Here is a 57,671-nt window from a genome sequence, read left to right as displayed (position 1 = left end):
CTCGCGAGCAGCAGCGCATGGGCCCGGCCCAGCCCGCGCCCGCCGCCAGTGATCACGGCGACACGGTTATCGAAACGCAAGTCGGCCATCTGGAAATCCTCTCAAGTTCTTTCCGCAAGCCTTGCCCGATGCATCGGCTCAGGCAACCACTCCGGCACCGCGCAACTGCGCAATTCGCTCCGGCGAAAGATCGAGCACGTCTTCCAGAATGAAATCGGTGTGCTCGCCCAGCACCGGCGGCGCGGTCGGCACCGGCTGGGGAGCGTCGGTGAAGCGGATCGGACGGCCCACGATAGGGATCCGTCCCAGCGTCTTGTGCTGCGTTTCCACCACCATCTCGCGCTCCACCGCCTGCGGCTGCGTCAGCGCTTCGGATATGCCGAGGATCGGTGCGTGCGGCACTTCGTGCGCGGTGAAGATGGCGACCAGTTCGTCCACCGTGTACCGCTCTGTGAAAGCGGAAACGATGGCGTTCACTTCGGCCCGCGCATCGCGGCGCTTTTCCAGCGTGTCATAGCGCGGATCCTCGATCAGTTCGGGCCGTTCGATGGAGCGGCAGATCCGGCTCCAGAACCCCGGCGTCAGGCAGGCGACGACGATCGAGCCTTCGCGCGCCGGGAAAATGCCATAGGGGACGAGGTTGGGATGCTGCGATCCCACCCGGCTCGGATCGGTGCCGTTGAAGAACGCGAGCTGCGCGATGTAGCCGAGCATGCCGATCAGCCCGTCCATCAGGCTGACATCGATATGCCGCCCCACGCCCGTTCGCTCACGCTCGTAAAGCGCCGAGAGGATGCCGATCGGTCCGTTGATTCCGCCCACCAGATCGCCCAGCGGGATACCCAGCTTGGTCGGCAGTCCATCCGGCTCCCCGTTCATGGAGAGTGCGCCGGACATCGCCTGAAGCACGATGTCGAAACTGGGCCGGTCCTTCAGCGGCCCGGTCTGGCCATAGCCCGAGATCGAGCAGTAGATGAGGCGCGGATTGATCGCCGAGATCGCCTCGTAGCCCAGGCCCAGCCGGTCCATCACACCGGGGCGGTAGTTCTCCACCAGCACGTCGCACTTCGCCGCCAGATCGCGGACGAGCGCCAGCCCTTCCTCGCTCTTCAGGTCGACGACGATGGACTTCTTGCCGCGATTGACCGCGAGGTAATAGTGGCTCTCCCCGTCGCGCACCGGCGGGAACGTGCGTGTCTCGTCCCCGGTGCCGGGCGGTTCGATCTTGAACACCTCCGCCCCCATGTCCGCCAACGCGAGACTGGCGGCGGGACCGGCAAGGACGCGGGTGAAATCGATCACCCGCACGCCGGCAAGCGGGCCGGGCCATTCGGAGGTCATGTGGCTCTCTCTTGCTGCAAGCGGCTCGCTCCGATGCTGCGCCATGCCGCCTTTGCGCACAAGCTGGGCCGTCAGAGGAGCGCGGGGACGATGCGCCCGCACTCCTCCACCGGATCAGCCCTTGCTGGGCAGTTCCGCGACGGCGGTGCCGAAGGCCGAAAGTTCGCCGCGATGGGTGGTCGCCTTCTGCGCCACTTCGACGAACTTCTTGCCGCCTTCCTCGAACTTGCGCGTCACTTCGCCGGTGATGATGATGGCATCACCATCCGGGTTGTGGCGGCGGATCTGGCAGTCGGACTTGGTGAGGAAGCCATCGTCGCCGATCCAGTCGGTCATGTGGTGCGTCAGCCACGAGCAGCGCTCCGGACCGTAGTCGTAAGCGCCCGGCGCACCGACTTCGAGAGCGAAGGCTTCGTCCCAATGCACGCGCTCGGGGCAGTCCGGCACGTTGAAGCGGTTGCGGATGCCCAGGCCCGGGTGGGCCTTCTGCATCTTGTAGGCCAGCTTGTTGGCGCGGATGTAGAGACCGCCCCAGCCCTGCGCGTAGCAGATGAAGCCGGTGACGGTCATCGGGCCCTTCATCATCGGCGGCAGCTTGTCGCCTACATTCACGTCCTCGAAGTAACGCGGGGTGGCGCCTCGGATCTCTTCCTGGTCGTAGATGTCGTAGAATTCGTCCAGCTGTTCCTGCGTGAACGGCTCCACGCGGCCGCGCGCTTCGGTGTACTTGGTGCCACGCTCGCGCGCCTCGTCACGGTCGGTGCGGAACACCCACGAATCCGCCCCGGCAACCTGCTCGCCGTTCTGGTTGTAGAAGTCGACGTGGTAGATCTGCTGGAACGAACGACCGGCGAACTTGGTCTGGTGCTCGACCAGATCCTTCAGGTAGGCCACCGTGGTGATGGTGTCGCCCCGCAGCACCGGCTTGTTCCAGGTCCAGTCCGCACCCGCCCACATGGCGTGCACGCCCGAAAGGCCGCCGCAGTAACCCGAGACGATGCGGCTGGTGGTGAACAGGAACGAAGGCAGCGCGACGACCGAGCCGTACTTCGTCTTCGCGGCATATTCCGGGTCGCACCACAGCGGATTGTCGTCGCCGATGCCGTGGGCATAGTGGCGGATCGCGTCGCGGGTGGCCTCGTAGTTCCACGGCTCGACGGTGTTCTCGATCTTCACGCCGATGCGGGCGCGCAGATCGTCGAGACCGGCCTCGGTGATCTTGGGGAACTTGGTGGTAGGCTCTGCTGTGGTTGCCATTTCGGTACTCTCCTGAATTTTCTGGCCTGAATTTTTTGGCCTGGATCCGTTGGATAGGGTTCAGCCGACCGCTTCAGCAGCTTTCGCCGCCTCGCGATCGCGCAGCATCTTGCGGTGGACCTTGCCCGCCGGGTTCTTGGGAAGCTCGTCCACGAACTCCACAAGGCGCGGGAATTCGTGCTGGGCCAGGCGTTCGCGGGTGAAGTCCTGAAGCTCCTTGACGAAGGCATCGTCGCCCGCGCGGTTGGCGACGACGAAGGCCTTCACCACTTGCCCGCGCTGTTCGTCCGGCACGCCGATCACGCCGCATTCGAGGACGTTCTCATGACGCAGCATAGTGTTCTCGATCTCGACCGCGGACATCGTCCAGCCAGCCGAGATGATCACGTCATCCGCGCGGCCGCAGTGGTAGAAGTAGCCTTCCTCATCGATCTTCGCGCGGTCCTTGGTGGTCATCCACCCGCCGCCCCGCCAGAGCATAAGCTCGCCGATCTCGCCGGGAGCGGTGGGCGTGCCATCGGGGCGCTGCACTTCCAGCTTCTGCCCCGGAACCGCCTTGCCCAGCGAGCCGGGCTTCACGGTGAAGTCGTTCGCGCCGGGGTAGTTCACCAGCACCACGCCGATCTCGGTGGTGCCGTACATCGAACAGACCGGCACCTTGAACGCGCGGTCGATGAACTCCAGCGTCGCCGGATCGATCGGCTCGCCGGTGTAGGACAGCTTGCGGAAGTGGAACGCAAAGTCCCCCGCCGCGCCGCTGTTCTTCATAATCCGGTAGTGCGTCGCCGCCGCCGACATATTGGTGATGCCGTAGTCGTCCAGCGCCTTCATCAGCCGCACCGGATCGAAGCGCCCGGCGAAAGTGCCCGTGGTGACGCCAAGCCCCAGCGGCGCCAGCGTGCCGTGCCACAGGCCATGGCCCCACGCAGGCGAGGACGGGCAGAAGAACTCATCCCCCGGTCGAATCCCGGTGCCATAGAGCGCCGCGAACATCAGCGTGACCAGCGCCTTGTGCGTATGCTTCACCGCCTCCGGCAGTTCGCGCGTGGTGCCGCTGGTGTACTGGAACACGGCGAGGTCGCTGGCCCTGGTCTTCGGCTCGTACGTCGCGGGGAACTTCGCGATCTCGTCCAGCAGGCCATCGTCGGCGACGATCACGCGCAGTCCGTTCTCGGCCGTCACCGCCCCGCGCGCGAGCTCCGCCTTCTCCGCATTGGTGATCAGGATCGCGGGCTTGCAGTCGTCGATCCGCAGCTTCAGGGCATCGGGGCCGAACAGCGTGAACAGCGGCACCGAGATCGCGCCGGTCTGCATCGCCCCGAACAGGCAGACGTAGAACGGCAGCGACGGTTCGAGCATGAAGGCGATGCGCTCGCCCGGCTTCACACCCTCCGCATCCAGCCAATGCGCGAACCGCGCGGCACCGGCGGCGATCAGATCGAAGCTGAGGATTTCATCCCGGCCGTCGGCATGGGCGATACGCACCGCCGCCCGCCCAGAGCCATCAGCATGGCGGGTCACGCATTCGTGGGCGATGTTGAGCACGTCGCGGTCGCCGTCGAACAGCTCCCACAGCGCGGCCGACGAGGCGTGTGCCTGCGCATCGGCATAGCTTGTCAGTTCGGTCAGCCTAACCATCGCTCATCCCACTCCACCCCGACACGACTCAGCGCGTCGACCATTTGTCCTTGTGTTCAACAAATGTGATGGGGCAGGCTTGTTTTGTAAATATTGAATGTTATTCTACATATTGAACAATGAGCCAGATTGTCCCTCTCGAAGACGCCGTGCGCGCCAGCAAGGCCCCCGCCATCGCCCGGGCGGCGGCAGTGCTGCGCCTGCTCGGCAAGCGCGGAACGCCGATGGGGGTGCAGGCCATCGCCCGCGAACTGAACCTCGTCCCCAGCACCTGTCTCTACGTCTTGCGGGCGCTGGTTACCGAGGATCTCGTGGCTTTCGACGCGGACACCAAGCGTTATGCCCTCGATGCGGGGGTGTTGACGCTTGCCCGTGCCTGGTTGCGGCGGGACCAGTTCAACGACCTTGCCCAGCCGATCCTCGATCGTGTGGCCCGTGAATTCGGACTGACCACGCTGGGCGTCCAGATCTTCGGGCTGGACCACATCATCGTCACCGCGATGTCTCAGTCCGGACAGAACTTTCAGCTCTCGACGCAAGTCGGCAGTCGCTTCCCCGCGCTGGTTTCCGCCACCGGGCGCTGCATCGCCGCGTTCGGCGATCACGACATCGCGGACCTCAAACCCCGTTTCGACACCCTGCGCTGGGACGAGGCGCCGTCATGGCCGGACTGGTGCGCCCAAGTGGCGGAGGCGCGCGAGAGCGGTGTGGCCGTCGACGCCGGGCACTATATCGCCGGGGTCACGGTCATCGCCGCCCCGGTCTGGAAGACGGGCCGCGAGCCGGGCCGCACGCCCAGTCATGCCCTCGTTGCCATCGGCATCGGCGCGGCCCTGCGCAGCGATCTGACCAGCCTGAAGACCGTGCTCGCCTCGTCCGCCCGTTCGCTGAGCGAGCAGCTCGCGAACTAGAGCCTGCCCAGTTGCCGGCGCAGGCTGTCCAGGAATGCGCTCTCCCGTGCCGCTCCGGCATGGAGCAACCCCACTTCGCGCACGAGTTCGAAATCCCGCACCGGAACGAAGCGCAGCGAACCATCCGCGAAACCTTCCGGCATCATGCCGACCCCGGCGCCGCTGCGAATCACCGAGAGGACACGTTCGTCACTGGTGGTCTTGAGCACGAAGCGAGGGCGGACGCCGCGCTGGGTGAAGAAGCGGTTGATCTCGGGCAGCGCCTCGCAATGGCGGCGCAAGGCCATGCGATCCTGCGCCAGCTGTTCGGCAAGCACCTCGCGCTCTCCGGCCAGGGGATGATCGGGCGGCAGGACCATCATGTAGCGCTCGCGGGACAGCACTTCGGGCCGATAGCGGGCGTGGTGCGGCCGCACGACGGTCAGCGCCGCGTCGATCCGGCCGCGTTCCAGCCGTTCGGTAAGATCGCGCTCGCTGCCGTCGAGCAGTTCCAGCGCCTCGCCCGAACGCGCGTGATGCTCAGCCAGAGCGCGGCCGATCAGGGAAGTGGGAATGGTGTTCAGCACGCCCACGCGCAGCAGGCTGGGCTCGGCAGGCTCGGCCAGTTCGACCAGGGCGTGCTCGTATTCGGCGGCGATCCGTCGCGCGCGGATGAGGAAGCGGCTGCCCGCCGGAGTCAGGGCAACGCGCTGGCGATCCCTGTCGAACAGCCGCGCGCCCAGTTCGCGCTCCAGCTTGGCGATTCCCGCCGAAAGCGTCGGCTGGGTGACCGCTACGCTGCGCGCCGCGCGGCTGAAATTGCCGGTTTCGGCCACCGCAAGGAAATAGCGCAGCAGATATTGGTCGATCATAGACACGATCTATTACGAAGCGCGGAAACTTTCAATTTCCGCTGAGGCTTGCGCTTGTCTACATAGGCAGGACAAATCATTCGAACTTGGGAAGAGGCCGAAACGGCCGGACCGGAGAAACAAGCATGAGCGCACCGGTGCTCCAGAGCAGCCTGAATCCCGACAGTCCCGAAGCGCAGGCGCGCGATCGCCACAACCGGGCGCTCGTGGCCGAACTGCACGAGAGAGTCGCCAGGGCTGCGCTCGGCGGAAACGAAAAATCCCGCGAACGTCATGTCGCGCGCGGCAAGCTGCTGCCGCGCGAACGGGTTGAGCGGCTGCTCGATCCCGGTTCGCCGCTGTTGGAACTGGGCCAACTCGCGGCCGAGGGCCTCTACGAGGACGACATTCCCGGCGCGGGCCTGATCACCGCCATCGGCACCGTGTCCGGCCGCCAGTGCATGATCGTCTGCAACGATGCCACCGTGAAAGGCGGCACCTATTACCCGATCACCGTGAAGAAGCACGTCCGCGCGCAGGAGATCGCCCAGGAGAACAACCTCCCGTGCATCTATCTGGTCGACAGCGGCGGCGCCAACCTGCCGCATCAGGCCGAAGTCTTCCCGGACCGCGATCACTTCGGCCGCATCTTCTTCAACCAGGCGCAAATGTCCGCGAAGGGCATCCCGCAAGTGGCCTGCGTCATGGGAAGCTGCACCGCCGGCGGCGCCTATGTCCCGGCGATGAGCGACGAATCGGTGATCGTGAAGGAACAGGGCACGATCTTCCTTGCCGGGCCGCCGCTGGTGCAGGCCGCAACCGGCGAAGTGATCTCGGCCGAAGACCTCGGCGGCGGCGATCTCCACAGCCGCAAGTCCGGCGTGACCGACCATCTTGCCGACAACGACGAGCACGCGCTGACCATCGTGCGCGATATCGTCAGCCACCTCGGCCCGCTGCATCACCACGACCAGCCGCTGCGCGCGCCCCGCCCGCCCAAGTACGATCCCGAGGAACTCTACGCGATCGTGCCGGAGGACGTGCGCGCACCCTACGATGTGCATGAGGTGATCGCCCGCATCGTCGACGGCAGCGAGTTCCACGAATTCAAGGCCCTCTACGGCAGCACGCTGGTCTGCGGTTTTGCGCATATCCACGGGCAGCCGGTGGCGATCCTCGCCAACAACGGCGTGCTGTTCTCCGAGAGCGCGCAGAAGGGTGCGCACTTCATCGAACTGGCCTGCCAGCGCCGCATTCCGCTGCTGTTCCTCCAGAACATCTCCGGCTTCATGGTCGGCGGCAAGTACGAGGCGGAAGGCATCGCCAAGCATGGCGCCAAGCTCGTCACCGCCGTCGCCACCGCCACGGTGCCCAAGATCACCGTGCTGATCGGCGGCTCGTTCGGCGCGGGCAACTACGGCATGTGCGGGCGCGCCTACGACCCGCGCTTCCTGTTCACCTGGCCCAATGCCCGCATCTCGGTGATGGGCGGCGAGCAGGCCGCCTCGGTGCTGGCCACCGTCCACCGCGACGCTGCCAAGTGGTCGCCCGAGGAGGCAGAAGCCTTCAAGGCGCCGATCCGCCAGAAATACGAGGACGAGGGCAACCCCTACTACGCCACCGCGCGTCTGTGGGACGACGGCGTGATCGACCCGGCACAGACCCGCGACGTACTGGGCCTTGCGCTGGCGGCCTGCCTCGAAGCGCCGATTCCGGAGGCACCCCGCTTCGGGGTGTTCCGGATGTGAGCGGAAAAAGCCTATTCCTCCCCCACCGGGGGAGGGGGACCATCCGAAGGATGGTGGAGGGGCACGGGCAAGCTCTCCCGACCTCTCGCTCTCCCCTCGCAAACCTCCACAATCCGGGCAACCGCTGCGCAGATATCCCGCAGCACGATCCTGGCGGGAACCCGCAAGGTCGCCACCCTCTGCGAGCGCAGAAAGTGCGACCGAGCAGCGTCCCGTTGAATCACGCACCCCGAGTCATGCGCAAAGCCATCCACCTCGATCGCCAACCGCGCCGCCGCGCAGTAGAAATCGAGCACGTAGACACCTGCCGGATGCTGCCTGCGGAACTTGAAACCGCCCGGTCGCAGCCGCAGTTCGCGCCAGAGCAGACCTTCGGGCAAGGTCATTTCGCTGCGCAGCTTGCGGGCGAGTTTGAGCGTGCCTCTCGGTCCGGTGATCATGGCCTGTGCCCCTCCACCATGCTTCGCATGGTCCCCCTCCCCGTTTCGGGGAGGAACTGCGCGAATGGGAGTTAAATCAATGATAGGTTCCCTCCTTATCGCCAATCGCGGCGAGATCGCCTGCCGCGTCATCCGCACCGCCCGCCAGATGGGCATCCGCACCGTCGCGGTCTATTCCGATGCGGACGCCGATGCCCTGCATGTGCGCGAGGCGGACGAGGCGGTGCATATCGGCCCCTCGGCCGTGCGCGAATCCTACCTCGTTGGCGAAAAGATCATCGCCGCCGCCAGGCAGACAGGCGCCGAGGCAATCCACCCCGGCTATGGCTTCCTGTCCGAGAACGCCGCCTTCGCGCAGGCGGTGATGGACGCCGGGCTGGTCTGGGTCGGACCGAACCCGTCCTCGATCACCGCAATGGGCCTCAAGGACGCCGCCAAGACGCTGATGGCCGAGGCCGGGGTTCCGGTAACGCCGGGCTACATGGGCGAGAATCAGGAGCCTGTCTTCCTGGCCGATGAAGCCGAGAAGATCGGCTATCCCGTGCTCATCAAGGCCGTTGCAGGCGGCGGCGGCAAGGGCATGCGGCTGGTCGAAGCGCCCGAGGCTTTCGTGGACGCGCTGGCATCGTGCAAGCGCGAGGCGGCCTCCTCGTTCGGCAACGACCATGTGCTGATCGAGAAGTACATCGCCAGCCCGCGCCACATCGAAGTGCAGGTCTTCGGCGACAGCCACGGCAATGTCGTGCACCTGTTCGAGCGCGACTGCTCGCTCCAGCGCCGCCACCAGAAGGTGATCGAGGAAGCCCCCGCGCCCGGCATGGATCCCGCCACGCGCGAGGCGCTTTGTGCTGCGGCGGTGCGTGCGGCCAAGGCGGTCGATTACATCGGTGCGGGCACCATCGAGTTCATCGCCGATGGCTCGGGCCAGCTCTCCGCAGACCGCATCTGGTTCATGGAAATGAACACCCGCCTCCAGGTCGAGCATCCGGTGACCGAGGAGATCACCGGCGTCGATCTGGTCGAATGGCAGCTGCTGGTGGCGAGCGGCGGGAAATTGCCGAAGTCGCAGGAAGACCTCACGATCGACGGCTGGGCGATGGAAGCGCGTCTCTATGCCGAGGACCCGGCCAAAGGCTTCCTGCCCAGCATCGGCAAGCTCGAACTGCTGGAATTCGGTGACGCGGAAGGCGGCCGCATCGATACCGGTGTATACGAAGGCGCGGAAGTATCGCCCTTCTACGACCCGATGATCGCCAAAGTAATCGCCTGGGGCGAAGACCGCGATGAAGCGCGGGAACGGCTGGGCGAGATGCTGGAAGACACTGCCGTCTGGCCGGTGCGCACCAATGCCTCGTTCCTTGTGAAGGCTCTCCAGCACCCCGACTTCGCGGCGGGCAAAGTCGATACCGGCCTGATCGGCCGCGACGGCGAGGCCATGGCCGAAGCCCCCATGCCTTCCGACGAAGTGCTGGAGGCCGCCGCCAATTCGCTCGTGCCCATCACCCCGCTTGCCGGTTTCCGTCTCAATGCGGCACCGGCGCGTGCAGCATGGTTCTCGCTCGACGGCGAGAAAGTGGAAATCGCGCTGACGGGCGAAGGCAGCGAAGAGCCCGACGAAGCCGTGCTCGTCACCGAGCAGGGACAGGCCTGGCTGCTCACCCCCTGGCGCCGCGACGGCGTGCATGGCGGCACGGATGCCTCGGGCGCGATTCTGGCGCCGATGCCCGGCAAGGTCATCGCGGTCGAGGTTTCGGCAGGACAGGCGGTCACGAAAGGGCAGAAGCTGCTAACGCTCGAAGCCATGAAGATGGAACACACCCTCACCGCTCCGTTCGACGGCGTCGTGGCCGAACTCGATGCCGTGGCCGGGGCGCAGGTCCAGGTCGATGCGCTGCTGGCCCGAATCGAGGAAGTCATCGAGGAAGCTCCCGCATGAGCGACGAACTGGTGATGCGCCGCGCACGCGAAGACGATCTTCCCGCCATCGTCGTCATGCTGGCGCAGGACCAGATCGGCCATGCCGACGATCCCGGCCCGCCGCTCGATCCAGCCTATCTCGAAGCCTTTCGCGCCATCGACGGGTCACCGGACCAGCTGCTGATGGTCGCGGAGTTCGAGGGGCGGATCGTCGGCACGTTGCAGCTAACCTTCATCCCCGGCCTGCTGATGCACGGTGCCTGGCGCGGCCAGATCGAGGCAGTGCGGATCGACAGTTCGGTACGCGGCCAGGGCCTCGGCTCGCGGATGATCGATTGGGCGGTCGAGCGCTGCCGCGAACGGGGCTGCAAGCTCGTCCAGTTGACCTCGAACAATGCGCGCACCGATGCGCACCGCTTCTACGAACGACTGGGCTGGAGCAAGAGCCATGCCGGCTTCAAGCTCATGCTCGACCAGGGAGACAAGTAATGCCGGGCCGCTTCTTCGACGAATGGACGGTGGGCGACCGGATCACCCACCAGCCGAGCCGCACCGTCACCGAGACCGACAACCTGATGTTCTCGGCGATGACGCACAACATGCAGCCGCTGCACCTCGATGCGGAATTCGCGAAGAAGAGCGAGTTCGGGCAGATTCTGGTCAACTCCACTTTCACCTTCAGCCTCGCCGTGGGCCTGTCGATCGCGGATACGACGGTGGGCACCCTGGTTGCCAATCTCGGCTTCGACAAAGTGGTGACGCCCAAACCGACCTTTATCGGCGATACGCTGACCTGCACCAGCGAAGTGGTCGAAATGCGCGAGAGCAAGTCACGGCCGTCGCAGGGGATCGTGGTGTTCCGGCACGAACTGACCAATCAGCGCGGTGAAGTGGCACTTTCCTGCCTGCGCAGCGTCCTGCTGAAGAAAAAGGACGCCTGACCGGCCCAAGCACGACGGCTACATTCCGCGGGTCTGGGGGATCATCCCCCAGAATCCCCGTTTCCCTTCAAGCCGTCTCCCGCAGCGCCTCCACCAGTCTCGGAACATCGGCCAGCGCGCGCAGGGCGTCGTTGAGATGCGTGCAGCCTTCCGGGCCGCGCAGCATGTCCAGCACATCCTCCCGCACCTGGCCCAAGTTCCGGCCGACCAGCCGCGCAACGTTGTGGACGGCACCGGGGCATTCGCGGAACGGCAGGATGCGCGCTTCGGGTTCGAGGCTCAGCACCTCCAGCGTCTCCGCATCGACGGTCGCCCCGAGGTTGTACTCGTGGATGGCGACGCGGCCGCCTTCGCGCAGCTTCGCGCTGTCCTGAAAGGCCGAAGCGATGCGGATCAGGCCGCCGCCGCATGTTACGTCGATACGGCGAGCGCGGCGGAAGCCGGGACCTTCGTGTTCGAGGAAAGGATGCCAGCCTTCCGGATCGGCCGGATTGCGCAAGTGCCCCGCGTCCGCATCGGCCACGTTTTCCAGCGCCACGCCGCCGGTAACGCCGCTGTTGCCTTCCTGAAGTCCCCAGCAGACGTTGGCGCGCTGCGCCAGCACCGGGTTGTCCTCATTGCCGCCGCCAAGCCGCTTCCTGAGCATTTCCATCCGTTCGGGAAACCACTGCCCCCAAGCGAAGGAGGAAACGAGCGCCGTGCCCGAAAGATCATCGAGCACGAGGTAGAGCGGATCGGCCTTCGCAATCAGTTCGGGCATGATTTCGCGAAGGGTCATGCGCAAATGCCCGCCCGCACGGGCGCCCACGAGTCCGCCGATAGTTGCCGGAGCAGGTTCTGCGGCGATCTCGGTGATGGTCTTGTCCTCGGTCATCCGCAGCGAGAATTCGCCCATGGCCAGCGTACGGCCATGACCGTCCGGCCCGGTCAGATAGTCCCGCGCACGGCCGACGAAGAGGCGCGGACCATCGACGCCATCGGGCCATGCAACGTCTATGCTGGACGTGCGGCGCAGCGAACGGGCAGAGCGCACCGGGGCCGGATTGGCCGTCTGGCGCGGGGGCGGCGGGTAGTGGACCGTCATGGTGGCATCCTGCGTTCTTGTTTTCGTCGGTCAGCCTGACATTTTGGCCAAGGGCTTGCCTAGATGCGGCCTGCGGAAAATGCCCCTCGCGTTCACCAATCGCGCCGGCGCTAGCTGGAACCTCTCGATCGGTCGGCGGTTGCCTCGCTATCCGGTGCTGCATATCTCCACGGCAGCCTGCGCCGCCGCGCGCAAAACGAGCGAGGACCCGCTAGACCATGGCTTTCACCGATTTCCTCCGTCAGCAGTGCTATATCGACGGCCAGTGGTGCGATGCCGATTCCGGTGCCACGTTCGAAGTCACCGATCCCGGCAGCCGCACGGTGCTGGGCACGGTGCCGAAGATGGGCGCGGACGAAACCCGGCGCGCCATCGATGCCGCAGAACGCGCCCTGCCCGCATGGCGCGCCAGGACTGCGGGCGAACGCTCGAAACTGATGCGCAGGCTGTTCGACCTGATGATCGCGCATCAGGACGATCTGGGCGAACTGCTGACCCGCGAGCAGGGCAAGCCGCTGGCCGAAGGGCGCGGCGAGATCGCCTATGGCGCCAGCTTCATCGAATGGTTCGCCGAAGAGGCCAAGCGCGCCTATGGCGACACCATTCCCGGCCATGCCGCCGATCGCCGCATCGTCGTGATCAAGCAGGGCGTCGGGGTCGTCGCCGCGATCACGCCCTGGAACTTCCCCAATGCGATGATTACCCGCAAGCTAGGCCCGGCGCTGGCGGCGGGCTGCACGATCGTCATCAAACCCGCCTCGGCCACGCCCTATTCTGCGCTGGCCATCGCGCATCTCTGCGAACTGGCGGGCATTCCGGCGGGTGTGGTCAATGTCGTCACCGGCAGCGCCGGGCAGATCGGTTCGGCACTGACCGCCAGCCCCAAGGTCGCCAAGCTGACTTTCACCGGCTCCACCGAGATCGGCCGCGACCTGCTGCGCGAGTGCGCCGAGACGATCAAGAAGACCTCGATGGAGCTGGGCGGCAATGCACCGTTCCTGGTGTTCGACGATGCCGACGTGGATGCCGCGATCGACGGCGCGATGATCTCCAAGTTCCGCAACGGCGGCCAGACCTGCGTGTGCACCAATCGCTTCTATGTGCAGGACGGCGTCTATGACGTGTTCGTGGAGAAGCTGGCGAAGCGGGTCTCGGCCATGAAAGTCGGCTACGGCATGGATGCAGGCACCGAAGTCGGCCCGCTGATCGACGAAAAGGCGGTCGAGAAAGTGGAGGAGCATCTTGAGGATGCGCTTGCCGGCGGAGCGAAAGTTCTGGCGGGCGGCCAGCGCAACGAACGCGGCGGTTCGTTCTTCAACCCCACCGTGGTTTCGGGCGTGAAGCCGGGCATGAAGCTGGCGAAGGAAGAGACCTTTGGGCCGCTGGCGGGCGTGATCCGCTTCACCGACGAGGCCGACGCCATCCGCATGGCCAACGATACCGAATTCGGCCTGGCCAGCTACTTCTATGCCAGCGACCTCAGCCGCGTCTGGCGCGTGGCCGAGGCATTGGAGGCGGGCATGGTCGGGATCAACACCGGGCTGATCTCCACCGAAGTTGCGCCGTTCGGCGGGGTCAAGCAGTCCGGCCTCGGCCGCGAGGGATCGCACTACGGCCTCGATGACTACATGGAGGTGAAGTACCTCTGCATGGGCATCAAGCCGGCCTGACGACCTTACAGATGCGAAAAGGGCAGGAGGCCGTCGGCCCCCTGCCCTTTTTCCTGTGCCGACCGTTTCAGTCGAGCACGGTCTTTTCATCCGCCGGATCGGTGTGGAACTCCACCCACACGCCGTTGATGATGCCGAAGCCGACGGCCAGGCCGACGCCGAGTATCCATGTGAAATACCACATTGTCGTTTCCTCAGTAGAAATCGGGGTTGAGGTTGACGTCGCGCGTCGTGATCCGGCCGAACATCACCTTGTAGGCCCAGGCCGTGTAGAAAAGCACGATCGGCAGCAGGATCAGCGTCACCAGCAGCATGACGAACAGGGTCGTGTGGCTGGACGAGGCATTCCACACGAGCAGGCTGGAACGCGCGTCGATCGAACTGGGCAGGATGAAGGGGAACATCGACAGGCCGACCGAGGCGATGATGCCGAGGTTCGCCATGGAGGAACCCGCGAAGACCAGCGTGTCCTTGCGTCCGCGGATGCCCATGAGCGCCACCAGCGGTCCGGCTAGGCCCAGCACCGGGGCGAAGATCATCCAGGGATGCGCGCCGTAGTTGGCAAGCCATGCTCCCGCCGCGTGGGCGGCCTCGGCCATGCGCGGGTTCGAGGGACCGAGCGGATCGACCGCGCCGACCAGACGGTAGCCGATATCGCCCATCGCCAGCCACACGCCGCCCAAAGCGTAGAGCACGAAGGCGACAAGCGCGGCGATCTGTCCGTAGCGCTGGGCGCGGTCGCGCACCGGGCCGTCCTCCAGCTTGAGCGTCAACCAACCCGCGCCGTGGAGGACCAGCATCGCCACCGAGACGAGACCGGCCAGCAAGGCGAAGGGGCTGAACAGGCCGAGCAGCGTACCTTCGTAGAAGCTGCGCATGTCGGTATCGAGCCGGAAGGGCACGCCCTGGAGGACATTGCCGACCGCCACGCCGAAGACCAGCGCCGGGACGAAGCCGCCGACGAAGAGCGCCCAGTCCCAACGCGCGCGCCAGGCGGGATCGGGACGCTTGGACCGGTACTTGAACCCTACGGGACGCAGGATGAAAGCGGCCAGCACCAGGAACATCGCAAGGTAGAAGCCCGAGAAGCTCACCGCATAGACGTAGGGCCAGGCCGCGAAGATCGCCCCGCCGCCGAGGATGAACCAGACCTGGTTGCCTTCCCAGGTCGGGCCGATGGCGTTGATGACCATGCGGCGCTCGGCATCGGTACGTCCCACGAAGGGCAGGAGCGCGGCCGAGCCGAGGTCGAAGCCGTCGGTCAGGGCGAAGCCGATGAGCAGGACGCCCATCAGCGTCCACCAGATCAGCCGCATCGTTTCGTAGTCGAAGGGTATGGACATTGTGGCCTCCGTCTTACTCGGCCGGGATGGCGGTGAAGGTGGCAGCAGGCGCGCGCTCGGAAGCGGGCTCGCCTTCATAGGGTTCGTAAGGCTCCGGCCCGTGACGGATGGTCTGCAGCATGAGCTTCACTTCGATCACCGCCAGGACGCTATAGAGCGCGGTGAAGCCGAAGATCGTCGCCCAGATCTGGGTGGTCGTCAGGCTCGATGCGCCGAGGAAGGTCGGCAGCACGCCGTCCACCGCCCAGGGCTGGCGGCCGAACTCGGCCACGGCCCAGCCCACTTCGATCGCGATCCACGGCGCCGGCATCACGATGAGGGCGGTGCGCAGGAACCACTTGCGGTCGAACCGGCGGCGGACCGAGAAAGCGAAGGCGGTCGCGAAGAACACGATCAGGAAGAAGCCCAGCCCCGCCATGATGCGGAACATGAAGAACAGCGCCGGGACGTTGGGCACGGTGCTCCAGGCGGCCTTGGCGATCGTCGCATCGTCTGCCTGACGCGGATCGGCCACGAAGCGCTTGAGCAACAGGGCATAGCCGAGGTCGCTCTTGTGACGTTCCCAGGCCTCACGCGCGGCCAGGTCGCCCCGGTTGACCTTGAGCTTTTCCACCGCGTCATAGGCGATCACGCCCTGACGGATGCGGTAGTCGGCCCGCTCCACCAGCGGCACGATACCGGCCACTTCGCCCGAAAGGCTGCGGGTGGCGATCAGGCCCAGCACATAGGGCACCTTGATCTCGTAAGCCGTCTCGCGCGCGGAGTTGGAGGGGATGCCGAAGAGCGTCAGCCCGGCGGGCGCCTTCTCGGTTTCCCACATGCCTTCCATCGCGGCCAGCTTCATCTGCTGGTTGTCGGTGAGGGCATAGCCGCTCTCGTCACCCAGCACGACGACCGAGAGCGAGGAGGCAAGGCCGAAAGCCGCTGCCACAGTGAAGCTGCGCTTGGCCAGTTCGATATGGCGGCCGCGCAGCAGGTAGTAGCAGGACACGCCCAGCACGAAGACGCTGGCGCAGACATAGCCCGCGCTGACGGTGTGGACGAACTTGGCCTGCGCCACCGGGTTGAAGAGCACGTCCTTGAAGTTGGACACTTCCATGCGCATCGTCTCGGGATTGAAGACAGCGCCCGTGGGGTGCTGCATCCAGCCGTTGGCGATGAGAATCCACAGCGCCGACAGGTTCGAGCCGACCGCGACCATGATCGTCGTCAGCAAGTGGCCGCGCTTGGAAAGGCGGTCCCAGCCGAAGAACATCAGGCCCACGAAAGTGGCCTCGAGGAAGAAGGCCATCAGGCCCTCGATCGCCAGCGGAGCGCCGAAGATGTCTCCCACGTAGTGCGAGTAATAGGCCCAGTTGGTCCCGAACTCGAACTCCATGGTGAGACCGGTGGCCACGCCGAGCACGAAATTGATTCCGAAGAGCTTGCCCCAGAACCGGGTCACGTCCCGCCAGATGGGACGGTCGGTTATGACATAAACACTTTCCGTAATTACAAGAATGAAGGAAAGGCCCAATGTCAGGGGAACGAAGAGAAAATGGTACAGCGCCGTCAAGGCGAACTGCAGCCGCGATAGTTCCACCACTGCCATGTCGATCATGTCGAATCCCGCTGTTTTTAGCGGCTTGAGGCGGGAAGAAAGCGATTGCCCCAAGCTGGTTGGTTTCGTAGGGTCGCGTTAGGCTTCGATCGGAAAGCTGTCAAACTTTACTTACATGGTTTACTTAATTTGATCTATGTCAAATTTGCTCGGGTTCTGATCCCCAGTGCCTGGCTCATCGATATTGCCGGTGCGGCGCTCTTTGCGTGGGGGGTGGCAACCGGCGTAGGCGCCGTGGCGGACGGTGGGCCGCCTGCCTTTCCTGCTGCATGGATACTATGCGGCGTAGTGCTGCGCGCGCTGGCGTCCTGCACGGTGGACCGGATCGCCGTGGGGGGCGCGCAGGCGGCAAGCCGCACCCGCCGGGGCCATCTCTGGCAAAGACTTCTCGGCGGACGGCTGGCGAGACTGGTCTCCTCAGGCGAAAGCGCAAATCTTGCCCTGGACCATAACACGGCAATCGAGAATCGCGACGTCCGGTTTTCTCCCATCCGAATCAACGCCGTGATCGGCCCGCTGGTGGTGGCTGCGATCGTCGCTCCGGCCAGCTGGGTGGCAGCGGCGATCATGCTGGGGACGCTGGTGCCCTTCACCCTCGGAATGATCCTGGCCGGAACCGCATCCCGCCGCGCCGCCGAGCGCCAGCTGGCCGCGCTGGGCGCCTTGTCGGGCCTCTTCGTCGACCGCGTGACCCATCTGCCGCTGATCCGCCACTTCGGCGCCGAGAGACGCATCGGCCGCCAGGTCCGCACCGCCACTGGCGAAGTGGCCCGCCGCACGGTCTCGGTCCTGCGCACCGCCTTCCTGTCCAACGCGGTGCTGGAGTTCTTCTCCGCCCTCTCGATCGCGCTGGTCGCCGTCTACTGCGGCTTCTCGCTGCTCGGCCTGCTGCCGTTCCCGGCGCCGGAGAAGCTCACTCTGGTTCCCGCCTTCTTCGTGCTGGCAATGGCCCCGGAATTCTACTTGCCGATGCGCCGCCTCGCCGCCGCCTATCACGAGAAGCAGCTTGGCGAAGCTGCGGAGAAGGCCCTGGCCCCCTTCGAAGAAGCGCCGACACCGCTCAAGACCCAAAAGGCCGCGCCCTTCGACGGTCTCCATGTCGATCACCTTGCCCTTGCCTTCCCCGGCCTTTCGGTAGGCCCGCTCCATTTCGAGCTGGAACCGGCGGACCTCGTAGCCCTGTCCGGCCCGACCGGCAGCGGCAAGACGAGCACGCTGGCCGCCATCGCCGGGCAACTCGTGCCGACACTGGGCCACATTGCCATGCGCTCCGGCCTGCCGCTCTTGCCCGAAGCCGTGGCCTGGGCCGCGCAGCGCCCGCTGCTGGTGACCGGCACCCTCGGCCACAACCTCGCGCTCGCCGCACCGCAAGCCACCGAGGCCGAAGTGCTCGCGGTCGCGGAAAAGGTAGGTCTCGGTGAGGTGCTGGCACGGCGCGGCGGCCTTGCCATGCCTGTCGACCATGCCGGATCCGGCCTTTCGGGGGGCGAGCGGCGCCGGATAGGTCTCGCCCGCGCGATCCTCTCCGCGCGACCGCTGATCCTCTGCGACGAGCCGACCGCCGACCTCGACGCGGCTTCCGCCGCCATGATCGTCGCCCTACTCCGGGAACTCTCGGCCGAACGCTGTATCCTCGTCGCCACCCACGACGCCGCCCTGATCCGTGCCGCCCGCCGGGAGATCAAGCTGTGAATTCCCCCAAGCGGCCCCAACTTCTCACAATCGCCGGCCTCGCCCGCCGCCGCCTGTTCTTCGCCAGCCTCTGCGCGGGCCTTGCCGCCGTGGCCGCGATCGGGCTGCTGGCCCTCTCCGGCTGGTTCCTGACCGCCGCCGCGCTTGCCGGTTCCGCCGGTGTCGCCACCGCCATGGCCTTCAACTACCTGATCCCCAGCGCGGCGATCCGCCTGCTGGCGATCGTGCGCACCCTCTCGCGCTACGGCGAGCGCCTGCTCTCCCACAAAGTCGCGCTGGAGGGCATGGCCGACTTGCGCGGGACGCTGTTCGACAAGCTCGCCGCGCAGGACAGCCGCCACGCCCCCGACACTTCGCCTGGCGAAGCCAGCACCCGGCTGATCGACGACGTGGAAGCGCTGGAGGATCTGGTGATCCGCCAACCCGCGCGCCACGCGGCGATCGTCTCGGCCGTGGTCAGCCTGGCGCTCGTCGCCTTCGGCGGCTGGGCGGCGCTGCTGTTCCTTGCGGTGATGATGGTCGGTCTGCCTGTCCTGTTCCGCCGCCTCTCCGAACGCCTGACCCGCGCCCCCGCCGAAGCCGCCGCCAGCGCCCTCGGAGACTTGCGCATCCGCTATATCGAACTCGCCGGTTCTCGCGCGGAGATAGCCACCTATGGCTTGGCCGACCGGGCACTCGCCGAACTCGAACCGATCGCCGAACGGCTCGACAAGGCCCGTGCCGGGCTGTTCCGCGCCGAGGCCCTGCAAGGTGCGCTGCTCTCGATCTACGGCGGCGTGGCCGTGGCCGGTGTCCTGCTGCTGGCCCGCGAATCGGCGCCGATGGTGGCGCTGGCCATGCTGGCGACCGCTTCGGCGGTGGAGGCAATGGGCGGACTGTCGCGCAGTCTGCTGCGCCGCGCCTCGCTCGAAGCGGGATTGCGGCGAATCGCCACGCTCAATGCCCTCGATGCCGAGCTTCAGGAACCTGTCGCCGCCGCAGCGGCCCCGCTCACGCTAGGCGCGCGGCAGTTCCAGCCCGGTGCGCGGCTGGCTATCACCGGCGCGTCAGGCTCGGGCAAGACGCGCGTGCTGCTGGCGCTTGCCGGAATGCAACAGCCGCTCGCGGCGCTCGGCGTCGATCACGAACCGCTCGATGCTCTTCCCGCCTGGCGCCTGAACAGCCAGTTCGCGCTGTCGCCGCAGGACGCGCCGATGCTGATCGGCACCGTGGCCGACAACTTGCGCCTCGCCCGTTCCGGCGTGACCGAAGCGGAAATGTGGGCCGCGCTGGAGGTCGCCCAACTCGACCGACGCATTCGCCGCAGCGAACAGGGCCTCGATACCCCGGTCAGCGAGGGCGGCGGGATTCTCTCGGGCGGTGAGCGCAAGCGACTGTCGCTGGCCCGCGCATTGCTGAGCGGACGCCCCTGGCTGCTGCTGGACGAACCCAGCGAAGGCCTGGATGCCGCCACCGAAGCCGAACTGGTCGAGAGCCTGCGCGGCTGGCTGGAACGAACCGGCAGCGGCCTCGTGCTGGTCTCGCACCGCAAGGCGCCCCTGGCGCTCTGCGAGGAAGCGGTGGAAGTCTCCGAGCTGCTCTAAGACTTCAGCGAAACACGCGGGCGAAGCGCGCTGCACCGCCCTGCGGCGCAGCGCCTTGCGATGGCGCGGAGGGCGGTGCAGCGCCCCCCACCCCACCGCCAAGTGCCGTCAGGGTCTGGGCAATCTCGGCCATGCGCGCGCCGTCGACCTGGTAGAACACCTGCTTGCCGTTGCGCTGCGACAGCACCAGTTCCGCCTTGCGCAGGACCGAAAGCTGCTGGGACAGGCCCGGTTGGCCGATGCCCGTGGCTTCCTCGATCTCCCCGACCGCAAGTGGGCGCTCCCGAACCGCGTGGAGAATCTGCAAGCGCACCGGATGGCCCAGCGCCCTCAACAACTCGGCCGTCGCTTCGAATTCAGCGGTAAGGTGGGATTGCGGCATATCAGGCCTGCTCCCCATCCGCAGCGCCGAGCGGGGCATGGAACCACCCGGCCGGATCGCCACTTGCCAGCGCCGCCTCGGCGGTCTCGCCCGGTTGGCGGAGCAGCGGCGCGCCGGGCTGCCAGTCTGCCGGAGCCAGTCCCGAGCCATCCCGCACCTCGCGCAGGGCGGTCAGGATGCGCAGCAATTCCGGGATCGAGCGGCCCACGGTCAGGGGATAGCTGTTGGTCGCCTGGATCACCCCGTCGGGATCGATGAAATAGGTCATCCGCACGGTCGCGCTGTCATGCGCGTCGCTGCCGACCATGCCGTAGGCCCGCGCGATCTCCATCGTCGGGTCCTCGATGATGGGGAACGGCACGGTGACGCCGATGCTGTCGCGAATCAGGCGTATCCACGCGAGGTGGGAATAGAGACTGTCCACCGAGAGCCCCACGAGCCGGCACCCCAGCGCCGCGAAATCACCGGCGGCACGGGCGAGCGCCACCACCTCGCTGGTGCAGACGGGCGTGAAGTCCGCCGGATGGGAGAACAGGATCAGCCATTCTCCGCGATAGTCGTCGAGGTCGAACGGTCCCTGCGTGCTGCGCGCCAGGAACCGCGGCACCACATCGCCAATCCGCAAGGGCTGCAAGGCCGCCGCGCTTCCGTTTTCACCCTGGTCGGTCGTCATGAGGGGGACAGTTACAAGATTATGCCGATGCGTAAACTCTCGCAGCCTTCATTGTCCGCATGCGGAGGCCATTGCGCGCAGTTCGGCATCGACCAGACCTCGATTGCGCAAGGCGCAGACCGCTCCGGCGTGGTCGGTCATCACCGCATAGGGCAATCCCACCCCTTTTCCCGCCGTCGTGCGGCGCAGCAGGTCCCACCCTTCCCGCTCAGATCCGGCCAGCTTCTGCCGGGCCGAAAAGCGACGCGTCAATTCCAGGCCGCGCGCACTCTCGTCCAGCGAGACGATAAGCAGACGGCGCGGCCGGGCAGCCTGCTCCAGTTCCTCGAAGCGCGCGAGTTCCGCCAGGCAAGGCGCGCACCAGGCAGCAACGAAGAGCAGAACGGTATCCGCCGGAGGACCAAGCCGCGCCTGCTCCTGGGCCTGTGCAGCCGAAGAAAAACCGATCGACAATATTGCAAACGCTATCAGTGCTTTAATTTGCAACATCGGGCGCGATAGTACAGTGCGCGGATCGGTGCGTTCACGGGGGGTCTTCATGTTCGGTATTATTGCGCAATCTCTGCTGCTGGCAACTGCTCCGGCGGCTACGTCAGAGGCTTCGGCGCCCCCTGCCGCAAAACCGGCCACGCTTCAGCAGCAGTTCGACGCCGCCAGCGAGGCCGCGTCGACCGGTCGGTGCAGCGAAGCCGTCGCCGCTTTCGAAACGATCGAACGTAATCCCGCCGCCCTGAAATCGCCGATCGTCCGGGGCGCGATCGGTGTTCGCAAGGGCGGATGCCTCGTCCGGATGCTGCGCAGCGAAGAAGGCGAAGCGGCGATCCAGGCGGGCCTCCCCGCCGTCGCCGCCGCCGGAGAAGGCTTTGCCGGAGATGTCCTGGCCGCCCACCTCAATCTGGGGGCCGCCGCCCGCCAACAGCTGGATTACGAGCGCGCCGCCCACGAGTTTCGTCTGGCTCTGGCCTCGGCCGGAAAGGATGGACGATTCCAGCCGCTGCTGGGGCTTGCCCAAGTCTCTGTGTTCGATCCCGGACCGGAGCCTCTCGCCTATATCGACGAGGCTACGCGCATCGCCGAGGAAACGCCTTCTCTCGACAAGGATTTCCGCGCCCAGCTGCTGACGCTCAAGTCCCGCATCCTGCTGAATCGCGGCGACAAGGAAGCGGGCTATGCGCTTCTCAAGAACGCCCTGAAGCTTCAGGGCGGCCTCACGTTGAAAGTATCGCTCACCGACATCGCGACGCGCTCGGACCTCGCGATCGCGGCGATGCTCCTCAATCGCCGCGACGATGCCCGCAACTACCTCGCCTATACCGGCGCGGGGCGGATGGATCAGGCGCCGTTTTCGCGGGCGGAGAACATGGACGTTCCGCTCTGCGGCGCAACCAGCGGCCTGACGCCGACGGACTTTGCCGTCGTCGAATTCAGCATCGGCGACGACGGCTCGGCCTTCGGGGTCCAGCCGATCTATTCCACCGGTGGACGCGATGTGGCCCTGGCCTTCGCCCGCGCTGCCATGCGCTGGTCGTGGACGCCCGCCAAAGTCCAGGAAATCAAGCCCTTCCTGCGCAATGTCATGCGCGTCGAGATGCGTTGCACCGTCGCGGCGGGCCGCCCCGAAATCGACTCGCCGCTGACCGCGCGGTTTCAGGCCTGGGCCACGCCGCTCGTGAGCGACACGCTCAAGGCCCGCACCGAAGGCGAAGCCGCGGTTCAGGCCGAGGCCTTGCTGGCCCTATCGCGCAAGGACAAGAAGGACGAGGCGACCGTCGCCTTGCTCGGCATTCTGGCCATGAGCCCGGTCGTCGGCACCGTTCAGGGGAAAACCTACCTCGACGAAGCCCTCGCCCTGGCAGAAAGCCGGAAAATGCCGTTGGAGGTCACGAACTGGCTGCGCTTCCAGTCCGTCACCAGCCGTAACGAACGCCGCCCCGCGCAAGTCCGCACCGCCCTTCGCGAACTGCTGCCCGTGGTCACGGCCACCGGGGACGCGCTGGCCATCGATACCGTGCGCCTCAAGATCGCCTCGCCCGGCTACCGGCTCGGCGTTCCGGTCGACGGTCCGCCGCTGCGCGAAGCGGTGATTGCCGATCCGGCGCTTCCGGCGGATCATCCGCTCAAGATCAACGCCCTCCTGCAAAGCGCGACCTGGGCCGCGCAGAACAAGGATTTCGCGCGGGCGCAGGAAATATTCGAGCAGACCGGCCTCAGCAGCGAGCAATGCGCCATCATCGGCGCAGTACCTGCCATGAAGCGCAACGGGGCGAGTTCAGGCGACTATCCGATGGAAGCGGCACGCATGGGCTTCGAAGGCTGGGCCCGCGTCGAGTTCGACGTCGATGCATCGGGGCGTACCCGCCAGCAGCGCGCCCTGATCGCGTATCCGCCCTTCGTATTCTCCGATGCGGCTTCGACCATGGCCAAGGATTTCGTTTACGAGAGCAGCTATCGTCCCGGCGGCGAGACCGCCTGCTCCGCCGCTTCCCAGAACATCGCCTTCCGCATGAACTGATCCCGCCTTTCCCCGACGCAAATACCCAAATGCGCCAGCCATCAGGGTAATTGCCCTGCCCCGGCCTTCGTCGCAAACAGCGGGTATGGAGTATACCGGACTGGCAAAGCCGCCTGACGGCGCGCTCGTGCATCCCAGCCGGGAGCACCATCTGGACGCCGTGCGCGCCGTGCTGATGCTGCTGGGCATTCCCTTTCACGCTACCCATCCGTTCCGGGACGACGGCCAGACCTGGATGGTGATGTCTGCGGATCACTCGCTGGCGCTAACCCATGTCATGGAATTCCTGCACCTGTTCCGCATGCAGGGATTCTTCCTGATCGCCGGATACTTCACGGCGATGCTGCTCCTGAAGCGGAGCGTGGGCGCCTACCTGGAAAGCCGCCTGACCCGGCTGGTCCCGCCGCTGGTGGTGGGCCTGCTGGCGATCGTGCCGCTGATGAACCTCGCCGCCGACCTGCACAACGCGTCCGGCACGCGTGCAGGGCTTGGTCTGTGGGTCGACCAAAGCCTGACCTTGGGGCGGGAGACGACCGGCCACTTGTGGTTCGTGATCGTGCTCATCTATTTCAGCGCCGTCGCGGCGCTGGTCTGCCTCTCGCCGAAAGTACGGACATTCCGCCTGAACCTGTCGGACCGCGCCGCCTCCCGCCTGTTCCTTCCGGCCATGCTGGCCATCGGCCTCGGCATCGGCGTCTATGAAGTCGCCCTGCTGAAGGTGAACCCGCTGCTTCCGGAACTGCTCAAGAATCCTGTCTCGCTCGGCTTCGCGCTCGAATACGCGCCCTATTTCGCGATAGGTGCGCTGCTCAACCGGGTCCCGGCCATGAACCGCCGGTTCAACCGGTTCTCCTGGCTGGTGGCGCTCGTCGCGATCGGCCTCGCGCTGGTGACGGTGGGCGCCGGGGAACTGCCGAAATATACCCGCCCGGTCCTCAAGGCCGTGGCCGCCGTCGGCCTGACGCAGAGCATCGTTTCCGCCGCAGGCACGCTGTTCAAGACGGAATCGCGACGGGTCCGCGAACTGGTGGAAGCGTCCTTCGTCATCTACCTGCTCCACCTGCCGATCATCGTGGCGACCTTCGGCCTCGTGGAGGCGATCCCCGCGCCCTACTTCGTGCGCTACCTCGTGATGATCGCGGTCGCCTTCACGCTATCGTTCCTGGGATGGCTGATCGTGAAGCGCAGCGCCTGGCTGCTGTTCCTCATGAGCGGCGTGCGGACCAGGCTCCGCCCCGGATAAGACGATGCCCCGGCGAAGGCCTTCCTTCGCCGGGGCATCGCTTCGGACCGGCAGGCTTACGCGCCAGACTTACCCACTGACACTGCTGCCAAGGTTCACACCGAGATTCGCGGAACCGCTTGCCCCGTTCCGCGAGGCCGAACCACTGCCCGAACCCGTCGCACCGGCACTGTGCCCGCCCGCGCTCTCACTACCCGACCCGTTGCCCGAGGCATCCACCGAGCCGGTGGAAAGACCGGTCGCTGTGTCGCGCGCCTTGTCGCCCAATCCCTGCGCCTTTTCGGCAGCGGCAGTGCGGGCGGCCTGAGCGCCGTCGCTTGCTTTGCCCGCCAAACCCGAAGCCGCGCCTGTCGCACCGGCAAGATCGGCCGCGCCGGTCAGGTTGCCCGAGCCGGTCGCCGAGCCACCATTGCCCGATCCGGACAGCGCACCGGTTCCCGAGCCCGCCGCCGAAGCACTGCCCGCCGCGCCAGACAGCGCCGAACGGGTCGAATCGACCAGCCCACCGGCTCGCGAACCCGCTCCGCCCGCCGCTGCCGTAACACCCGAGGCGTCCGGAGCCTGTCCTTGCGGCGTCTTCACCCCCTTGCTGGCCCGTCCGCTGCCACCGGCCCGCGAGGAAACGCTCCGGCTTGCCCGCGAGGCGCTGATATCGCCCGCGCCGCTGCCCATACCGTCGATCGAGCTGCCGATGCCACCGAGCGTCCCGCCCAAAGAGCCTCCGAGCGAGCCGCCCAGCGAACCACCAAGGCCGCCCCCACCGAGAAGCTGGGCATGGGCCGCAGGGGAAGCCGCGACGAAGGCGAGCGTGGCGATGGCGGTCCCGAGAGTGAGCTTGTTCATGATTCTGCTCCTTCCTTGTTCTCCACACCCGTTCGGTGTGTCTGCTGGAAGGAACGGATGGCCCTCGTGCTTTCATCCGCGCGAGCCGCGAACTTTTTCGGCGGTCCCGTTCAGAGCCCGCTGCGGCAGACGCTGCAAAGCACCCCGCGTCCGGTCCGGCGGGTGCCCTTGATCGCTTCGGAATCCACGGCTTTCAGCACTTTCGCACCGCTTCCCAACCGGGTGTGCCAAGCGGCGATCCGCGCGGCGGCAAGCGGCGCCGCATAAGACGTCCCCCGTAGCGAAACCCGCCCGCGTCCGGGAACCCGCGCCGAGATGTCCGCCCCCGGCGCGGCATAGTCGAGATGTGCCGCCTGCCCTGCCTCGATCAGCACCCGCCCGGCGCGGTCCACGCCCGTCACCGCCACCACACCGGGATAGGATGCCGGAAAGGCGGGTGGCGCCGCTGCCCCGTCGTTGCCGACCGCCGCGACGATCACCATGCCCTTGCCCTGCGCGCCCGCCACCGCGCGCGCGAGCAGCGGATTGGAGGGGCCGACCAGACTGATCGAGACCACCGACACTCCCTGCCCCTGCATCCAGCCCAGCGCCCTCGCGATCGCCAATGCGCTGCCCCCTGCCGGATCGGAACCGTAGACATCCGCGCCGTAGATCTTCGCCGTTCCCGCTCCTGCCAGCAGCGAGGCAATCGCACCGGCATGATCGCTGGCCTTCGGCGCACCCGATGCAAAGCCGCGCTGCGCCGCGAGCCGGGAGGAACCCGCGATCCCGCCATCGATGACGCCGACGGTGCCACCATGGGGCAAAGTCTCCGGCTTGCCTGCGCCGCCCGGCTGCGACGCCGCACCCGAGGGGAAATGAAGCTGATCGGCGGAAATCTCGCGCCCGGGGAGCGCCTTTTGCAACTCCTTCACCGCTTGCGCGAGCGGCACGCCCTCCGGCGTACCGAGCCGAGCATAGGCGAGGCCCAGCGCCTCGATCTCGGCCTGCTCCAGAACCGTGTAGCCCTTGCCCCGCGCGGTCTCCAGCGCGGCAGGATCCGGGCTCACCAGGAGCACTTCCCCGCGCACCGCAGGTTGATGGTCATCGTCCCATTCGACCCGGTCGGCATGGCCGGAGACGAAACCGCCAATCCGCCGGAGCCGCTCGCGCGCCATCGAGCGGGCATCGTGCACCGCCTCGCCCAGCGGATCGGTGACTTGCGACGCCGTATCCCGCACGGTTTCGCCGAGCGTCCTGCCCGCTCGGCCGACCGTGCCCAGCGGATCGACCGGCAGAAGCTGCGCCCGCGAGGGTGCCGCAAACACTACCGCCGCAGCAGTGGCCAAGATCACGACCGTTCTCATCCGCTTGTCCATTCCGAAAAATCGTAGCACTCAGGGATGAAACGCCAAGGCTCATGCGTTTCATCCCGCAGGCAGGATATTCGATGAGCACAGACCGCTTTTTCCAGGAGCTGACCGCCCTGCTGCCGCGCCTGCGGCGGTTCGCGCGCGGCCTCGCTCGCGATGTGGCCGATGCCGACGACTTGTGCCAGCAGACTGTCGAGCGCGCGCTCAAGTCCCGTCGGCAATGGCAGGACGGGACGCGCCTCGACGCATGGGTTTACAGGATCATGAGAAACCAATGGATCGACGAGACACGGGCAAGGAAGCGGCGTGCGCAGACTTTCGTTCATGAGGAGGAAGGCTCCGGCATAGGCACGCCCGGCGACCGCGATGCCGAAAACCTGGTCGAACTCGGCAATGTCGGCCGCGCGCTGGCACGGCTCCCCGAAGAACAGCGCGAAGCGGTGATGCTCGTGCTCGTCGAGGGCTTTGCCTACAAGGAAGCTGCCGAGATCATCGGCATTCCGCAGGGCACCCTGACCTCGCGCCTCGGCCGGGGCCGCGAGGCGCTGCTGCGCGAACTGGGAGAAGCCGCGTGACCGTGACCGACGAAGAACTCGCGGCTTATGCAGACGGCGAACTCGCCGAGACCGAGGCCGCGCGCGTAGCCGCCGCCGTCGCGGCCGATCCCGCCCTCGCCGGGAAGCTCGCAGCGCAGCGGCGCCTGCGCGCCCTGCTCCGCGGGACTTTCGATCCGGTCGCGGCCGAACCTGTCCCGGAAGACCTGACCCTGCTGATCGCGGCTGCCGCCGCGCAGGACGCGGAAGAGGATATGACCGATGCCCGTCCGCCCTCCGGACGGCCTGGCGGGAAGTCGCAGGTCGTCGATCTCGCCGAGGTTCGCCGCCAGCGAAAGGCCGAAGCACCGGTGCAGCGCGGCCGACCGCGGCACTTGCAGCGCTGGAGCATCGGCCTTGCCGTGGCTGCCACGCTGGTGCTCGGCCTCATGATCGGCACGAAGCTGGAACGCGGCAACGTGGCAGAACGGGACGGCACCCTGCTGGCCACCGGCGACCTCGCCCGGGGGCTGGAAACCCGACTCGCTTCCGCATCTGGCGAAGACTTGCGCATCCTCGCCAGCTTCCGCCGCCGGGACGGCGACTATTGCCGGGTCTACGCCGCCACGGCCTCCGCCGGAATAGCCTGCAAGGATTCGGGCCGCTGGGTGCTCGAACATGTCGTTGCAGGATCCGGCAAGACGGGGGCGGACTACCGCCAGGCCGGTTCCGGCCAGGCCGATCTGATGGCGACGGCGCAGGACATGGCCGCGGGCGATCCGCTCGATGCCGCACAGGAACGCGAAGCCGCAGCCGGGGGATGGCAGAAGTAGGCATAGGGCAGACACCGGATGACAGTCCCGGTCGTCCCCGCTATGAGCGCGCTTCCGCCCGCTGAACGATGGTCGAACGGTGCTGGGCTCATGAATCCGGGTTGCACGGCAGAACAGTGACTATCGACGGAATGACATTCGCGGCGCTGCCGATCGGCGCCATCCTGCTCGAAGGACTCGTGCGTCCGCGGCGAGACAATTTCCCGCTTTCCATCGGACGGAGCTTACCCGGCACTTGGCTATTGCTGTGGATGGCGATGGCCTTGGCGGGTCTCTTCCTTCTGGTCTGCGGCAACGTCCCCGTTTCCGTCTGCCTCTCGCTCGGCGTGCTCGCCTTGCTGGCGGTGGCGTCCAATGCCAAGCATGCCATGCTCGGCGAACCGCTGCTCTTTTCCGATCTCGCGCTGATCGGGGCGATATTCCGCCATCCGCAGTTCTATCTTTCCGCGGTCGCGGTCTGGCAGCGCACCGTGGCCGGGATCATTGCGCTCCTCCTTCTGGCGCTTCTCGCCCGGCTGTTCGTCCCGGCTTTTCAGCCGCACCTGATCGGATTGGGCACTTTGACCGCGAGCCTCGCGATTCTCGGGCTCTCCCTGAAGACCGCCCCCATCCGCCGACTGGCAAGAGTGCCGGCGGCCCACGCCGACGTGCAACGCCATGGCCTGCTGCCGACGCTGCTGCTTTACTGGCTGCGCTGGCGCGAAAGCGAAGCCCCGGCGACTTGCGCGACGCCGCTTCGAACCCCGATCGCACCGGCGCCGGAACTCGTCGTCATCATCCAGTGCGAGAGTTTCGCCGATCCGGTCGAACTCTTCTCGGACCCGGACCTGGCCCTGCCCGGCCTTGCCGCCGCGCGGAAGCACGCCTGGCAGTCCGGGCGGCTCCAGGTCAGCGGTTTCGGCGCCTATACGATGCGCACGGAATACGGGGTCCTGTTCGGCCTTGACGAGGAAGAGCTCGGGTTTCGGCGCTACGACCCGTTCCTGACGGCTCTGGACGACATTTCCCATGCCCTGCCTGCGCGCCTGAAACCGGCCGGTTGGCGCAGCCTGTTTGCGCATCCGCATGACATGCGCTTCTACGGCCGGGACCGGATCATGCCCGCGGCCGGTTTCGCCCACCTCGTCGGCGAGGATCGCTTCGAGCCTCCCGCACCCGGCGAGGGCCGCTATGTCACCGATGCGGCCATGACCGACGAGATCGTCTCGCTCGCGGCGGAAGCGACCGGACCGACCATGATCTATGCGGTCACGATCGAGAACCACGGTCCCTGGGCGCCCGACGAGCATTCCAGCGGCGACCTCAAGCAAAGCTATCTCCGGCTCGCGCGCAACAGCGATGCGATGCTGTCCTCCCTTGTCGAGCGACTGGGCGCGCTCGAACGCCCTGCCCTGCTCGTGTTCTTCGGCGATCATCGTCCCAGCATTCCGGGCGCGACAGCCCCCGGTGGAGACCGGCACACCCCCTACGTGATGATTCGCCTCGACACCTCCGGCGCGATCGTCCGCGGCGAGGATCGACATGCGGACCTGACCCCGGCGGGCCTGCATCATGCCATCCTCGGCGCGACCCTCGGCGATGTCGCGCCCGGGCAGAGTCCCTGCTGACGGCCCTATCGCGGCGGCGCGAGCGACAGGAGCAGACGGTCGCGCAGGAAACGCGGCAAGAGGCGGTCGAACAGCCGCAGCGCCGCGAAAGGCCAGGGCAGGATCACATGCCCCTTGCCGCTCGCGACCGCCGCGGCAATTCGGGCGGCGACGTCGTCCGGCTTCAGCATCAGCGGCTTGGGACCGGGAACCTGCCGCCCTGCGGCAGTGTCGATGAACCCCGGAGACACCAGTGTCACGGTGACCCCGTGCTCGCGCATGCCGAGGCGCAGCGCTTCGGCGAAACGCGCAAGGCCTGCCTTCGAGCCGGAATAGGCCGCCGCGAAAGGCAAGGCATGAAACGCCGCGGCAGAGCCGATAAGAACGATGGAGCCGGATTTCCGCTCCGCCATACGCTTCGCGAGAGCGGCCGCCATGGCTGCGGGCGCTGCGAAATTGACGATGCCCAGCGTAGCCACGAGCGCGGGATCTTCCACTGCGTCTCCATCGGCACGCACGTCTCCAAGGCCCGATGCCAAAAGCGCCAGGTCGATCGGTCCCGCTGCATCCTCGGCCTCTATGGCCAGGACCGCGCCCGCGACATCGGAGATATCCAGCGATCGCACTTCGACGCAGGCCCCACGAACGCGACAGATTTCTGCCAGCGCGGAGAGACGCGCCGAATCTCTCCCCCAGAGGGCAAGCATCACGCCCGGAGCGGCGTATTGCCGGGCCAATGCCCCACCGAGTCCGCCCGAAGCGCCGGTAATGAGAATTCTTTTGCGTGGGGACCCAATGTTCATGCCGCTGCATCCGTGCAATCGGCCGTGATTGTCAACATCTCAGCGTATTAGGGTACTATTGGCTTGACACTTACCGACGCCTGATGTTCGAGATCGACCCAATGCCCGCGCTAAATCCTAGTCCGCAACGTATCCGCTTGTTCAAGAGCGAGACGCTCGAACGGCTCACGTTGATCTCCCCCCGTTTCTTTGCGGCTGTCTGGGCTGTGCTGCTTCCAGCCATCGCCTGGACGGGCTGGGGAACGGTCGGCCCGTTCGCGGGCGTGGGCCTGGTTCTGGCCGGATTGGCGGTTTGGAGCCTCTTCGAATACGTGATGCACCGCTACATGTTCCATCTGGAATCCGATGTCCCGGTGCTGAAATGGTTCGTGTTCCTGATGCACGGCAACCACCACGACGCGCCGAACGACCCCTTGCGCAGCCTCATGCCGCTCGGCGCCAGCGTGCCGATCGCGCTCGCGGTCTGGGGGATTCTCGTCCTGCTGTTCGCAAGCGCGGGAACCTGGCTGTTTCTGGGCTTCATGATCGGATACGTCATCTACGACGTGGTCCACTACGCCTGTCACCACTGGGCGATGAAGGGCCGAATCGGCTCGGCGCTGAAACGACATCACATGCGTCACCATTATGTCGACGAGAGCGGCAACTACTCGATCTCGGCCATTTTCTGGGACAATGTGTTCGGCAGCAAGATCCGCTCGCTGAAGCGGTAAACGATCAAGCGATGACCGGAAGCTTCGCTCAAAGTGTGCACAAGCGCACTTTGAAGCCCGCCTGCGTTGTCCTGGAAGAAGTATAAGGAGCAGTTTCTTGAACTGGCAAAAGACCCTCAACTCGCGCGGTTGGAAGGTTCCCTTCGTCAACAAGTCGCTGTTCCAGATCGGCAAGGAACTTCGCCCCAAGATCGACCGCGTCATCATGCGAAATTCGCGGATTCCCGACGCGGCGGTTCAGGACAAATCGTTCTTCCCGTGGATGGCCCAGCTTGAGAGCCAGTGGGAAACGATCCGCGACGAAGCCGTTCGCATCCGGACGGAAGACATCCCTTCGCTCGGCGATCTTTCCTTCGACCATGGCCGCATCGCAGCGGATCGCCGCTGGCGTGCCTTCTTCCTGAAGGGCTATGGCTATCGCCTCCGGCAGAACGCCTCGCGCGCGCCGTTCACGGCTGCCGCCATCGAGAAGATTCCGGGGCTGGTGACGGCCAACTTCTCCGTCCTCGAGGCCGGAGGCCATATCCCGCGCCACTGGGGCATGACCAAGGGCATGCTCACCTACCACCTCGCCTTGAAGGCCCCCAGGGAGCGGGAAAAGTGCCGCATGCACGTCGAGGGCGACGACAAGCTGCATGTCCTGACCTGGGAACCCGGCCAGTCCTTCCTGTTCGACGACATGTTCAACCACGAAGTGTGGAACGAAACGGATGAGGATCGCTACATCCTGCTCATCCAGATCAAGCGCCCCTGCCGCTGGCTGGGCAGCCTGATCCAGAACACCTTCCTGTTCGGCGTACGCCATTCGCGCTTCGTGAAGGACATCACCAAGGCCATCGAGCGTGCCGGCAACAACCCGGCCCCGCAGCCAAACGAAGCCTGAGCGTCATCCTCCCGAGCATCCGCTGACGCAGACCAGGTGTCTGGTCCCGGCATTTGATGGTGCATCATCCGCAAGCGAGTGGAAGGATGCCCACGATCTGCCGAGAGGGGATACCTGGATAAAGCGGAGTAACCCTCTTGGCCGCAGGCATTAATCGTTCACCTCGGGTGTAAATACGCGCAACAAATACCGGGGAAGGCGATACACCGAACGAAGGCGGATCGGCTCGCTGCCTTGGGGCACGAAGATGTCGGCAAGGGGGAGGACCGAAAGGCGATGACAACGCACCGCTTTCAGCAGGAAATTGAAAGTGTCGCGGCCGAACCGGCAGCACGGTCCGCCCATTCCGAGCGGAAGCGTGCTGCATTGGTGCTACCGGGTCTGGGCGCCGGCGGAGCTGAGCGCATCGCCAACATCATTGCGGATCTGCTCGACGAGCGCGGCTGGGAGATGTCCGTGATCAGCTTCGCCGACGCCGACAGTCCATCCTACTATCAATACCCCGCCGGAGTGGAGGTGATACGACTCGACCTTCCGCCGGCACGCCTGTCGGCTCCGGCCAAAAGCATCGCGGCGATCCGCCGCGCCGTCCGACTTCGCAGGGCAATCGACCAAGCCGCGCCCGACGTCGTGGTCAGCTTCCTGACCCGCACCAACATCCTTGCGCTCATCGCGGGACTGGGAAGGCAGACACCCATCATCGTTTCGGAACGCAACAATCCCCAGAAGCAATCGGTCGGCTTCTTGTGGTCCTGGCTGCGAGCACGCCTCTATCCGCGTGCATTCGGACTTGTGACAATGACGAAAGGCGCAATGGATTGCTTTCCGCCCGCCATGCGCCGGCGCCAATGGGTCATCCCCAATCCCGTGCTGCGCTTCGAACGCGGCGACACGCCGACGGCGAAGACCAAATGGATTACCGCGGTGGGCAGATTTGTCCATCAGAAGGGTTTCGACTTGCTCCTGCAAGCCTTCGCCGCGCTGGCCGAGGAGTTTCCGGAGTGGAATCTGGTCATCTGGGGCACGGGTCCGGAGCGCTCCAAGCTGGAAGACATGGCGTCTCGACTCGGCCTGAGCGCACGCGTGCGTTTCGCCGGTGTCAGCGAGCGTCCGGGCGGCTGGGTCGAAAACTCCGACATTTTCGTGATGAGTTCGCGATACGAGGGCTGGGGAAATGCCTTGGCCGAAGCGCTTGCTGCCGGAATTCCGTCGATTTCGTTCAACTGCAACTGGGGACCGGCAGAACTGATTCAGCAGAGCGTCAATGGACTGCTCGTGCCACCGGAAGACGTCGATGCTCTGGCCCGAGAAATGCGCGAGCTGATGCAAGATCCCGAACTGCGCCGCCGCCTCGGCAGCAATGCAAGAAGCATTGCCGATTCATTCTCCAGCTCCCGCGTCGTCGATGCGTGGGAAAAGGTCATGGTGGAAGCCTTGAGTGCCCGCGCCGACACCTCAGTCCGCAGCGAAACTGATGTCCGTGGAAAGCACGGTGAAACCTGCAGCAAATCCATGAACTTCCTCATCACGGATGCGCATTGATCGCCGTCCGACTTTCAGATGCCAGCCGTGCGGCGCAAGATTCGATATCGACCACCGGGGAAGCGGCCTCATCGTTACAGAACCCGGTGGCCTCGGGTACTGCGAATTGAACGGCGGTCTCGTGGACGGCCTTTTTCCGGTCGGGAAACGATAGGACGCGGACGCGATGCAAACGATAGTCGCATCGAGGCGGACGAGTCCTTGAGGGCTCCATCCGCCCGCCTGTTCACCGTCCCCCGCGCGCTTTCGGCGACAACCTGTAGGTAACCGAAAGAAAACCGCTGGGCAGGGTTCTGTGCTTGACCAAAGGGCTGGACGCAGTCCGCCCAAGCAGCCTGGTTGCGCCTACGGAACCGCTGATGCTGATACGGTCGTCAAGCCGGTAGATTGCCGTCAGCAACGTCGAGGCATCCTTGAAACCGGCCTTGCCGCGCCAGGCCGTCAGACCGGAAGCCTGCGCTTCTGCGGCGCTTATGCCGAAATAGCGATCATTGTGGCGTCGGTCTGCAAAACTGGTTGCGATCGACGGGGTCACTATCAGCTTGCGGCTTGCGATGACGGGATAGGAAAGGCTGGCATCGGCAATGAAGCCACGAGTGCTGCCGACGAAGCCTTGGGTTGCACCCAATGTGGCAATGACTCGCCCGCTGCTGACAGCGGCGAACACGCGGGCACCGGCTCCCGAGGTCAGTCGGCCGACTCCTTCCGGCACATCCCTGCGGCGATATCCCGGCATGAAGGTAACGCCCGATCCGATGGTGAATCCGGGACGGGAGACGAAATTCAACCCGACGCCGTTCCGAAAATTCGCATAAATCGGCCCTTCGACGATATCGATCGCGGGCAGCGGCAGGACCCGGTAATCGTCCGCGCCCTGGTACACGGGCGTTACGGCCGCACCGATTCCCAGGACTATGCGGTCGTTGCTCGGCTTTTCGAACGACTGCCGCGAGCCGCTGAGGTCCTGGGCGCCGGCATGGCCGCCCGCCAGGCACGTCGCTGCGATAGCTCCACCGCCCACCGCCTTCAGGAAAGACGAGACGCATGCCTTGCCTCTCGCTCGGGTGCGACCTTGAATCAAACGATCGACCGCAAGGCAAGATAGGTTGGCGTTCATGGTTCCTGACCTTATGCGGCATCGACGATCATGGAAGTTAAATACTGTGCTGATGGCGGGTCCCCCAGTCGAGGGGGTAGCGTGAGTCACAATGAGCATAAAGTTGCCTGATTTACCGTAATTTTCGCAAAAATTTCGCTAAATCGGTCCATTGGACGTACCTCTGTCAAGAAAGAAATACTTGGTTCGATTCTAATGAGCCGAATCGAATGTTAATGGGGCGAAGCCACACTAGGGATCCCAGTACTCCTGCCCCGGTTTCCTTGACAGAGTACTAAGCTAATCCCGACGTGAGGGATGAAAGAGAAGGAAGTCGACGAGAAAACGGTATTTTGCGGACTTTCAGGAGGGCTAAGAGATCGTTTGAGAATGGGTTGATGGGGCGGCACGGGCGTGATGCAAGCTTTGGATGTGGACCCGAGCGAGCCGGAACCGGATGGTTGGTTTTGAAAAGCGATCGAAGCGCTACCCGACCGATCTGACGGACGAAGAATGGCTGTTTATTCAGCCGTTCCTCCCGCTGGTGGCCAAGCGCGGACGCAAGCCGGCGGCGGACCTGCGTGATGTCCTCGATGTGCTTCGCTATCTGACACGAACAGGTGGTGGATGGCGGATGTTGCCGAACGACCTCCCGCCTTGGCAAACGGTGTATTGGTGGTTTCGCCGCTTCGCGCGCCGGCTCTTGTTCCGATCCACTACGTCACACTGATGCTTGACCGTGAACGCGAAGGGCGTGAGCAGAGCCCGACGGCCGCCGTCGTGGATAGCCAGTCCATCAAAGCGCCAGCAGCGGAAAGGCGGGGGTTTGATGCGGGGAGGAAAGTTGTCGGCCGTAAACGGCACATTGCCGTAGCCACCGATGGCCGATTGCTCATGGTCAATCTCACCACTGCCTACATCTCAGACAGCGCCGGCGCTCAAACGATCGTCGCGACCGTTCGCAAGCGATGGCTCTGGCCGAAGCATTTGTTCGCCGACGGCGCCTATGACCGCACCCGCCTTATGGACGCCGCAACCTATCAGGACTTCGTCCTCGAGATTATCCGCCGCTCTGACAAGGAGACAGGCTTCAAGGTACTGCCGAGGCGCTGGGTAGTGGAGCGCACCTTCGGCTGGATGACGCGCTGGAAACGGCTGGTTCGCGAGTACGAGCAGCGGATCGACGTCTCCGAGGCCATGATGAATGTCGCTCTCGGCAACCTCATGCTCCGAAGAATTCTCCATCCATGAGCATTCTCAAACGGACTCTTAGCAAAAGCGGACAATCGATGGCTTGGCTGCAACCTTCTCAGGCGCAGGCGAAACAACCAAATCGAAGCGAGACCGGGTAGAAAAAAATCTCCATGCCAAGATCAGACAATCCGTCATCGAGCAGGATTTGCTAGTGAAAAGCTCTGGCCGATGAGCGTGGCACGGAGGCTATCATCTTCACTGGCAGATGATCGGGCCTCACTTATGTCGGCAACCTCTCAGACCAGCGAGTGACCACAGCCTGACGCGGGCTTCACCTGGAGCTTCTAAGCGCAACGAGAAGAGGAACTGCATGGTTGTGCAACTCCTCATCTGAGGCAGGGTTAACTGGCACCAATAGCCTTTCCGACAGGTCATTCCGGGTCGATGGGACGTCCTTCAAGCCGGGCGATGGCATGACGGACGACCTTCTCCAGAGCTTCTGTCGAAAAGAAGCCTCCAGGGATCAGGCAGCGGTCCACTAAGACGCGGCGAAACGCAGCGAACGTTTCTGCGTCCGGGGGGGTGGGGGTGCTCCAGAAACTGTTCAGACCGCCCTGATATGTCATGTCCGGAATGTCGTAGACCGCATGCCCCAGAACGACCACCGGCACACCAGCAGCCAGCGCGAACGTGCCGCTGGTGCTGTTGATGGTGATGACGCCCTGCGAACCGCGGGTGACGGCCTCGATATCGCCCCATGCCAGATAGTCGACACGGTCCCTTACCCCGAATAGTTCCGCCATGTCGGTCGTAACCTGGCGCCAATCGCGCACGCCATTGTCGAGGGGGTGCTCCTTGAGTACCAAGCGCGTTCCGGCCGGAGCATGAGCAGCGAAAGAGCCGATCACCAGCCTAATCGCGTCTGCGATGCCTGCGAAGGGCGAATGCAGACGAATCTGCGCATCGGAATCGAGTTGCAGTGGGAACAGGAAATAGGCCTGACCGGAGGCGTCGAGACGCGCCAGAAGCTCCGCAGCACCGGCTTCGCGCTCCTTTCGGCGCGATAGCTTGCGCCACCAGCCTATACCCTCAACCGCCGGGTGCCAGGGGCGGTGATTACTCCAACCAGGATAGTACCAGCGAGTCATCACATCAGAAAAGTTGTATGCTAGGCCCTCCCAGGCGCGGCGGCGGAATGACGCCGAGACCTTTTGATGCGGCGGAACCGGGTGCAAAGCAGCAGCTGTCTCGCGATACCACGCCGGATCGCGCGGCAATGAGGAATGGCCATTGACCCCACCTAGCTCCAGCGTCACCCAGTCGGGTCGGATATAGCCTTCTTCGAAGACGTGAACGGGGACGCCCACTTCGCGGCAGATGCGGATGGCGGGCATGTGATGGTCGCGGCAGTCGCCGAACAGGAGGACGTCGGTGACCCCTTTGTCCTTCAGCAATTGCGTGAAAAAGGCCGGCCAATCGCTCAGAGCGCCGCGATACTCGATGCCGTTCGGCAGGCGCCAGAATGCTCGGTCGCCGCCATTGAAGTTGACCTTGTAAACGGTATGACCGCCCGCGATCAGCCCCTGACCGAGCCTGCGGAACAAAGGGCCCATGAGGCCCTGCAAGAGAAGTACGGTACGTGGGCCGCCCGCGATTGCAGCGGCTCCTGACGTGGCGGCGGAGATATCTGGCATCTGGGAAAGGGCTCCTTAACGACAACCAGCGAATCACGGCAGCCCCCGCCTAGCCACTTCGCACAGCATATCGCGCCGCGCGTTAGTGCTCTCGGAGCTATGCAGCAAGCCCACCGCATATCACTTAAAAGCAGGACGGAGCCAAAAGCTGCCAGCCTTGGTGCACCGGTAGGTCAGCGGCGATTATAAAGTGAGGCAGATGCTGGTGCATGGGAACGCACCGGGGCGTGTCCGACATCACCGGCTCTATCTTTGCCTTTGCTTGGGTCCTCCTGCGCCAATATGCGCTGCAGGTAACGCGACGAGTATCCGACTTGCCGAGCTTGCCGACCGTAGTTTCCAATTCACCCACACCGATGAAGACCCGTCGGAAGGCGATCTCTTTCGAACTGGCAATCTTGAAGCCTTGGTGCTTTTCTAGAAGGCGCATGAACTCCTCTGCATCCAGTGACCTATCTAGAGTGTGCGTATCAAGCCAGGCATAGCCTCTGCCCATAAACTCGACTGACAGTTTACCGCGATTTAGGTAGATGCAGTGGATATCGGAGATTTCCAACTCACCACGCAGCGACCAAAATAGAGTTGCAAACTCAACGGCAGCTTCTCGCAAATACACTTGATCCATGGTGCCATGGCCACTTTGCATGGACGAGAAAGTTTAGCTAAGCATCCCATTCATCCAAATGCGAGTTCCCATGATCAGCAGCCCCACAATCGTTCCTGTTATACTTTCCGGCGGGTCCGGTACTCGGCTCTGGCCAGTTTCCAGACCTGAACGCCCCAAGCAGCTTCTGTCCCTAACCGCCGAAGAGACCATGCTGCAGCTAACCGTAGGTCGCACCGATGGATGTGCCGCCGCTGCAATCGGCCGCCCCGTACTCGTTGCCAATGCAGCACATGCTGACATCATCGCAGAGCAGATGAAGGCCGCAGGCATCGACGATCACCTCGTCATCCTCGAACCGTTCGGCCGCAATACGGCACCGGCGATCGCACTGGCGGCCCTCGAAGCCCGACCTGACGACGCTCTGCTGGTCATGCCGAGCGATCACACCATCACCGACATCGCCGCCTTTCACGCCGCAATTGCCCGAGCGTTGCCGCTGGTGAACGAAGGCTGGCTCGTCACGTTCGGCATCACGCCTGATGCCCCGGAGACCGGATACGGTTACATTCAGATGGGCGAAATCTGTTCCGACGGCGTGCACCAGGTCGCGCGCTTCGTTGAGAAGCCGAATGCCGAGCGCGCCGCCGCCATGCTGGAACAGGGCGATCATGCCTGGAACGCGGGCATCTTCCTGTTCCGCGCCGACGCCTATCTTGCTGCCCTTGGCCGCCACCAGCCCGCCATGCTCGCTGCCGCCACCGCGGCCCTGGAAGGCGCAGTCCGCGCGGGCAAGCAAATCACCCCCGATCCGCAGGCCTTCGCCGCCTCGCCTTCGGAATCGATCGATTACGCTATTATGGAACACGAACCGCTCGTCGCTTGCGTGCCGGTGGACATGGGCTGGTCAGATGTCGGCAGCTGGGATGCGCTGCACGCTATCAGCGTCAAGGATGCCGGCGGCAACGCCGTACGTGGCAACGCATTGCCGATCGGCGTGAACAACTGCCTCATCCACACCGACGGCCCGCGCGTCACGCTGGTCGATGTGGACGATCTGATCGTCGTCGTTTCACAAGGCGAAGTGATGATCCTACGCCGCGGAGACTCCCAGAAGGTCCGCAAGGTAACCGAAGCTATCCGCGACGCTGCGGTGCTGCAAGCAGCGGAATGACGATGCCGCGCACCGTTTCGATCGCCGCGATCATGGCGGATTCCGGCGTCGCCTTCGGCACCAGTGGTGCGCGGGGGCTCGTCACCGCGATGACAGACGAGGTCTGCTTCGCCTATGTCTGTGGCTTCCTGCAGCACATGGGTGACATAGGCCAGTTCAACCCGGGCCGAGCAGTGGCGATCGCCGGAGATCTGCGCCCGTCGACCCCGCGCATATTGGCCGCCTGCGCCGCCGCGATCCGGCACATGGGGGGGCAAGTCGCCTACTGCGGCTTCGTGCCGTCACCCGCCGTCGCAGCCTATGGATTTGCGCAAGGAATCCCGTCGCTGATGGTGACGGGAAGCCACATTCCCGATGATCGCAACGGCATCAAGTTCAACCGGGCGGACGGCGAGGTGCTCAAGCCCGACGAGTTGGCAATGCGTGCGCAGACGGTGACGCTGCCCGACCTGTTCGATGCCGCGGGCATGCTGGTCCAGCCAGAGGGCTGCGGCCCGCTGATCGATGTGGCAACGCCCTACGCCGCGCGGTACGTCGATTTCTTCAGCGCCGACGCGCTGCGCGGCTTGAAGCTCGGCATCTACGAGCATTCCGCGGTCGGCCGCGACGTGCTCGCGCGGATCGTCGAAGCACTGGGCGCCGAGGTTTTGCGCCTCGGTCGTTCCGAAAAGTTCATTCCCGTCGACACTGAAGCGGTCCGCGCTGAGGATCAGGCACTTGCACACGACTGGACACGCGACCTCGGCCTTGATGCGATTCTTTCGACCGATGGCGACAGTGATCGCCCGCTGCTGGCCGACGAAACCGGCGCATGGATTCGAGGCGACGTGCTAGGCATCTTGTGCGCGCAGGCGCTCCAGATAGAGGCCGTGGCCACCCCGGTCAGCTGCAATTCTGCGGTCGAACTGTCCGGAGCCTTTGCCGCAGTGCGCCGCACCCGCATCGGCTCGCCCTTTGTAATCGAGGCGATGAACACTCTGCTAGCCGATATCGGCAGCGTCTGCGGCTACGAGGCAAACGGCGGCTTCCTGCTCGGCACGCCGGTCCGATCCGAAGGCAGTACCCTGGCCGCGCTGCCCACCCGGGATGCCGTGCTACCGATGCTCTCCGTCCTTGCCGCCGCACGGCGTCAAGCAATGACATTGGGCGCACTGCAGGCGCAGCTACCCGCGCGATACACCTTCAGCGAACGGTTGCAGGACTATCCCACCGACCAGAGCCAGACGTTGCTGGCGCGGCTTCAGGACGGCACCCTCGAAGACGTGCTGACGCGCACCTCGGCAATGTTCGGCCAACTGGTGGGCAATGCCACCGCCTTCGACACCACCGACGGCCTGCGCATCACCTTCGATGGGGGCGACATCATTCACCTGCGTCCCAGCGGCAACGCCCCCGAACTTCGCTGCTACACCGAAAGCCGTACACCGGAACGAGCGGCCTCGCTGGCGGGCGCCGTGCTGGAGATGATCCGGACCAGCTGACCGCAGCCGCGCGGGTTACATGCCCGCGCGGCTTCAGATCAGGCAATCGCTCGGGTCTGGACAACAATTGGATCGGGCTGATCGTCCAGCGCGTCCAGAATGACGGCGGCGGACTCCTTCCAATTGGCGACCGGGGCCGTCACCGCCGCACGGCCCGCCCGTATATCCTCCACCCAGGCCCAAATGCAGGTCCCCAGCATTGCAGCATCCCCGAATGCGGGGAAATAGTGAACCCCTCGTTCCTCATGGATGCGGAAGATCGGCAGATCACGTGCCAGTACAGGCTTGAGGTGGCCCAGCGCCTCAATTAGCGGCAGTCCAAAACCTTCCGCATGTGAGGCGATGATGACACCTTCGCAAGCTTGGTAGATCTGCTCCAGCTCCAAGTCCCCGACATCGTCGAACCACATCAGTTTGTCGCCATGTTCGGGGTGATTGCGTATGGTGTCGCGCAGTGCCTCAATCTGCCAGCCCATCCGACCAACCAGCACCAAGCGGTGATCCGAGCCCTGCCGCCACAACTCTGTAAAGGCCGCGACGATATCGGCGTGTCCCTTGCGCGGCTCCAGCGTTCCAACCATCAGCGAGAATGGCTTCGTCATGTCGAACCGGGCTGTCGGCGGCGCTGCTGCTGCGGCTTCCTGCAGCATGGAATCCATGATTGCATGACCCATCGGAACGATGCAGGTCGCGTAACCGTCCTCAAGACCGAAGCGATCGGCCAATACCCGGCGCAGGTCGTCCTCGGTCTGCTGCGATATGCACAGAAAGCCGTCCGCAATGCCAGTTATGATTTCAAGCCACGCCTTGTAGCGGATGACATTGTTGGCAGAAAACCACTCGGGCCGCTCGGCAGGCAGCAAGTCGCACACCAGGAACCACAGGCTTCCCCCGGCGCGCCGGAAACTGGTCAACTGGGTCCGGTGCATACGAACGCTGTCGAGCGAGAAATCGAGCCCAATGAATACATCGCCGGGATGCGCCTCGATCGGCGTCCTGTCTACTGCCTCGGTTGCCTGAGGCCAGGAAATCACGTGATAGGGGTGTCGCCTGTCAGCAGCGACAAAGCGCACGTCCCATTGAGCCGAGGGCGACTCTTTCAGCGCCAGCGCCAGCGCGCGCACTACGCGCTGGATGCCCGTTCCGGCGTCATGACGACTGATAACCGCAAGGTCCACGTAAATACAGCGCACCTGGCCAGGAAGCGCAGGCATCGCTACTCTGGGCTTCTCGCGTCGGCGCCTTGTCCGTAGCCGACGCAAGGCCGTACCAGCAAAGCGCTGATCCAAGCGGAACGGTAGCAGATCAAGAAAAGGGCGCAGTTTCCTAGCCACGTATTGAACTCCCCGTGAAACGCTACTGCTGCGAAATAACCGCTGCGGTCGTCGCTGCCGGCAGGATCGTGGAAAAGACCGCGCCGAGGAACTTCTGGAAATCGGCCAACGGGGCGTTGGAAACGTAAAGCACGTCCTTGTCTTGGATCGGGAAGCTCTGCGCCACGAAGAGCGTCGCGGGATCCTTCAGGTTGATGCGATAGATAACCGGAATCCTGCCGTCCGGCGTCGGCCTGCCCAATTCCCGCAGATTTTGCGGCAGAGCCTCGGGTCTTTCGAGGCGGAAGATGAATGCACCCTTCGCATTGGCACGGGCGTCATCCAAACCGGAAACGCGACCAAGTGCTTGCGCCAATGTGAGGCCGGTAGCCTCGAACGGCAGTTCCCCGTTTCTGCCCACTGCACCAAGCGCAGTGAAGCTGTAAGGCTGGAACAACAAAGTCATGACGTCGTCTGGTTGCAGCCGCACATTCTGGCGAGGATCACGGATCACCGTTTCCAATGGCAGCGCCGATACGCTGGTTCCACGGGTAATCTGGATCACCATCTTGCCTACCGGCTGCTTCACTCCACCGGCCGTCGCCAGAACGTCGAGCACACGCTCGCCACGTGCGGACAGCGGCACCCGTGCGCTGGTTGCGACATCGCCCACCACAGTTACGTTCGCCGCCGCGTTGCGCACCAAGCGTACGATCGTCTGGGGCTGATGCGCCTTACCGACCAAACGCCTGTTGATTTCGCGTCCGATTTCTTGCGGAGTGCGCCCGGCTGCCTGGATACGACCGACGAACGGAATGGTAATCTGGCCATCGCTGTCGACCATCTGCTCAGGCAAAGAAGTTCCCCTTGCCGTCGCTCCAGAAGCGGTCAACTGCGCCGCCCCACCGGTAGCCCCGAACAGCGCGGCGGGAGGTGCTTCCCAGATCGCAATATCCAGCACGTCGCCTTTGCCGATTACCGATCCGATCGGCTGCCCTTCGCCCAGGCTTTCCGAGAAAGGAGTCGGGCGATTTGCGGTCACGACCTCGTGCGCCACCGCATCGTTGACGTCAATGATGGCGATGCCGGCATCGCTGGCGGACGGCCCCTTTGCAGCGCGTGTAATTTGCCCAGTCGATGGGCCAGAGCCTGGCAATATCGCGCATCCGGACAAGGCAGAAGCCACGAGCAATACGGCGCTGAGCCGGGCAGGGACAATCGGATTTGTCATATCAAAATCAGCAAGCACCATAAAAACCGTCCAATGGCGGACGAAATTACCCCGCCTATGGAGCAAGCCGTGTTCCGGATCAAGGAATGCCGATCTCGCGCGGGAAGCCGTGCGCCACTTACGCCAAACGGCGCAACTGCGGCGAATGGCGATGATCGGCGCTGGACGCCGATGACGAGGATCGCTAGGGCCTCACGAGCACGGCGGCGGACCGCAAATTCCGGCGCTGACACTGAAATCCATGAAGCCAGCTCCGCAGTTAGATGGTGTTGGCGATCTGCAAAAAGCTCCACAGCGATGTGGTGGACAAGGGCTGAATGAAAACGTCGTTGAAAGCAAGCATTGGAAAAGTCCGCCCACTCTTCCTTTGTGTGGTCGTCATTCCCACCGTGCTGGCGACACTGTATTTCGGGATATTGGCGTCCAACGTATATATTTCTGAATCTCAGTTCGTGGTCCGCAGTCCCGACAAGCAGACCCCGTCAGGTCTGGGGATGCTGCTTAAGACCACTGGCTTCGGCAGCTCAGGTGACGAAATTTACGCCGCTCAGGAATACATGCTTTCGCGTGATGCTCTGACCGCGCTCGATCGCGGCGGCGCCTTCACCCGCGCCTACACAGCGCCGTCCATATCGATATTCGACCGCTTTGCCTCTTTTGGGATGGGGCACAGCTTCGAGGATTTATACAAATATTACAAAAAGAAGGTTGAAATCCAACAGGACACCACGTCCTCGATCGTGACGCTGACTGTCCGAGCCTATACACCCAAGGATGCTGCCCGCTTCAATGAACAGCTTCTGGAGATGGCCGAAGCCACGGTCAACAAGCTCAACGAACGCGGACGGCAGGATCTCATCCGCTTCTCACAAAGAGAGGTTGACGAAGCCAAGGCCAAATCCAAGGCCGCTGCCCTGGCCCTCTCCACCTATCGCAACCAGGCAGGCGTAGTGGATCCAGAAAAGCAGGCAACGGTCCAGTTGCAGATGATCTCCAAGATCCAAGATGAATTGATCGCCACTCGCATACAGTTGCGCGAACTGCGCGCATACACGCCCCAAAATCCCCAGATCGAAGTTCTCGATGTGCGAGCCAAAGGGCTTGCGCGCGAAATAGACGAGCAACTCGGCCTCGTGGCTGGAGATCGCAAGTCGCTTTCCTCACGCGCTGCCGAATACCAGCGATTGTATCTGGAAAGCCAGTTCGCAGACAAAAACCTCGCCAGTACGATGGCATCGCTCGAAGAAGCTCGCAACGAGGCACGCCGCAAACAGGCCTATGTTGAGCGAATTGTCTCGCCCAACGTGTCAGACGATCCGCTGGAGCCGCGCAGGTGGCGTGGCATCCTTTCCACGCTGATCCTCGGCCTTGCCGCTTGGGCAGTGATCAGCATGCTCGTTGCTGGCATGCTGGAACACAAAGACTAGTCGCCCAAACATGACATTCCAGCACATCACGGCAATCGGCAAGAGCGCATCTGTCCAGTGGCGGGTGATCTACGCCCTGCTGATGCGCGAGATTCTAACCCGCTATGGACGGCACAACATCGGCTTCTTGTGGCTGTTCGTGGAGCCGATGCTCTTCACGACCGGGGTTACTGTTCTATGGACCTTGTCGAAGGCGGTGCACGGTTCTTCCCTGCCGATCGTAGCTTTCGCCTTGACCGGCTATTCCAGCGTTCTGCTGTGGCGCAACATGCCGGCCCGCTGCATCGGCGCCATCGACCCAAACCTGGCGCTGATGTATCACCGCAATGTGCAGGTGATCGATATTTTCCTGGCCCGCCTGCTCCTCGAAGCGGGTGGCGCCACGATATCATTCATCGTGCTGAGCCTGTTCTACATCTACATTGGCTGGCTGGAGCCGCCAGAGGATATCCTGACCATCGTCGAAGGATGGGTACTGCTCGGTTGGTTCGGCGCCGCGCTGGCAATGTTTCTGGGGGCGCTTGCCGAGAAAAACGAACTGGTGGAGCGCCTGTGGCACCCGGCGTCGTACATTATGTTCCCACTATCGGGCGCGGCCTTCATGGTCGATGCCTTGCCCCCTGCTGCGCGGGATTTCGCTCTTTACGTGCCTATGGTGAACGGTGTGGAGATTGTGCGCGAAGGCTATTTCGGCAATCACATCCGAGTTCATTACGACCTGCCGTACCTGCTGGGATTCTGTATCGCGCTATCTGTGCTGGCCCTGGCGCAAGTCGCCGTCGTCAACCGAGAGATCACTCCCGAATGATCAACGTCGATAATGTCAGTAAGATCTATCCCACTAGGGGCGGCGAACGGGTCGTTCTGGACGACATCTCGTTTCGCCTTGATCGCGGGGAAAAGCTCGGCATCCTAGGCCGCAACGGCGCCGGCAAATCGACACTGATACGCTTGGTCAGCGGGGCCGAACGGGTGACCTCTGGAGAAATTACCCGCACGATGTCAGTATCCTGGCCGCTGGCGTTCGGGGGCGCGTTTCAGAATGCGCTGACCGGCTTGGATAATGTCCGCTTTATCAGCCGCATCTACAATCAGGATTACCGTCAGAATATTGATTTCGTATCAGAATTCACCGAACTTGGAATATATCTGCGCGAGCCTCTCCGATCCTATTCGCAAGGCATGCGCGCCCGACTGGCATTCGCCATTTCCATGATCATCGAATTCGATTGCTACCTTATCGATGAAATCAGTGCGGTCGGCGACGCGAAATTCCACGAAAAATGTGCTGTTGAATTGTTTCACAAGCGTGGCGATCGCGCAATGCTGATCATTTCTCACGATACGGAATACGTTCGTAACCACTGTGGGAAATTTGCTGTCTTGGACGAAGGAAAGCTGTTGTTCTATCCTGATTTTGATCAGGCACACGAGGCACATAACCGCAATTTGCAGATCCACGTCTAATCGGCGTGGAGGCGGGCGACACTATGGCCTGACGACTATCGACAATAAGCCGCTCGGATTGACCGGCCTTTTTTGCATGCTGCATGATCAATATATAATCATGGTCATGGAAACGAAATGAGCGCCGACACATGCATACTGACCAAGTTAAATCCGTTCTTGATCTCATCTCATTGCCGATCGACAATTTCGTGGACGAATCCTATCGAGCTTTGCTGAGCAGGACCCCTGGCCCATCAGAAAAAATGGAACGTACCGGCGTTTTGCGCGCTGGGCTGGGGCGCATTCGGTTTTTGGCAGACATGGCGCAATCGCCGGAATTTCGGCGACGCCACGAACACATACTGCGCTCTGGCAATGACACCGACTTCATTCATGCCTTGTTTCACCTCTATTTAGGCCGTGCACCTGATAGCGATGGTCTGCACCATTACACTGAATTGCTTACGAAGGGCAAAAGCCGCACACGCCTTGCACGGGATATTGCTCGCTCGCGCGAAGCATGCGGCAGGCGGACATTCTGGTATGAACTCGAGCATCTAATCGCTATTGATCAAGCCGAACGGCACTGGCTTCGGCGCTGGTTCGGCCACGCAACACGGCAACGCAAGCTTCGCAATCTAAGACACGAAGCACTACTGCAGCACAACCAAAGGTATCAAGGAGTGCCGCAGCGTTTGCCTATCGCGGCCACTCAAGCCACACCTAATCCTCCTGTTCCGATTACTCATTGGTACATGGATGGTCGGAACCAGGGCCACGATACACGTCGGGCCATGTCCCGCCTGCAGCATGCAGCGGGGAGTTTCTAAGATGCGCATCGTAATTGACCTGCAAGCAGCTCAAGGACCAAGCCGTCATCGCGGTATAGGGCGTTACTCGCTAGCCTTGACGCAAGCCATGGCGCGCACCCGACCCGAACATGAAATATTCGTACTCATTAACGGGCTGGTCCCTGACACTATTGAAGACGTTCGGGCCGCCCTATCCGGTTCGATACCGGACGAGAACATAGTCGTGTGGACCGCGCCTAGCCCCATTGATGCGGACAATCTGCATAACGATGGCCGCCGCGAGGCTGCAGAACTGATACGAGAAAGCGCTCTTGCTGCGCTTTCTCCCGACTATATCCTCGTATCATCACTGTTCGAAGGCTTCAGCGATAACATCGCAACGAGCATTGGATCACTACACTCGGATATTCCAACAGCGGTAGTACTTTACGACCTAATACCTTTGATCCACAGCCAAATTTACTTACCCAATGGAAGCGTCAAGGCTTGGTACCAAAACAAGCTGGGACACATGCGCCGGGCCAACTTGCTGCTTTCCATCTCTGAATCCGCACGTCAGGAGGCGCTGACCTGGCTTGGCAGCGACCCTGAACAGGTCGTCAATATTTCAACGGCAGCAGATGATCACTTCACTCCAGGAGAGGTCAGCCGGAACATGACATCGCATCTTGCGGCGAGCTATGGTCTCGTTCGGCCTTTTGTGATGTACACAGGCGGCATTGATCACCGCAAGAACATCGAAGGCCTGATCTGCGCCTACGCGCGCCTGCCCGAAACTGTGCGCCGGGCCCATCAGTTGGCCATCGTCTGTTCGGTCCAAGATGCTGATCGTAGTCGCTTGCTGAAACTGGCCGCCGAAGAAGGCCTCTCCCATGATGAAGTGGTGTTGACCGGATTCATTCCTGAAGACGATCTTCTCGCTTGTTACCGTTCGTGCAAGCTGTTCGTCTTTCCTTCTTGGCACGAAGGTTTTGGCCTGCCGGCGCTGGAAGCAATGAAGTGCGGCCGCGCCGTCATCGTAGGCGACCGCTCCGGGCTTCCTGAAGTGGTGGGGCTAGAACGCGCCTTCTTCAATCCCTTCGACGTCACGTCCATCAGCCGCAAGATCTTCGAAGTCCTGACAGACGACAAGATGCGCGAGGAACTGGAACGTCATGGACTTAAGCAAGCATTAGAATTTGACTGGGACAAGACGGCAATGCGGGCCTGGTCTGCCTTGGAGGCCAGCCATGCAAAACACGTTGCATCGGCACCGCCTCCCACCCTACGTCATCGCGCACTGCAGGATCGCCGACCGCGCCTAGCCTTTGTGTCACCCTTCGCGCCTGATTCCAGTGGCATCAGCAACTACAGCGCCGAACTGCTTCCCGATCTGGCGCGTCATTATCGAATCGACGTCATCACAGTCGGCGGTATGGCTAGCGAACCGTCAGTACTGGGCAATAGCCCGGTTCGGGACCTGACCTGGTTCCGCCAGCACGCCCATGAATTCGATCGAGTTCTGTACCACTTCGGTAACTCCCACTTTCACACCCACATGTTTGACCTACTGCACGCCATTCCCGGAGTAGTTGTTCTGCATGATTTCTTTTTATCGGGCGCCGTCTCCTACCGTGAAGGTTCGGGCGAAGTGCCAGGCGCATGGACACGCAACCTTGCCTATTCGCATGGTTGGCCGGCCGTTATCCGCCGTTTTCAGGCACAAGATCATCATGACGTGCTGTGGGAATATCCTTGCAATTTACCGGTATTGCAGGATGCACTAGGGATCATTGTCCATGCCGAACATTCCCGGCACCTTGCATGCAAATGGTATGGTGACAATGCCGGAGCAGACTGGCAGGTCATTCCGCATCTTCGCAAAGCAGCCATCGCAAACGATCGCGTTGATCCGCGTCGTGAACTTGGCATTCCTGTAAACGACTTCGTCGTATGCAGTTTCGGATTGCTCGGCCGGTCGAAGATGAACCACCGTCTGCTCCAAGCATGGCTGGATAGTCCTCTGGCGCAAGACCCACGATGCCGTCTAGTATTCGTGGGCCAAAATGCTTCGGATAGGTACGGCGAGAAGATCGAAAAAATGGTCCGCTCCGCCCGCGTTGCGGGGCAGATCGAAATCACCGGATGGGCAGACCACGCGACTTTTGAGCGGTGGCTGAACGTGACGGACGTTGGCGTCCAGCTACGCCAACTCTCTCGAGGTGAAACGTCAGGAACTGTGTTCGATTGCATGAATCACGCCGTAGCCACGATCGTCAATGCGCATGGCTCGATGGCGGAACTGCCGCGTGATGCAGTCTATTTTCTGGATGATAATTTCGACGACGTACAACTGAGCACCGCACTCACCGAACTATGGCGGGATTCGGATCGACGCCTGGCACTGGGACGAAAAGCCAAAGCGCACATGCAGCGTCATCATCAGCCACGCATTTGCGCCGATGCCTATGCCCAAGCGATCGAACGCTATTACGACAAGGCTGCAATTGGTGAGTACGGCTTGATGAGAGCACTACTCCAAAACGGCGCTGCCCTAAACCAAGCCGACTGGAATGGCGTGGCCAGTGCGATCTCACAAAACCTTCCTGCCACCCCTCGCCCCAAACGCTTGTTGGTAGACGTATCGGTGTTGGCCCAGGTCGATGCCCGCTCCGGCATCCAGCGCGTCGTCCGTGCTATCCTTTCACAATGGCTGGAAAGCCCGCCATCGGGATGGACCGTAGAACCGGTTTATGCAGATCCGGGCAACGGTTGCTATCGTCAAGCCCAAAGGTTTACCTGCAGGTTTCTCGGCATCCCGGATGACTGGTGCGAAGACAATGTCATCGAGCCGCATGCTGGCGACAGCTTCATCGGGCTGGATTATCATCCCGATATTGCTTACCAGCAACGGGCTATCCTCCGCGAGTGGCGGCAACGCGGCGTGCGCGTGCAATTCGTGATCTACGATTTGCTGCCTGTCCTCCTGCCAGACCGTTTTCCCAGCGGTACTCCGGAAAGTCACGAGCGATGGTTGGAAACCGTCGCTGGCTTTGACGGTGCAATCTGCATTTCGCGAGCAGTGGCGGGGGAGTTCGAGGATTGGCTGGAACAGCGAGGCCACAAGCGAGAGCGTCCGCTTGCGATCAACTGGTTCCATCTCGGTGCCGACACCCATGCAAGCAAGCCGACAAAAGGATTGCCGCAAGACGCAGAACTCACCTTGGCGCGGCTGCGTGATTCCACATCCTTCCTGGCAGTCGGCACCATAGAACCTCGAAAGGGACATCAACAGCTTTTGGAGGCTTTCGATGCGCTGTGGACCGAGGGTGCCCAGGCTAATCTAGTGATCGTCGGGAAGCTGGGCTGGATGATGGAGGACGTCGCGAACAAACTGCGCAACCACCCCCAGTACAACAAGCAACTCTTCTGGCTCGAATCGATCAGCGACGAATATCTCGATGCCGTTTATGCAGCCTGCAGCGTCCTGATCGTCGCGAGCGAAGGCGAAGGCTTCGGGCTCCCCCTGGTCGAAGCCGCACGCCACGGACTTCCTGTCCTGGCGCGCGATCTGCCGGTTTTCCGTGAAGTGGCGGGGGCCGGAGCATCATTTTTTGCCGATAGCCGTGATCCCAAATCGATACAAAAAGCCGTTGCCTTGCAATTGAAGGCATTACCTAAAATAGATTCGCCAAAAACCGCGTGGAAGACTTGGGCAAGCAGTGCCCAGGATCTGGCCGACTTTGTGATAGGGCAGAATCTGCCTCACCGACACAGCGCTGGCGATCCAGGTATGGCCAAATTTTCGGTCAACACAGAGATGGATGCCAAACTGAAAGCGGACGCTAAGTAACGAGCGATCCCTGTGTCATTTGTTTGACACAGGGACTTCCGCTCCACCCGGCACAAGTTGCAGAAGCCGGCGATCTACTATGCCATGCTTCCGATCCCAATCCTCATATACAAGATACGTACTGCCGCGGTCTTGGATCCAACGTGCATATTGCACCGGACAAACGCTTGATGAGGAAGCGTGGGCGGTGGTGAGGAAAGCCTTGCCGGGAAACTTCACCCATGTGCTTGTCCCTGATCGCGGCCAACCCGACAAGGGCGATCTCAACAAGTGAAACTCCCAGTCTTGCCCCTCTGTGCAGGCTAGACTTTTCGTCACTGCTTCGATGATCATGTACCGATGTGAGTCTCCCGGAAACGATACCGTTGAAGCCTCTCCTACACCTGCGCAGCGCGGCAACCACGCCACGCAGTCCTTTGGGCCAAGCGTGGCGTCGCCCGGCAGTCCTTGCCCACGGACCTCCCACGCCCGAAAATCACGGGTCGACACAACACCGCGAAATCCATGTCCCGAGACTGGATCATACCCGTGCATTGTGACGAAGAAACGCCCCTGGCTGCTGCCGAGTATCTCTGGCGTGCCTTCGTCCCGCGTTGTTACCGGACATCCCTTTCCGTCGCCGGCGCAGATCCTGGACCATAGGCTTCCGCCAACGACGACGGGATTAGCCGGGTCACTTTCGAAGCGCCCCAGCGGTGAGGGCGCCTTGCGTGTATAATGACACAGAGCCCACAATGCAGGTGCGCCGTCCCGATCTCGGCCAAGGCATTGCGCCAACAGATGCCAGGTAGACGATACGCGATCATAATAGGCGCTGCCGTCTAGCACGGCGCATTCATCCCCTTTCGCGCTACGGCCTGGATCGACGATGGGGATGGGTGCGGACCACGTCCGACCATGATCGGTGCTTGATCTCGCCACCATTCGGGCGTGGTCCTGCCGACAATCCTGCTCTGATTCATCCAATATCGCACGATTGAAAGCATACCAGACGCCATCGCGCACGGTGAAGGACCCCGCCTGTTCATGACGAAAGCCCGGCCTGTCCTGCCAGTCGAGTTTGGCCACTTGCTCAAAATGGGCACGACCTCGCCACAAAGCATCCAAGGTCACGTTTTGCGTGGAGACAGGTTCAGAGTTTGCCAGGCAAGATGATGGAGAAATTGCTACACAAATGAAAATAATATACATTGTTGTATAGCAAAAAAATTCCATACCAAATTTATCTATATAATTTTTCAACATTATACCACGCCATTCAATGACCATTCACAAATCAACACACAAGCCTTCTTCATGCAATAACGAGTTAACCGCAGATTTGAGGCCTTTTGTGGATTTCGCTTTACCCTTGGCCCTGCCCCAGTTCTGCCACCGGCCAGAACGAGAGATCCGGCACTTCATCGGCCGGGGTCAACCCCGACCGATGAAGCAAATTCGGCCGGCGTCATGCACCCCAGAGATGTGTGAGGTCGGGTCTCGTTTAAGTCCCTCCGCCACGCCTCAATCTTGCTCCTGGCGCCGTCCAAAGACAAGAACCAGCGCGTGTTGAGGCATTCATCGCGAAGCCGGCCATTGAAGCTTTCCAAGAAGGCATTGTCCGTAGGCTTTCCAGGCCTGCTGAAGTCCAGCGTGACCCGATTGATGTAGGCCCAGTGGTCGAGCGCCCGGGAGATGAATTCCGGGCCATTGTCCACCCGAATCTTGGTAGGTGCGCCGCCGCGCTCGAACAGCAAGCGATCCATGACAGCGACCACCTGTTCGCCCTTGATCCCCTGATCGACATGGATCGCCAGGCACTCGCGGGTGTAGGCATCGACCACGGTCAAGGCGCGGAAGCTCCTACAATCGAACAGGGCATCGGACACGAAGTCCATCGCCCAGATCTCGTTCCTGTGGGCGGGCAGCGGCCGTTCCACGCGCCGCGCGGCCATGACGTGCCGGCGGGGCCGTTTGGCCTGTAAATTAAGGCCTTCCAGGAGATACAGCCGGTGCACCCGCTTCACATTGACCGGCCAGCCTTCGGGCCGAAGCTATACATGCTGACGTGACCCCCTGGTTTCTACCAGCGCGGATTAGAACCGGGCAGCTTTGTTGCGCATGAGCGCGGGTTGAGCAATGGCCTGCGCAGCGGAGCCCGTAGGGCGTAGCGAAGGAGGCCATTGCTTATGCAGTTCAGCGGCGAAGGCCGCAGGGGTTTCATAGCCAAGGGATGAGTGCGGCCTCTCCTGGTTGTAGTCCTCTGCCCAGGCGGAGATCACCACGCGAGCATGCTCCAGGGTCAGGAACAGGGTCTCGTTGAGCAGCTCGTCGCGCATGCGACCGTTAAAGCTCTCGACGTAGCCATTCTGCATCGGCTTGCCCGGAGCGATATAGTGCCACTCAACCCCGACTTCCCCGCACCAGGCGAGGACGGCGTTCGAGGTCAGCTCGGTCCCGTTGTCGCTGACAATCATCCCCGGTTTGCCGCGTTCGGCGATCAGATCGCTGAGCTCGCGTACCACCCGACGGCCCGAGATCGAAGTGTCCGGCACCGCGCGCAGGCACTCGCGGGTTACATCGTCGACGATGTTGAGCACCCGGAACCGGCGTCCCGTAGCCAGCTGATCATGGACGAAGTCCAGGCTCCATCGCTGGTTCGGTAGCGCCAGCACGGGAGCCGGTGCCCGTGCGCCGATGGCACGCCGCCGGTTGCGTCTGCGTCGGACCGCCAGCTTCTCCTCGCTATAGAGCCGCTGTGTCTTCTTCCGGTTGATCACCACGCCCTCCCGGCGCAGCAGAATGTGCAGCCGACGATAGCCAAACCGGCGCCGCTGCTGCGCAAGCTCGCGCAGCTTCGCCCGAAGGTCAGCATCATCTTCCCGCTGTGACCGGTAGCGCATGCTCTTCCGGTCAGCGCCGATAACACGGCACGCCCGCCGCTCGCTCATCCCCAGAACCGCCTGGAGACGAGCGACCGCCTCTCGCTTGGCAGCGGGCGTTACCAATTTTTTGTAAGAAGATCCTTCAGGCCGGCATTATCCAACATAGCCTCGGCCAGCAGTCGCTTCAGCTTGGCATTCTCGTCCTCGAGTGCCCGCAGTCGCTTGGCCTCCGAAACTTCCAGACCGCCATACTTGGCCTTCCAGTTGTAGATCGTCGCTTCCGACACGCCGTGGCGACGAGCCAGGTCGGCAGTCTTCGCGCCAGCCTCCTGCTCCTTCAGCACGCCGATGATCTGCTCTTCTGTGAACCTTGCTCGCTTCATTCGTCCGTCCTTCCATCAGGCCAGACTCTAATCAAGCTTGGAGGAAAAGCCGGGGGTCACGTCAATGCCATAGCGCACGCGGGGCTCCGCGATCTCCTTGATCCTGTTCCTGAGCGGCGCTTGGTCGCTGCGGATCGATCGATAGCGGTGCGTCTTGCGATCGAACCAGAGCACCGCGCAGCTGCGCCGCTCGCTGACCCGATAACGATCCTGCACCCAATGGACGATCTCGCGCAGCCGGCCAGGCGCTATGGTTTTTTTGCCAGAACCTTCTGGAGCATGGCCTTGTCCAGCGATAGATCCGCCACGAGCCGTTTCAGCTTCTGGTTTTCTTCCTCAAGCTGGCGGAGCTTGCGCAGCTCCGATGGGCCAAGGCCGCCGTAGAGCTACTTCCAGCGATAGTAGGTTGCCTCCGAGACGCCCATCTTCCGGCAGACCTCTACGACCGGCGTGCCGACCTCCGCCTGGCGCAGCGCAAATGCGATCTGTTCGCCCGTGAACTTCGACTTCTTCATGCAAAATCTCCAGCCCCACGCTGCTTCGATTTCGCCAGATTTCTCGCATTCTCGCTGGAGGCTTTTTCCAGGACAGGGTCAAATCAGCCTGGCTACGCCCAACTTCCATGACGCCACGTAAGCAAAAGCTTGAACAACCAACCCGCAAACAATCCACTTATCAAACTTCAAAGGCTGTTCAGACCAACCGAGTTACTTCTATACTCTTCGACCTAACGCTTGAACTCGATTTTGTGAGATCGATGAAGCATTAGCTTTTTCCGAAAGCCAAACCCATGCCCAAAAATTTGGGTCCCGCCTGTCCGACCCCGGGGCCAACTCAAGATGTGTCTCGTTGCCGGAGGCCGGATTTGAATAAAGTAATAACTGCAAATCCGCGTCAACCACCAAGCAATGCCAATCTGAATTGGCATTGCTTGGCACTTAAATATTATCTTTCCAGCATCCAGGCCAATGTGTCGCGCAACTCATGGCTGGGCCGCTGCCCAATCACATTTTCGATCTTGCTGCGATCACCCCACAGCATCTTGACCTCGTTCTGGCGGACGAATGCAGGATTGACGGTGACCTTGAAATCGTGCCCTGAAATTTCCTTAATCATCGTGATCACATCACCCAGCGTCTGCGCCTTACCAGAACAGATGTTGAAGATTTGATCGACAGCATCAGGATCGTCGAGCAGTGCAGCATAAGCAAACACCACGTCGCGCACATCGGAAAAGTCACGTGCTACATCCAGATTACCCAACTCAATCGTCGTCGCTCCGCGCCGGACGTGATCAATGATCTTCGGAATGACGAAATTGGTCGACTGCCCAACCCCAGTATAGTTGAAGGGCCGTGCGATGATGATCGGCAGCCGATTCTGATAGAGACGAGCTACAAACTCCATTGCCAGTTTACTAACCGCATAATCATTGATCGGATCGGGTGCGACAGTCTCGTCGATAGCGCCGCTGACGCGATTGCCATAGATATTGGCACTGGAGGCAAGGAGCACCGCATCGACACTACCAGCGAAACTCACCGCTTCCAAAAGATTGCGGCTGCCCACGATATTGGTACGATAGATGTCATCGATAGCACCGTGAGCGACGAAAGCTATCGCAGCAAGATGCGCGACTTTGTCCGGCTGTATGGTGAGAAGAATTTCCTTAAGACCCTGCGCATCGGTAAGATCGCATATGTGCGAGGAGGCCAGGCCTTCGATGGGCACCGCAATAGCGCTGTGCGATATGCCAATCACCTCATGGCCCTGCGCTGCGAGCAATGTCGCCAGATAGCGGCCTGTGAAACCATCCACGCCGGTAATTAATATTCTGCTCATAACCATCTCACCGTCGCTGATAGTGCGCTACCCGACGGCGGCAAGCACCGCCGGGTACGCTCTACTATTTAATCGACCGACTTCCTGCCAAGGAGGTCAGAAAGATGCATTCACGCTGTTCCGCAAAAGGTCGGCGTCGACCATCATCTTGCAGAGCTGCTCGAGCGTCGTTTCCGGTTTCCAGCCCAGCTTGTTCGTCGCCTTTTCAGGATCACCGATCAACAGGTCGACTTCCGCAGGACGATAGAAGCGCGGATTGACCCGCATGACCGTTTTGCCGGTAGCGCTGTCAACCGCAATCTCCTGGTCTTCTTTGCCGGAAAATTCTACATCGATATCCGCTGCCTTGAACGCCATCTTCACAAAGTCGCGGACTGTTTCCGTCCGGTTGGTCGCCAGCACATAGGTATCGGGCTCGTCGGCCTGCAGCATCCGCCACATGCCCTCGACATATTCTTTGGCAAATCCCCAGTCACGCCGCGGATCGAGATTGCCCAGCTCCAAGCAATCGAGCTTGCCTAGCTTCACCTTGGCGACGCTGTCGGTGATTTTGCGGGTCACAAACTCGCGGCCTCGCAGCGGACTTTCATGATTGAAGAGAATGCCGCTGCACCCGAAAATATCGTAGCTTTCACGATAGTTGACGGTGATCCAGTGCGCATAGAGCTTGGCAACACCATACGGACTACGCGGATAGAAAGGCGTGTCTTCCTTTTGCGGCACGGCTTGCACCTTGCCGAACATTTCCGACGTGCTCGCTTGGTAGAAGCGGATCTTCGGATCAACAATCCGGATCGCTTCCAGCAGGTTGAGTGGACCGATACCCGTGATTTCGGCGGTGGTGACAGGTTGGTCAAAGGACACGCCTACAAAGCTTTGTGCGGCAAGGTTGTATACTTCGGTGGCGCCGGTAGTCTGCAGCAGCCGAATGCTCGATGACAGATCTGTCAGATCATATTCCACCAAGGTCAGATTGGGGTGATTGGCAATGCCGACCTCTTCAATCCGCCAGAAATTCACGGAACTCGTCCTGCGATAGGTGCCGTATACCTTGTATCCCTTACCCAGCAGCAGCTCGGCCAGATAAGCACCATCCTGACCGGAAATTCCCGTTACTATCGCAGTCTTCATATATTCCCTCATGTGACACAAACATCCGGCATCAGGCCGGGCAAAACGAACGCAGCCGGGCGTGTCGTCGATCCTTACGCCAGATGCAACTCTAATACCAATCTGCATGTGTCAGAAGTGACGGGCTCATTTATGGCAACCGACGGTCATGCCGCGCCAAGCCTGGTCGACCAACCTGCCCTAATCATCGTGACAGTGAAGCGCCCCGGGTTTTCCGGAGGCTCCAATTTGTGAGAAGGAGCTTTCGTGAT

At 62.9% G+C, this 57,671-nt stretch carries 47 protein-coding genes and 3 pseudogenes (1 of these 50 running past the window's edge); 24 read left to right on the top strand and 26 right to left on the bottom strand.

Features of this window, described 5'->3' with window-relative positions; translation table 11 throughout:
- The 4 genes from V7066_RS01600 to V7066_RS01585 all read right to left on the bottom strand — a co-directional run.
- Nucleotides 1–89, bottom strand: partial view of an SDR family NAD(P)-dependent oxidoreductase gene (locus V7066_RS01600; protein WP_334181507.1) — the beginning only. It extends 832 nt beyond the left edge of the window; 89 of the gene's 921 nt are visible here — the first part of the coding sequence; the start codon lies at nt 87–89; the stop codon falls past the left edge of the window.
- 49 nt (nt 90–138) lie between these two features.
- Entirely contained in the window at nt 139–1,341 is a 1,203-nt protein-coding gene (locus tag V7066_RS01595; protein WP_334181506.1) for a CaiB/BaiF CoA transferase family protein, read from the bottom strand.
- Nucleotides 1,342–1,455: 114 nt separating this feature from the next.
- Entirely contained in the window at nt 1,456–2,598 is a 1,143-nt protein-coding gene (locus V7066_RS01590) for an FAS1-like dehydratase domain-containing protein (RefSeq protein ID WP_334181505.1), read from the bottom strand.
- A gap of 60 nt (nt 2,599–2,658) precedes the next feature.
- On the bottom strand, nt 2,659–4,236 hold the full coding sequence (locus V7066_RS01585) for an acyl-CoA synthetase (protein ID WP_334181504.1): 1,578 nt from the start codon (nt 4,234–4,236) through the stop codon (nt 2,659–2,661).
- A gap of 119 nt (nt 4,237–4,355) precedes the next feature.
- Here V7066_RS01585 and V7066_RS01580 point away from each other — a divergent pair, with 119 nt between their 5' ends.
- Entirely contained in the window at nt 4,356–5,147 is a 792-nt protein-coding gene (locus V7066_RS01580; RefSeq protein WP_334181503.1) for an IclR family transcriptional regulator, read from the top strand.
- Here V7066_RS01580 and V7066_RS01575 read toward each other — a convergent pair.
- A complete protein-coding gene (locus V7066_RS01575) occupies nt 5,144–5,998 on the bottom strand; it encodes a LysR family transcriptional regulator (protein WP_334181502.1) in 855 nt (284 codons plus the stop codon). The two genes, V7066_RS01580 and V7066_RS01575, sit on opposite strands and share 4 nt — an antisense overlap.
- Before the next feature lie 125 nt (nt 5,999–6,123).
- Here V7066_RS01575 and V7066_RS01570 point away from each other — a divergent pair, with 125 nt between their 5' ends.
- Complete coding sequence (locus V7066_RS01570; RefSeq protein WP_334181501.1) at nt 6,124–7,725, top strand: carboxyl transferase domain-containing protein; 1,602 nt, start codon at nt 6,124–6,126, stop codon at nt 7,723–7,725.
- An 11-nt stretch (nt 7,726–7,736) separates the two neighbouring features.
- Here V7066_RS01570 and V7066_RS01565 read toward each other — a convergent pair whose 3' ends face one another.
- Nucleotides 7,737–8,165: an endonuclease domain-containing protein gene (locus V7066_RS01565; protein ID WP_334181500.1), complete on the bottom strand. Its 429-nt coding sequence runs from the start codon at nt 8,163–8,165 to the stop codon at nt 7,737–7,739.
- A gap of 79 nt (nt 8,166–8,244) precedes the next feature.
- Here V7066_RS01565 and V7066_RS01560 point away from each other — a divergent pair, with 79 nt between their 5' ends.
- From V7066_RS01560 to V7066_RS01550, 3 genes are read left to right on the top strand one after another with little or no spacing between them, the layout of a single operon-like run.
- Nucleotides 8,245–10,101, top strand: coding sequence for an acetyl/propionyl/methylcrotonyl-CoA carboxylase subunit alpha (locus V7066_RS01560; RefSeq protein ID WP_334181499.1), 1,857 nt, complete (start codon nt 8,245–8,247; stop codon nt 10,099–10,101).
- Nucleotides 10,098–10,571: a GNAT family N-acetyltransferase gene (locus V7066_RS01555; RefSeq protein ID WP_334181498.1), complete on the top strand. Its 474-nt coding sequence runs from the start codon at nt 10,098–10,100 to the stop codon at nt 10,569–10,571. The genes V7066_RS01560 and V7066_RS01555 overlap by 4 nt, the downstream gene beginning before the upstream one ends.
- Nucleotides 10,571–11,023, top strand: a complete 453-nt coding sequence (locus V7066_RS01550; protein ID WP_334181497.1) for a MaoC family dehydratase — start codon at nt 10,571–10,573, stop codon at nt 11,021–11,023. Before V7066_RS01555 ends, V7066_RS01550 begins: the two co-directional genes overlap by 1 nt.
- A gap of 67 nt (nt 11,024–11,090) precedes the next feature.
- Here the strand turns inward: V7066_RS01550 and V7066_RS01545 are convergent, their stop codons facing one another.
- Nucleotides 11,091–12,107, bottom strand: coding sequence for a DUF2889 domain-containing protein (locus V7066_RS01545; RefSeq protein WP_334181496.1), 1,017 nt, complete (start codon nt 12,105–12,107; stop codon nt 11,091–11,093).
- A gap of 218 nt (nt 12,108–12,325) precedes the next feature.
- Here V7066_RS01545 and V7066_RS01540 point away from each other — a divergent pair, with 218 nt between their 5' ends.
- On the top strand, nt 12,326–13,777 hold the full coding sequence (locus V7066_RS01540) for an NAD-dependent succinate-semialdehyde dehydrogenase (RefSeq protein ID WP_334181495.1): 1,452 nt from the start codon (nt 12,326–12,328) through the stop codon (nt 13,775–13,777).
- Nucleotides 13,778–13,844: 67 nt separating this feature from the next.
- Here the strand turns inward: V7066_RS01540 and cydX are convergent, their stop codons facing one another.
- The 3 genes from cydX to V7066_RS01525 are packed head-to-tail and all read right to left on the bottom strand — an operon-like array spanning nt 13,845 to nt 16,720.
- The gene (gene cydX, locus V7066_RS01535) at nt 13,845–13,961 is read right to left on the bottom strand and encodes a cytochrome bd-I oxidase subunit CydX (protein ID WP_147220632.1); all 117 of its coding nucleotides are present in this window, start codon (nt 13,959–13,961) and stop codon (nt 13,845–13,847) included.
- Nucleotides 13,962–13,971: 10 nt separating this feature from the next.
- On the bottom strand, nt 13,972–15,120 hold the full coding sequence (gene cydB / locus V7066_RS01530) for a cytochrome d ubiquinol oxidase subunit II (protein WP_334181494.1): 1,149 nt from the start codon (nt 15,118–15,120) through the stop codon (nt 13,972–13,974).
- 13 nt (nt 15,121–15,133) lie between these two features.
- Nucleotides 15,134–16,720, bottom strand: a complete 1,587-nt coding sequence (locus tag V7066_RS01525) for a cytochrome ubiquinol oxidase subunit I (protein WP_442947288.1) — start codon at nt 16,718–16,720, stop codon at nt 15,134–15,136.
- Nucleotides 16,721–16,849: 129 nt separating this feature from the next.
- Between V7066_RS01525 and V7066_RS01520 the strand changes: the two genes are divergently transcribed.
- Both V7066_RS01520 and V7066_RS01515 read left to right on the top strand, forming a co-directional pair.
- Nucleotides 16,850–18,412, top strand: coding sequence for an ABC transporter ATP-binding protein/permease (locus tag V7066_RS01520; protein ID WP_334181493.1), 1,563 nt, complete (start codon nt 16,850–16,852; stop codon nt 18,410–18,412).
- Entirely contained in the window at nt 18,409–19,995 is a 1,587-nt protein-coding gene (locus V7066_RS01515; protein WP_334181492.1) for an amino acid ABC transporter ATP-binding/permease protein, read from the top strand. Before V7066_RS01520 ends, V7066_RS01515 begins: the two co-directional genes overlap by 4 nt.
- A gap of 4 nt (nt 19,996–19,999) precedes the next feature.
- Here the strand turns inward: V7066_RS01515 and V7066_RS01510 are convergent, their stop codons facing one another.
- The 3 genes from V7066_RS01510 to V7066_RS01500 are packed head-to-tail and all read right to left on the bottom strand — an operon-like array spanning nt 20,000 to nt 21,503.
- Nucleotides 20,000–20,377, bottom strand: a complete 378-nt coding sequence (locus V7066_RS01510; RefSeq protein WP_334181491.1) for an ArsR/SmtB family transcription factor — start codon at nt 20,375–20,377, stop codon at nt 20,000–20,002.
- A 1-nt stretch (nt 20,378) separates the two neighbouring features.
- Complete coding sequence (locus tag V7066_RS01505; protein ID WP_334181490.1) at nt 20,379–21,050, bottom strand: peroxiredoxin; 672 nt, start codon at nt 21,048–21,050, stop codon at nt 20,379–20,381.
- 48 nt (nt 21,051–21,098) lie between these two features.
- Nucleotides 21,099–21,503 carry a hypothetical protein gene (locus V7066_RS01500; RefSeq protein ID WP_334181489.1) on the bottom strand — a complete coding sequence of 135 codons (405 nt, stop codon included), beginning with the start codon at nt 21,501–21,503 and terminating at the stop codon, nt 21,099–21,101.
- An 85-nt stretch (nt 21,504–21,588) separates the two neighbouring features.
- Between V7066_RS01500 and V7066_RS01495 the strand changes: the two genes are divergently transcribed.
- Both V7066_RS01495 and V7066_RS01490 read left to right on the top strand, forming a co-directional pair.
- Complete coding sequence (locus V7066_RS01495; protein ID WP_334181488.1) at nt 21,589–23,562, top strand: energy transducer TonB; 1,974 nt, start codon at nt 21,589–21,591, stop codon at nt 23,560–23,562.
- A gap of 85 nt (nt 23,563–23,647) precedes the next feature.
- On the top strand, nt 23,648–24,805 hold the full coding sequence (locus V7066_RS01490) for an acyltransferase family protein (protein WP_334181487.1): 1,158 nt from the start codon (nt 23,648–23,650) through the stop codon (nt 24,803–24,805).
- A 69-nt stretch (nt 24,806–24,874) separates the two neighbouring features.
- Here V7066_RS01490 and V7066_RS01485 read toward each other — a convergent pair whose 3' ends face one another.
- Nucleotides 24,875–25,648 (bottom strand): hypothetical protein, encoded by a 774-nt coding sequence (locus tag V7066_RS01485; RefSeq protein WP_334181486.1) that lies wholly within the window; start codon nt 25,646–25,648, stop codon nt 24,875–24,877.
- Nucleotides 25,649–25,758: 110 nt separating this feature from the next.
- Complete coding sequence (locus V7066_RS01480) at nt 25,759–26,982, bottom strand: S8 family serine peptidase (RefSeq protein ID WP_334181485.1); 1,224 nt, start codon at nt 26,980–26,982, stop codon at nt 25,759–25,761.
- Between the two features lie 95 nt (nt 26,983–27,077).
- Between V7066_RS01480 and V7066_RS01475 the strand changes: the two genes are divergently transcribed.
- The 3 genes from V7066_RS01475 (at nt 27,078) to V7066_RS01465 (ending at nt 29,973) form a co-directional block, all read left to right on the top strand.
- Nucleotides 27,078–27,575, top strand: a complete 498-nt coding sequence (locus V7066_RS01475) for a sigma-70 family RNA polymerase sigma factor (RefSeq protein ID WP_334181484.1) — start codon at nt 27,078–27,080, stop codon at nt 27,573–27,575.
- A complete protein-coding gene (locus V7066_RS01470) occupies nt 27,572–28,366 on the top strand; it encodes a transcriptional regulator (RefSeq protein ID WP_334181483.1) in 795 nt (264 codons plus the stop codon). The genes V7066_RS01475 and V7066_RS01470 overlap by 4 nt, the downstream gene beginning before the upstream one ends.
- 116 nt (nt 28,367–28,482) lie before the next feature.
- A complete protein-coding gene (locus tag V7066_RS01465; RefSeq protein ID WP_334181482.1) occupies nt 28,483–29,973 on the top strand; it encodes an LTA synthase family protein in 1,491 nt (496 codons plus the stop codon).
- 5 nt (nt 29,974–29,978) lie between these two features.
- On the opposite strand, the gene V7066_RS01460 is transcribed toward V7066_RS01465, so the two are convergent.
- Nucleotides 29,979–30,755: an SDR family NAD(P)-dependent oxidoreductase gene (locus V7066_RS01460; RefSeq protein ID WP_334181481.1), complete on the bottom strand. Its 777-nt coding sequence runs from the start codon at nt 30,753–30,755 to the stop codon at nt 29,979–29,981.
- A gap of 83 nt (nt 30,756–30,838) precedes the next feature.
- Here V7066_RS01460 and V7066_RS01455 point away from each other — a divergent pair, with 83 nt between their 5' ends.
- The 3 genes from V7066_RS01455 to V7066_RS01445 all read left to right on the top strand — a co-directional run bounded on the left by V7066_RS01455 (nt 30,839) and on the right by V7066_RS01445 (nt 33,893).
- A complete protein-coding gene (locus V7066_RS01455) occupies nt 30,839–31,468 on the top strand; it encodes a sterol desaturase family protein (RefSeq protein WP_334181480.1) in 630 nt (209 codons plus the stop codon).
- Nucleotides 31,469–31,565: 97 nt separating this feature from the next.
- Nucleotides 31,566–32,351: an aspartyl/asparaginyl beta-hydroxylase domain-containing protein gene (locus tag V7066_RS01450; protein ID WP_334181479.1), complete on the top strand. Its 786-nt coding sequence runs from the start codon at nt 31,566–31,568 to the stop codon at nt 32,349–32,351.
- A 276-nt stretch (nt 32,352–32,627) separates the two neighbouring features.
- Nucleotides 32,628–33,893 (top strand): glycosyltransferase family 4 protein, encoded by a 1,266-nt coding sequence (locus V7066_RS01445; protein WP_334181478.1) that lies wholly within the window; start codon nt 32,628–32,630, stop codon nt 33,891–33,893.
- A 226-nt stretch (nt 33,894–34,119) separates the two neighbouring features.
- On the opposite strand, the gene V7066_RS01440 is transcribed toward V7066_RS01445, so the two are convergent.
- The gene (locus tag V7066_RS01440) at nt 34,120–35,010 is read right to left on the bottom strand and encodes a MipA/OmpV family protein (protein ID WP_334181477.1); all 891 of its coding nucleotides are present in this window, start codon (nt 35,008–35,010) and stop codon (nt 34,120–34,122) included.
- Nucleotides 35,011–35,419: 409 nt separating this feature from the next.
- On the opposite strand from V7066_RS01440, the pseudogene V7066_RS01435 reads away from it, so the two are divergent.
- Nucleotides 35,420–36,240 (top strand): annotated as a pseudogene (locus V7066_RS01435) (IS5 family transposase).
- A 374-nt stretch (nt 36,241–36,614) separates the two neighbouring features.
- Here V7066_RS01435 and V7066_RS01430 read toward each other — a convergent pair.
- Both V7066_RS01430 and V7066_RS01425 read right to left on the bottom strand, forming a co-directional pair.
- A complete protein-coding gene (locus V7066_RS01430) occupies nt 36,615–37,877 on the bottom strand; it encodes a capsule biosynthesis protein (protein ID WP_334181476.1) in 1,263 nt (420 codons plus the stop codon).
- A gap of 124 nt (nt 37,878–38,001) precedes the next feature.
- Nucleotides 38,002–38,502: a hypothetical protein gene (locus V7066_RS01425; RefSeq protein WP_334181475.1), complete on the bottom strand. Its 501-nt coding sequence runs from the start codon at nt 38,500–38,502 to the stop codon at nt 38,002–38,004.
- Nucleotides 38,503–38,572: 70 nt separating this feature from the next.
- Here V7066_RS01425 and V7066_RS01420 point away from each other — a divergent pair, with 70 nt between their 5' ends.
- Both V7066_RS01420 and V7066_RS01415 read left to right on the top strand, forming a co-directional pair.
- A complete protein-coding gene (locus V7066_RS01420) occupies nt 38,573–39,655 on the top strand; it encodes a mannose-1-phosphate guanylyltransferase/mannose-6-phosphate isomerase (protein WP_334181474.1) in 1,083 nt (360 codons plus the stop codon).
- Nucleotides 39,656–39,657: 2 nt separating this feature from the next.
- A complete protein-coding gene (locus V7066_RS01415; protein ID WP_334181473.1) occupies nt 39,658–41,136 on the top strand; it encodes a phosphomannomutase in 1,479 nt (492 codons plus the stop codon).
- A gap of 38 nt (nt 41,137–41,174) precedes the next feature.
- Here V7066_RS01415 and V7066_RS01410 read toward each other — a convergent pair whose 3' ends face one another.
- Together V7066_RS01410 and V7066_RS01405 are read right to left on the bottom strand one after the other, a co-directional pair.
- Entirely contained in the window at nt 41,175–42,350 is a 1,176-nt protein-coding gene (locus tag V7066_RS01410) for a glycosyltransferase (RefSeq protein ID WP_334181472.1), read from the bottom strand.
- 142 nt (nt 42,351–42,492) lie between these two features.
- Nucleotides 42,493–43,701, bottom strand: a complete 1,209-nt coding sequence (locus V7066_RS01405) for a polysaccharide biosynthesis/export family protein (RefSeq protein ID WP_334181471.1) — start codon at nt 43,699–43,701, stop codon at nt 42,493–42,495.
- Between the two features lie 296 nt (nt 43,702–43,997).
- Here V7066_RS01405 and V7066_RS01400 point away from each other — a divergent pair, with 296 nt between their 5' ends.
- From V7066_RS01400 to V7066_RS01380, 5 genes are all read left to right on the top strand, one after another.
- On the top strand, nt 43,998–45,107 hold the full coding sequence (locus V7066_RS01400; RefSeq protein ID WP_334181470.1) for a hypothetical protein: 1,110 nt from the start codon (nt 43,998–44,000) through the stop codon (nt 45,105–45,107).
- 10 nt (nt 45,108–45,117) lie between these two features.
- Nucleotides 45,118–45,915, top strand: coding sequence for an ABC transporter permease (locus V7066_RS01395; protein WP_334181469.1), 798 nt, complete (start codon nt 45,118–45,120; stop codon nt 45,913–45,915).
- Nucleotides 45,912–46,574, top strand: coding sequence for an ABC transporter ATP-binding protein (locus V7066_RS01390; RefSeq protein ID WP_334181468.1), 663 nt, complete (start codon nt 45,912–45,914; stop codon nt 46,572–46,574). The genes V7066_RS01395 and V7066_RS01390 overlap by 4 nt, the downstream gene beginning before the upstream one ends.
- A gap of 131 nt (nt 46,575–46,705) precedes the next feature.
- A complete protein-coding gene (locus tag V7066_RS01385; protein ID WP_334181467.1) occupies nt 46,706–47,386 on the top strand; it encodes a DUF4214 domain-containing protein in 681 nt (226 codons plus the stop codon).
- Nucleotide 47,387: 1 nt separating this feature from the next.
- Nucleotides 47,388–51,200 carry a glycosyltransferase gene (locus tag V7066_RS01380; protein WP_334181466.1) on the top strand — a complete coding sequence of 1,271 codons (3,813 nt, stop codon included), beginning with the start codon at nt 47,388–47,390 and terminating at the stop codon, nt 51,198–51,200.
- Between the two features lie 1,400 nt (nt 51,201–52,600).
- On the opposite strand, the pseudogene V7066_RS01375 reads toward V7066_RS01380, so the two are convergent.
- The 5 genes and pseudogenes from V7066_RS01375 to gmd all read right to left on the bottom strand — a co-directional run.
- Nucleotides 52,601–53,233, bottom strand: a pseudogene (locus V7066_RS01375) (IS3 family transposase); the annotation flags it as partial.
- Nucleotides 53,234–53,275: 42 nt separating this feature from the next.
- Nucleotides 53,276–54,447 (bottom strand): IS3 family transposase gene (locus V7066_RS01370; protein ID WP_334181465.1). Its coding sequence is split into 2 segments (ribosomal slippage): nt 53,276–54,195 and nt 54,195–54,447, totalling 1,173 coding nucleotides; the frame shifts between segments, so codons are not numbered across the junction.
- Nucleotides 54,448–54,513: 66 nt separating this feature from the next.
- Nucleotides 54,514–54,962, bottom strand: a pseudogene (locus V7066_RS01365) (transposase); the annotation flags it as partial.
- A 430-nt stretch (nt 54,963–55,392) separates the two neighbouring features.
- A complete protein-coding gene (locus V7066_RS01360) occupies nt 55,393–56,289 on the bottom strand; it encodes a GDP-mannose 4,6-dehydratase (RefSeq protein ID WP_334181464.1) in 897 nt (298 codons plus the stop codon).
- Between the two features lie 96 nt (nt 56,290–56,385).
- Nucleotides 56,386–57,420, bottom strand: a complete 1,035-nt coding sequence (gene gmd, locus V7066_RS01355; protein WP_334181463.1) for a GDP-mannose 4,6-dehydratase — start codon at nt 57,418–57,420, stop codon at nt 56,386–56,388.
- Between the last annotated feature and the right edge of the window lie 251 nt (nt 57,421–57,671).

Source organism: Novosphingobium sp. (genome assembly GCF_036820275.1).
Lineage (GTDB): Bacteria > Pseudomonadota > Alphaproteobacteria > Sphingomonadales > Sphingomonadaceae > Novosphingobium.
This window is presented reverse-complemented; position numbering and strand designations above follow the sequence as displayed.

What these genes read in the sequence shown, in the direction of transcription:
- V7066_RS01595 (WP_334181506.1), bottom strand. Translation starts at nt 1,341, where the DNA reads ATGACCTCCGAATGGCCCGGCCCGCTTGCCGGCGTGCGGGTGATCGAT.
- V7066_RS01590 (WP_334181505.1), bottom strand. Translation starts at nt 2,598, where the DNA reads ATGGCAACCACAGCAGAGCCTACCACCAAGTTCCCCAAGATCACCGAG.
- V7066_RS01585 (WP_334181504.1), bottom strand. Translation starts at nt 4,236, where the DNA reads ATGGTTAGGCTGACCGAACTGACAAGCTATGCCGATGCGCAGGCACAC.
- V7066_RS01580 (WP_334181503.1), top strand. Translation starts at nt 4,356, where the DNA reads ATGAGCCAGATTGTCCCTCTCGAAGACGCCGTGCGCGCCAGCAAGGCC.
- V7066_RS01575 (WP_334181502.1), bottom strand. Translation starts at nt 5,998, where the DNA reads ATGATCGACCAATATCTGCTGCGCTATTTCCTTGCGGTGGCCGAAACC.
- V7066_RS01570 (WP_334181501.1), top strand. Translation starts at nt 6,124, where the DNA reads ATGAGCGCACCGGTGCTCCAGAGCAGCCTGAATCCCGACAGTCCCGAA.
- V7066_RS01565 (WP_334181500.1), bottom strand. Translation starts at nt 8,165, where the DNA reads ATGATCACCGGACCGAGAGGCACGCTCAAACTCGCCCGCAAGCTGCGC.
- V7066_RS01560 (WP_334181499.1), top strand. Translation starts at nt 8,245, where the DNA reads ATGATAGGTTCCCTCCTTATCGCCAATCGCGGCGAGATCGCCTGCCGC.
- V7066_RS01555 (WP_334181498.1), top strand. Translation starts at nt 10,098, where the DNA reads ATGAGCGACGAACTGGTGATGCGCCGCGCACGCGAAGACGATCTTCCC.
- V7066_RS01550 (WP_334181497.1), top strand. Translation starts at nt 10,571, where the DNA reads ATGCCGGGCCGCTTCTTCGACGAATGGACGGTGGGCGACCGGATCACC.
- V7066_RS01545 (WP_334181496.1), bottom strand. Translation starts at nt 12,107, where the DNA reads ATGACGGTCCACTACCCGCCGCCCCCGCGCCAGACGGCCAATCCGGCC.
- V7066_RS01540 (WP_334181495.1), top strand. Translation starts at nt 12,326, where the DNA reads ATGGCTTTCACCGATTTCCTCCGTCAGCAGTGCTATATCGACGGCCAG.
- cydX (WP_147220632.1), bottom strand. Translation starts at nt 13,961, where the DNA reads ATGTGGTATTTCACATGGATACTCGGCGTCGGCCTGGCCGTCGGCTTC.
- cydB (WP_334181494.1), bottom strand. Translation starts at nt 15,120, where the DNA reads ATGTCCATACCCTTCGACTACGAAACGATGCGGCTGATCTGGTGGACG.
- V7066_RS01525 (WP_442947288.1), bottom strand. Translation starts at nt 16,720, where the DNA reads ATGATCGACATGGCAGTGGTGGAACTATCGCGGCTGCAGTTCGCCTTG.
- V7066_RS01510 (WP_334181491.1), bottom strand. Translation starts at nt 20,377, where the DNA reads ATGCCGCAATCCCACCTTACCGCTGAATTCGAAGCGACGGCCGAGTTG.
- V7066_RS01505 (WP_334181490.1), bottom strand. Translation starts at nt 21,050, where the DNA reads ATGACGACCGACCAGGGTGAAAACGGAAGCGCGGCGGCCTTGCAGCCC.
- V7066_RS01495 (WP_334181488.1), top strand. Translation starts at nt 21,589, where the DNA reads ATGTTCGGTATTATTGCGCAATCTCTGCTGCTGGCAACTGCTCCGGCG.
- V7066_RS01490 (WP_334181487.1), top strand. Translation starts at nt 23,648, where the DNA reads ATGGAGTATACCGGACTGGCAAAGCCGCCTGACGGCGCGCTCGTGCAT.
- V7066_RS01485 (WP_334181486.1), bottom strand. Translation starts at nt 25,648, where the DNA reads ATGAACAAGCTCACTCTCGGGACCGCCATCGCCACGCTCGCCTTCGTC.
- V7066_RS01475 (WP_334181484.1), top strand. Translation starts at nt 27,078, where the DNA reads ATGAGCACAGACCGCTTTTTCCAGGAGCTGACCGCCCTGCTGCCGCGC.
- V7066_RS01460 (WP_334181481.1), bottom strand. Translation starts at nt 30,755, where the DNA reads ATGAACATTGGGTCCCCACGCAAAAGAATTCTCATTACCGGCGCTTCG.
- V7066_RS01455 (WP_334181480.1), top strand. Translation starts at nt 30,839, where the DNA reads ATGTTCGAGATCGACCCAATGCCCGCGCTAAATCCTAGTCCGCAACGT.
- V7066_RS01445 (WP_334181478.1), top strand. Translation starts at nt 32,628, where the DNA reads ATGACAACGCACCGCTTTCAGCAGGAAATTGAAAGTGTCGCGGCCGAA.
- V7066_RS01440 (WP_334181477.1), bottom strand. Translation starts at nt 35,010, where the DNA reads ATGAACGCCAACCTATCTTGCCTTGCGGTCGATCGTTTGATTCAAGGT.
- V7066_RS01430 (WP_334181476.1), bottom strand. Translation starts at nt 37,877, where the DNA reads ATGCCAGATATCTCCGCCGCCACGTCAGGAGCCGCTGCAATCGCGGGC.
- V7066_RS01425 (WP_334181475.1), bottom strand. Translation starts at nt 38,502, where the DNA reads ATGGATCAAGTGTATTTGCGAGAAGCTGCCGTTGAGTTTGCAACTCTA.
- V7066_RS01420 (WP_334181474.1), top strand. Translation starts at nt 38,573, where the DNA reads ATGATCAGCAGCCCCACAATCGTTCCTGTTATACTTTCCGGCGGGTCC.
- V7066_RS01415 (WP_334181473.1), top strand. Translation starts at nt 39,658, where the DNA reads ATGCCGCGCACCGTTTCGATCGCCGCGATCATGGCGGATTCCGGCGTC.
- V7066_RS01410 (WP_334181472.1), bottom strand. Translation starts at nt 42,350, where the DNA reads ATGCCTGCGCTTCCTGGCCAGGTGCGCTGTATTTACGTGGACCTTGCG.
- V7066_RS01405 (WP_334181471.1), bottom strand. Translation starts at nt 43,701, where the DNA reads ATGGTGCTTGCTGATTTTGATATGACAAATCCGATTGTCCCTGCCCGG.
- V7066_RS01400 (WP_334181470.1), top strand. Translation starts at nt 43,998, where the DNA reads ATGAAAACGTCGTTGAAAGCAAGCATTGGAAAAGTCCGCCCACTCTTC.
- V7066_RS01395 (WP_334181469.1), top strand. Translation starts at nt 45,118, where the DNA reads ATGACATTCCAGCACATCACGGCAATCGGCAAGAGCGCATCTGTCCAG.
- V7066_RS01390 (WP_334181468.1), top strand. Translation starts at nt 45,912, where the DNA reads ATGATCAACGTCGATAATGTCAGTAAGATCTATCCCACTAGGGGCGGC.
- V7066_RS01385 (WP_334181467.1), top strand. Translation starts at nt 46,706, where the DNA reads ATGCATACTGACCAAGTTAAATCCGTTCTTGATCTCATCTCATTGCCG.
- V7066_RS01380 (WP_334181466.1), top strand. Translation starts at nt 47,388, where the DNA reads ATGCGCATCGTAATTGACCTGCAAGCAGCTCAAGGACCAAGCCGTCAT.
- V7066_RS01360 (WP_334181464.1), bottom strand. Translation starts at nt 56,289, where the DNA reads ATGAGCAGAATATTAATTACCGGCGTGGATGGTTTCACAGGCCGCTAT.
- gmd (WP_334181463.1), bottom strand. Translation starts at nt 57,420, where the DNA reads ATGAAGACTGCGATAGTAACGGGAATTTCCGGTCAGGATGGTGCTTAT.